We start from the raw sequence: 51678 nt of genomic DNA, 5'->3' as shown, positions 1-51678 counted from the left end.
CCTGTAGATACTCTGTTCACGGTCAAGCTTTTAGCAGATGTTTTTCGCTGAAAAGCTTGGCCGTATCGAAATCCTCTCCAGCGCGTATGCAGGCCCACAAACCTGTCAGGTATTTGCGCATAACCGCACAGATGGCCTGCATTTTTCGTTTTCCGCGACCGACTAGCACGTCGTAAAAAGCCTTCACATAAGGATCGCAGCGGATCGCTGACATGGCAGGCATGAACATCGCCGAGCGCAGGTAGGCGTTGCCACCCTTGCTCAGGCGTCCGGGCTTGTCGACGCTCGTTCCAGACTGGGTCAGTCGCACGTCCAGCCCTGCATAACGACTGATCTGGGGGGATTTGAGCGTCACTGGCAGGGTCGTCAGTTCAGCCAGCACTGCAAATGTCGAGACCTCACCCATTCCAGGTGCAGCCACCATGTGATCAAACTGCTCCTGCAAAATTGGACAGCTAGCGATGATGTCTCGCCCGGCTCGCCTAAACCGTTCGATGCGCCTGCCGAACGTCGCAATAGCTTCTTCCTCATCCTCAATCAGCATCGCTGAAGTTGTTTCGGTCGCTTGAAGGGCATGCAGCTCATTCTTCGCTCGGGTGCAGTGGCAGGTCAGACGGTTGATATGCCGGCCAATGGCACGCAACTCAAGCTGGGCGGGGCTTGGAGGAGTCCACAAGCGAGGCGTCATGCGTTCGCCGTACTCCGCTAGCAACTGGGCGTCGATGGCGTCCGTTTTACTGTGTTGAAGCATCAGTCTTGCAAAATTGCGGGAGCTTTTCGGGTTGATCACAGAAACCGGCAAGCCTGCAGTGCTTAACTCCAGGGCCGTGAAGATGGCTCCTGGTTCCCCTGACCTCGAACTTCATGCCGCTGCAACCTTGTAATGCGAAGTCCGACTTGTCGGCTTCTCGATACTCTTCGTGGTGGGCAATGAGGCGGGGGAGCCTCTCTACAGACAAGGTCAGGAGCAAGTCCTGCCTTCAGGAGCGGTCGGCCTCCCCCAGAAACACATCTTTGAGACAACACCGAGGAGCTTAGCTGCTCTCGCCGGGTGTTCGGCCAACATACAAGGAGCGGGCTCTGTGACGAGGGGGCTTGCCCCCGTTCGGCTGCGCAGCAGTCGTAAACCGGATACCCCGTTGCTGACTTAAGATCGCGGTGACTGGTTTTAGGGGCGCCATGTCGCTGTTGTTCACGGTGGCGATGGTCACCGTTTCACCTGCCTGGCAGAGCAGGGCAGAGCACAGGCCGGCGGACAGAAAAAGCGCGCTTGGAATGATCTTCATCGTGATCTCCGCTCTGCGCCTTGGGCGGCAGAAGCTTTATTGTTGTTGTAATCCACGATGCGAGTCATAGCCGCACCTGGATGACCACAGAATTGCAGCTACCCAAGCAGCGAACAAATGAATGGCATACGCGCCGCTGATACTTTTTTGACCGTGGAAAAAAAGTATCAGTGGGCGCCATGTAGCACGCTAGGCACCGGGCGTCGTTAGTGCGAGTCTGATGTCAGCGTCCCGAGACTTCGACTCGTCCCAGGCTCGCGGTACCTTGATAAAACCAACAAAAACGGAATCGCCAGGGTGATGAACCATCACGTAACCGCAGACAAGCCGCCAGCGCTTGAAGTCATTCTGAACGAGCCCCAGCACAGCTTTCGTTGGTACGAGCACGACTATCCCTTCGACCTGGCACGCTGGAACCATCATCCGGAGTTCGAGATCCACCTGATCCGCGAAGGCAGCGGTCGGCTACTGGCTGGTGACTACATCGGCGTATTCGAAGCCGGCCATGTCGCCCTCATCGGCCCGGGCCTGCCTCACGACTGGATCAGCGATCTGGGCAAAGGCGAGGTGATTACCGGCCGTGACGTCGTATTGCAGTTTGATGGCCAGACGCTGATGCAACTGCGTGACAAGGTCCCGGAACTCAGCGAGTTACAAAGCCTGTTTCGCCAGGCGGCGCAGGGCATCGAATTTCATGGCAACACCCGCAAAAAAGCAGCTCGACTGCTGGAAGAGATCGGCCAGTGCCACGGCTTGCAGCGACTGTGCCTGTTCCTGTCGTTGCTGCAACTGCTGGCTTCGGCCCCCGACAGCGAGAGACAGACGCTTGCCAGCCTGCAATACGCGCCTATGCTCGACGCATTGACGGCTCAGCGCATGAGCATTGTCTTCGACTACATCCTGAACGACCTCGCTGACGAGTTGCGGATGTCGGTCATCGCCCAGCGTCTGGACATGAACGAGCCGGCCTTCTCCAAATTCTTCAAGCGCGCCACCGGCCATACCTTCGTCGACCTGACGCGCAAACTGCGAGTCCAGCGTGCCTGCCGTTTGCTGGCGCAAAGCAGTTTCAGCGTTGCCGATATCTGCTTTGAAGTGGGGTACGCCAACTTGTCGAATTTCAATCGGCACTTCCGCCATGAAATGCATGAGACACCCAGCGAGTATCGGCAGCGGTTGCAGCGCGCATCTTGCGGTGGGTAGCGCTTTCTGTGGCGCTGAAGTGTTAGTCTCGAAAGCAACCGGGTAGTGGCGTTAGCGCATCTGGAATTATTTTCTTCCAGTTCTTGACATGCCTTTCGAACCAGTCCAGAATTGCGTCCATTCCTGATTCAGGAACACGAAAACCCCTTAGATTTCAAAGGGTTGGAAGCTAGATTAGAATCTTGTTTCCAGATACGAGTTTACACGTTTGATGTTGCGCTACTGAACGTCAGATGTTTGAGGCCGAATAGCAAAATGGTTATGCAGTGGATTGCAAATCCACCTACGCCGGTTCGATTCCGACTTCGGCCTCCACTTTAAACGAGCTCCGTAGATCCATGATCTACGGAGCTTTTTTATTTTCGCAGTCCTGCAAGATTTAGTCTTGAAAAGGGGATTTGCGAACTTGCTTCACCGGGGCGGGATGTATATATTTCCCCCTCTGTTGCACAAGCGTCAGAACTGCCAGGTCGTAACTGGTCAGTCTCCAGACAGCTTTACCGCGCTACCGCCCGAATGGCGAAACTGGTAGACGCATGGGACTTAAAATCCCCCGCTCGTAAGGGCGTGCCGGTTCGATTCCGGCTTCGGGCACCATGAATATCAAGGGCTTGCGTGAGGTTTCTCATGCAAGCCCTTATTTTTTGCTTCGAAAAAAACTATCTCTGCTCCATTGCGGTCTTTGCCCGTAGGTCGCCTGAAATTCTGTTTTTTGGAATGCCTACCGGCTCGTGCGCGTCATCAAACCTTTTCTTGAGCACGCTTGCGATCATCGGTTGGCCGGTTCCAGAACCACTAAGCGCGTCGATCTGATCTTGTGGCCAGCCTTTCACGCCATGATTCGATCAATCAACACCTGAGTTCACCGATAATCTCAATACCGAGTTGAGGTCGGGTTCGTCGACGAAGATATCGAATATACGCATTCTGGAGCCACGCGCCGGATTAAACCTGGCTCACTGATAATCAAATATTACGAGTGAGGACGAGAACCATTGAAAATCCACATCCACAGGCATCCATACTTAATGGAATGACGGATACGACCACTTTCTGTTTCCGCGTGTTCGTGTAAATCTGTTTATTAAAGAAATATATTACAAATTATTGCCGTGATCCCTTTTTCTTTGTTAGATTGCGCGCCTCAAAAATTAACCAGGGACGTGTGATGTTTTTTATTGTCTGGCAAGGATGGGGCCTTCTTTCGATTCTTATCCCGGTACTTTGCATGGTGCCTTTCGCAGGGCTCCTCAATGGGCTCGGGTTGGGTGTCGGTCTATTGGTTGGCGCGGCCGTCAATGCCTATATTGGTCACCGGCTGAATAACCAGCCGGGCAAAACCTACATTGATAAAGACAGCGGTGGCGAAGTCGTCTTTCGCAAGAAACACACGTTGTTCTATGTGCCCATGCAGTATGTATCTGTGCTGTGGGCAGTGGTGGGTGTATTTGCGTTGTTTAGTGCGCACTAAGCGCACTGGCTTTCGTCACTGTAAGGGCTGCTTGCGGTCCAAAACTGCTCCGTCAGCGGACTAGGCTTAATAAACCGGATACTCGAATGCTCCCGCGCTGACAACGGGGCTGGAAAAGCTATACCTTTCTCTGCTTGTGGAGAGAGTCCATATCAGCCTATTCAATCCATATAGCCCTCGAAAGAAAAGTTCGAGGGTTCGAATCGTGCGTATAAAGTCTCCGCAAAATAGCTAATCAGGATGGAGCGACGGCGTGCGCCGATTGAGTTCAGACTGCCCGCATGCACTAAATCCACATCAAACACCAAGATGTCGCCAGCGGCGCCGGAAAGCTGTACAGACCGGGGAAGGTCACCCAGCCACTCGGCCGGGATCGCTCGACAAAGTAGCGCAAAGCCATTTCGATGGAGTTGCTCGCGGTCAGTCATAGCTTCCTCAATTATTGAGCAGAGGATTTCGGGCTCAGATTTCGCGTAGCAGCGCGCAAAAAAGGCGTTTCGGCGGTCAGTATGCGGGCAGTCTGGAAGAACCGACGTTTTCAACAGAATCGGCCACAAACAGCCATTCTCGGCCCTGTTCAGGGCGCTTTGCATGTCAGCCAGGCCCCCCAGAAAAGGCTGCTGAAGAAACGGGTAGTGTCCCCGAATCCGGCGTCATGCAAAAGTTTTTGAACCGCCGCCTCGGAATGTGGAGGATCAGCGCCCAGAAGAATTTTCCCAAGCTTGGCCTTCACTTCATCCGGGCTGGCTCCATGCTGCCGCCATCGCTGCCCCCAGGCAGCCAGCAGTAACGGCTGGCTGGCGTAAGCATATTGATTCCCCGCGACAATCAGCGGTGCCCCCGGCTTTAGATGAGCCCGAATGGATCGTAGAATTTGTCGCTTGGTACCATCCCCTTCGAGATGATGGAGTACGCCGATCAGGGTGGCTGCGTCGTATGACTGGTCTGCCGCCAGGTCTTCAACATTCCCGAGATGCATGGCCGTTCTTTCAAGCAAGTTGTTTGCCTCTAACTGCTGCTTCGCTGCCTCCAGCATCGGCTCGGATGGATCAACGGCAGTGAAGCGCCAACCTGGCTCAAGCTTGGCCATGGCAATAATTTCCTGTGCCGTACCACCAGCACCAACCACCAGTATTTTTGCCGAGCTTGCATTGCCAAGGCTTGCCGCCAGCATGCACGCAGCCAAGTCTTGGCAGGCGTCATATCCTGCAAGTGCAATACGGCTCTGTCGGCCGTACTCATTGGCTCGGGAGGTATCAAATTTTTCAGCGGCGTTGAGAGGGGATGATTTCAAGTCGGTTCTCCATGTCCTGAAATCCAAGCTACGCCACACATAGAAATAATAAAAATTCATTAATTTTATGTGCTGCATTCCAGTAAGGAATGTATGGCTCAAACAATCGCGATCTTTGCTTAAGCTGACTCGGCCTTTATCGACAATCCCACCCACACCGGGCGCTTCAATGGCACGACGGTAACCTAGATGCTCAACTAAAGTCATGGGTGGAATGGAGCTCGGCGATGCCGCCATCGCCACGTCCGGCAGCTATCGACACTGGGTCGATGTGAGGGAAGTCTTATGCCTACACTATGCCCATTGTCGGTGGCCAGTTGCAGGCGCAGCTTAAGAAGCGTCCACGCCAATTGCCAGCCACCTGAACCTCTTAGCCACCGACGACAGTGAGCCCCCTTTAAACAATGAAATTCATGTATAGGCACACCGAGTACCACCGAAGCGATCGGATCGGCTGGCTCCGCGCCTCCGTTTTAGGGGCCAACGACGGCATTGTCTCCACCGCCAGTCTGCTGATTGGCGTCGCTGCGGCCAATGCGAGCCACGCCACCTTGCTGGTTACAGGAATGGCAGGGCTGATGGCCGGTGCCATGTCCATGGCTGCAGGCGAGTACATTTCCGTTCACTCCCAGGCTGACACCGAGCGGGCCGACCTGTCCCGGGAACGAGCAGAATTGGCGAGCGATCCGAAAGCAGAACGACTTGAGCTCGCCAACATCTACATGCATCGCGGCGTCTCGCCGGAACTGGCCCATCAGGTGGCTGACCAATTGATGTCCCACGACGCGCTGGGCTCCCATGCCAGAGACGAACTGGGTATCAGCGAAACCCTCACCGCCAAACCCTTGCAGGCCGCTCTGGCCTCGGCCGCCAGCTTTGTGGTGGGCGCCGCATTGCCTCTAGCCGTGACGTTTTTCGCACCGGAGCAGAGCTCGGTGCGCTGGATATCGGGTATGTCATTGGTGTTTCTCGGGACATTGGGCGCCATTGCTGCCAGAGCCGGCGGTGCCAGCATTATCACCGGCGCCTGGCGAGTAACCTTCTGGGGCGCGTTGGCCATGGGGGTCACCGCACTGGTGGGGCATTTGCTTGGGGCCGTGGTCTAGATCCCCTCGATACCCGAGACCCATGTGCTGCCTTCTATCCTGTTAGTACCAGAGACATGTCCGGATATTCCGCGCACATGAAATCGACGAATGCTCGAACTTTTGGAGTAGCCAAGCGCCTGGAGGTATGCAAGACCCAAAGCTCGGGTTCAACACCCGATACCGTGCCCCACTGGACCAACTCGCCACGGGCGAGCTGATTCCATGCGATGGACTGTGGGATCAGGGCAACACCACCACCGGCGATAGCCGCATCTCGGACCATCAGTAACGAAGAGAACCGCAGCTTTGGGATCGGCTCCAGGACCAACTGTCCGCCATCGAGACTCCAGTGGGTGGGCTGGAAGCTCGAAGTTACGATGCCAGGAACGGGCCTGATTGCGCCCGGCGTTGGTTTAATGACTTCAGGCGCCGCCACGACTATCAGCCGGTCTTTGGCGAAGCACCGGCCGACCAAACTGCTGTCTGGGCTCGGGTTGATCCGGATGGCGACGTCGAATTGTTCCTCCACAAGGTCAACCACGCGATCCTCCGCCACGACTTCGATTTCGACCTCCGGGTAGGCGGCACAGAATTCTGCTCCGATGCGGCCCATTGCAAGCTGGGAGAACAGGACTGGGGAGGCGACACGCAAGCGTCCGCGAGGCGTCGATACGCCCTCACGGGCTGCTGTCATGGCTTCGGCCACCTCGCTCAACGGTCCTTCTGTTCGAGCCATCAGCATTTCGCCAGCTTCGGTGAGCTTCAGGCCGCGAGCGCTGCGCTCGATCAGCCTCACCCCCAGTTGCTCCTCAAGGTCGGAGATTCGACGCGATAGGGTGGCTTTGGATATGCCGCTCGCACGGCTCGCCTTTCCAAGCCCCTCATTCGTTGCGACGAGTGTGAAGTCGATCAGCGCGTTCAGGTTCATAGTGTTCCAATTTTGAAACGAAGTGTCTGTATTTTGGTGTCTGCGCTTTATCTGCGCAACAGCATATCTTCTCGTCATCGGAACTCGATACGAGGAATTGCAATGAGCACCCTGCAACGAGCTGTACTGATCCGGGCATACGGCGGTGCTGACGCCGTGGAAGTGGCCAAAATCGAAAAGCCAGAACCTGGGCAAGACCAGGTTCTCGTTCGGGTTCGTGCCGCCGGCGTAAACGGTATTGATTGGAAGGTCCGCGAAGGTCATGTACGAAACGCGTTCCCGCTTCCATTGCCAATAGTGCTGGGCGCCGAAATGGCGGGTGTCGTCGAGGCTGTCGGCCCCGGTGTCTCTCGCTTCCGTATTGGCGATCGCGTCATGGGCGCGGTGGGAGGACTGGGCGCTTACGCTGAATGTGTGAGCGTCAGTGAGTCGAGCCTCTCCCTTACGCCTGAGAATCTTGATGATGTCCATGCTGCTGCTGTTCCTGTCGCAGCCGTGGCAGCCTGGAAGAGCCTCAATCATGCGGGGCCGATTCATCCCGGCCAGCGGATCCTTGTCCACGGAGCGGCAGGTGGGCTGGGTGCCTATGCCGTGCAGTATGCCAAGCGGGCAGCTGCGCAGGTCTTCGCAACTTCGGGCACGGCTGACCTGGACTATGTACGCAGCCTCGGTGCCGATCATGTCATCGACTATCAAACCCAACGTTTCGAAGACATCGTCCGGGACATTGACCTGGTACTCGACTATGTCGGGGGTGAGGTGCTGGATCGCTCTTGGCAGGTGCTGACTGAGAACGGCGTCATTGTCGGCACGTCGTCGCCCGACATTCTGGCGCGTATCCCAGCCAATCGCCGGGGCCTGTGGTTCATGAACACACCTGATCCCGAACTTCTGGCTTCGCTGGCAAAAGAAATCGCCAACGGCACGCTGCGGACCAGGATCGGGGAGGTCGTTGGCTTCGCAGACATACCCCAGGCGATTGAACGCAATCGCACCGTTTCCGGGACTGGAAAAATCGTGGCGGACTTCTCTCGCTGATCCACTCCATCTATCACTGCAGGAGATTCAAAATGAGCATTCTCGTTACTGGTGCCACGGGCACCATTGGTTCACTCATTACTCAGGGCCTGGCTGACGCGGGCGCCGAGGTCAAAGCGCTCGTGCGCCAAGCTGGTAAACGCGACTTCCCGGCTGGCGTCACTGAAGTTGTAGCAGACCTCACCGATGTACCCTCAATGCGCGCTGCGCTGTCTTCGGTACGGACGCTGTTTCTGCTCAACGCCGTTACGCCCGACGAGGTCACGCAAGCCCTCATTACGCTGAACCTCGCTCAAGAGGCTGGCATTGAGCGCATCGTCTACCTCTCGGTGATTCATGCCGACATATTCACCAATGTTCCGCACTTCACGGGCAAGCATACCGTTGAGCGGATGATCGAAAGCCTCGACATCCCCGCGACTATTCTGCGTCCCGCTTACTTTATGCAAAACGACCTCATGGTCCAACAGACGATCCAGAACTACTCGGTGTACCCGATGCCAATCGGCTCGGCCGGCGTCTCAATGATTGATGCGCGCGATATTGCCGATGTCGCCGTGGCAGAACTGCTGCGACGCGACAAGGCATCTTCTGCTCTTGATCGTGTAACGCTGGAGCTGGTTGGGCCACAAGCACTGGTTGGTGCATCCGTGGCAAAGACCTGGAGTTCCGCCCTGGGTCACGAGATCGCTTACGGTGGTGACGATGTAGCAGCCTTCGAAGGGCAACTGGCTTCGTACGGTCCCGGCTGGTTGGCATACGACATGCGCCTGATGATGGCGGGTATCCAGAAGTTCGGCATGCAAGCAGCTGAAGGAGCCGTGGACCGGCTGGAAGCCATCATTGGGCACCCGCTGCGTTCTTATGAAGACTTCGTCCGCGAAGCTACTGCCGGCGTTTAAAAAACAGGGCAGGGGGCATTCTTTTTCGCCAATGCATTGTCCCCTGTTAACCCATCTTCGTTCGGCTCCGCGCCGTCTAAAGTGAACACTCACATGAGTCACCAAACTTTCAATCGATCCAACAGCACGAGCAGGGTTTTCAAGTACACGTCCCTCGGATTACGTCTTATAGCGGCCTTGGCGTTTCTGGCAGCTGGCGGTGCCAAGCTCGCTGGCGTGCCAATGATGGGCTACACCGCCAAGGTCGGCAGCGCTGGATGATCTCGGCCGTGGCGCGGGTGATGCTGCAATGGCCATTGCTTCAATGAAGTGATGACTTTATCGAGGACTGTTTTTTTGTGAATGGGAATCAGTGTTAATTACGAATGGTTTTGTATAGCATGCGCCGGAGTTTTTTGGCAGTTTCACTCCCTGCATTGGCCTATTCGTAAAGGTTTTTCTCTCCATGCGTCGAACCCTGCTTTCCATTTGTGTGCTGCAAGCATTGTCGTCTACCTCATGGGCTGAACAAACGGAGGTGTCACCCTCAACGCTTGAGCTGGACGCAACCGATGTTATCGGTACTGCGAATTACGAAAGGGCGGACGGCCCGGTGCAGGGTTATCTGGCTACGCGCTCGGCCAGCGCCACACGCACCGACACGTCGATCCACGAAACCCCGCAATCGATCAGTGTGGTCTCGAAAGATGCGGTCGAGGATCTGGGAGCCACCCGTTTGCAGGACGCGTTGGACTACGCCGGGGGCGTGGGGCGGGCGAACAATTTTGGTGGACAGGGTCTGACCACGTTTACCGTTCGTGGCTTCACCACTGGCGAGTTTTATCGCAACGGTTTTCCGATCAACCGCGGTTATCCGAACATGCCGGATGCCAACACTATCGAGCGACTCGAAGTGCTACGCGGTCCGGCAACCATGCTCTACGGTCGGGGTGATCCTGGTGGCACGTTCAACGTGGTTTCCAAACAGCCATTGCCCGAACGCACCGTCACCTTGGGCAGTCAACTGAACGATCAGGGCATGAAGCGTGGCACGCTGGATGCTTCCGGCCCGCTCGACGAAGAAGGGCGCCTGGCCTATCGACTGAACGTAGTGGGCGAGGGCGGCGACACCTTCCGCGATCACGTCGAAACCGAGCGCTACGGTATCACTCCGGTGCTCACGTGGCAGGCAACCGACGCGACCAAGCTGATTTTCGAAGGCGACTTCATGCGTAACAACGCACCTCTGGATCGAGGCGTTACACGTTTCCCGAGGCAGACAGGTACCGCCTCTCGCGACAGTTTTTTCGGCGAAAAAGACGCTGGCAAACTGCATAACGACAACAACATGGCGCAGCTGCGTTTCGAGCACATGCTCAATGACGACTGGACGCTGGGTGGTGGCTTCCAGTGGCTCGATGGTTCGCTCAAGGGCAACGCAGTCGAGGCCAACGGTATTGCCGCTGACGGCCGCACCTTGGGGCGCAACTTCAACTATCGCAAGCTGGAGTGGACCGACAAGGATACCCAGCTCAATCTGACCGGCCATTTCGATACCGCTGGTTTACAGCACACGTTGCTCACCGGTATCGAGTACGAAGATTATGACTACAAGTCGATCATTCAACGCTCCAGCGGTGCTGTCGATGCGTATCCGATCGACATCTTCGATCCGGTGTACGGCCAGTCGCGTCCAGCACTGACTCGTACGCCGACCCACGACAAGGAAAACCTCAAAACTTATGCCGCGTTTGTGCAGGATCAATTGGCACTGACCGACAAACTGAAGGTGCTGGCAGGGGCGCGTTTCGAACGCTTCGAACATGACTACGAAACCTTTGTCCCGGGCGGCAAGAGTTGGCAGGCGAGTGACAACGCAGTAACTCCGCGCATCGGCGTGACCTACGATTTGACCGAGACATTAGCGGTTTATGCCGACACCGCGCGCTCGTTCAAGCCCAACACCGGCGCAAGCCGCCTCGGGGGAGGGTTTGCGCCGGAGAAGGGCAAGTCGTACGAAATGGGTATCAAGTGGGAAGCACTGGATCAGCGGTTGAGTGTCGATGCGGCGATCTATCAGATTGAGAAGCGTAACGTGCTGACCACCGACCCTGTCGATTCCACCTTCAGCGTTGCTGCCGGTGAAGTGCGAAGCCGTGGTTTCGACATCAACGTTGCCGGCAACCTCACTCCCGAATGGCGCGTGATTGGCGGCTACGCCTATGTCGATGCCGAAGTGACCAAAGACAACGTACTGCGCTCTGGCACGCGGCTGCTGAACATCCCGAAAAACAGCTTCAGCCTGCTGAATATGTACGAGTTCCAGGACGGCACCCTCAAGGGATTGGGCTTGGGCACCGGATTCAAGTACGTCGACGAGCGCGCCGGGCAAACCGCCAACACTGCGTTTTCGATGGGCAGCTACACCGTTGTCGACTTGCTTGGCTTCTACAAGATCAATGACAAGGTGCGGCTCAATCTTGACGTGAAAAACCTGTTTGATCGCGATTATGAAGAAGGCGCGTTCGGCAATGTTTACGCTTATCCGGGTGCGCCACGAACTGTGCAAGTCGGTATTTCCTACACGTTGTAGTGCGGTGAATATCAAGGGGGGAGGAACGCTTTGGTCCCCCAGGAAAGTGGCGGACACAAAAAAAGTCCCAGCTGTAGGGGTGGATCCCCCCTGGAGAATCCATCAAGGCCACCACACCCGTCCGATTGTCAGTTGGACGGGTGTGGTGCTGCCATTGATGGCAGGCACTCCTTGTTGGTTTCCGGTCCGCTATGTTTGATGGCTTGAGCAGGCAAAATCCGAAGGGTCGAACCGATCGGTCGTGTCCATCCGAATACTTCGCAGGCCCACTGTTTCCAGGTGTGAGGCGTATAAAGGCTCCGAAAAATAGCTCATCAGGATGGAGCGACGGCGTGCGCCGATTGAGTTCAGACTGCCCGCATGCACTAAATCGGCATCAAACACCAGGATGTCACCCGCGGCGCCTGAAAGCTGCACAGACCGGGACTCGTCATTGAAGTCCAATGGCGGCGCTTCCTGGTCAGGGCGATGGCTGCCGGGGACGATACGTGTCGCGCCGTTCTCGGGGCCATAGTCGTCGAAATAAGCGATGGCGTTCACAATGTCGCCTGGCCGTTGGTCCGACAAGTCGCGGTGCAGTTGCTGATGACCGCCACCTGCAAGGGGTTCGCGACCCTCCACCTGCGAGAGGAAAAACCGTTCTCCAATCAACTCACCCACCACCGCCAGCAGCTCCGGCAGACGACACACAGTCTGAATCTTCGAATCAGAATCCAACAGCGAATGGCGCCAATCCATGCCGCGCGGCACTGGCCATTGGTCCGCCGGCTTCACGCCCGCATCGAACACGGCACGAAGGTCACCCAGCCACTCGGCCGGGATCGCTCGACGGAGCAGCGCAAAGCCATCTCGATGGAGTTGTTCGCGGTCAGTCATGGATTCCTCAATTTCCTTGCCACCAACGCATCAAAAATCCTGCAGTTGCGCGCGCAACTGATGGACATCATAGAAGAACAAAGTGGACAGCCTGTTCTTCGCGCTCGTTCAGATCTGTTCCAGCAACCAGGTACGGAACGCGATAAGCGATGGCAGCATTTCGTTGCGCGGCGGGTAGGTCAGGTAGTAGCTGCGCTGGCTGGCGAAGGGCTGATCGAGGCTGATCAGCTCTGCGTTGGCCAACTCGTCGGCCACTAGGATGCGTGGCACCAAACCGATGCCGATGCCGGCCCTGACAGCCTGGATCAAGTGCGAGGTGAGTTCGAAACTCGGCCCCAGCCGCATCATTCGATGGGGCAGGCCGTGGTGGCTGAACCACTCGCCCCAGACGTTGGCATTGTTTGTGACGTTGAGCAGTGTCTGTGCGCCAATGCGCTCCGGCGTCCAGGCGTCGTGGAGCTCGGCCGCTTCTGGAGAAATGATCACCATCAGTTCTTCGGTGTGCAGGCGATGGCTGATCAGGCCCGGCAAATCGGCATTGCCGACGACGATCGCGGCATCGATACCGCTGGTTTCGAAGTCGATGGCGTCGATCCGGGAATTGATGTGCACCAGCATGCCGGGATGGGTTTTGTAGAAGTCATGTAGGCGCGGCAATAACCACTTCGAGCCGAAGGTCGGCAAGGTGGCCAGGCGCAAGGTGCCGCTGCCGGATTGATAAGCCATGGCTTGCAACGTGGCGCTGCGGATGCGTCCGAGCGCTTCGCTCATTTCCCGCTGGTAGAGACGACCGACATCGGTCAACTGCACTTGCCGGCCTTCACGGCGAAACAGCGTCAGGCCCAGTTGCTGTTCCAGCGCCTGGACTTGCCGGCTCACGGCGCTTTGGGTCAGTGACAGTTCCATCGCGGCGCGGGTGTAGCTTTCATGGCGGGCGGCGGCCTCAAAGGCCAGCAGCAACGACATCGAGGGCGTGAGGTGACGGTAATTCATTCGTAAAAGTCATCGATAGCGGCAGGATTATCCATTTGTCCGGCGCCAGAGCCTACAGGATCATTGGCGTAGCCGACGACCTGAGGCTGACCCATTAATGCTCAGGCGACAAGTGTTTTGATTTTTTTCATGATTAGACCGACAAGAGAACAGCCTGCGATGATCGCCCAGTTGCCCACCGTTGCACTCGCGGCACACTACCCGGAATTTCTTCAGGCCCTGCGCGCCAGCGGTTTTCGTGGCCAGCTCAGCGCCGACTACGCCACCCGCACCGTGCTGGCGACCGACAACTCGATTTACCAGCGCCTGCCGCAAGCGGCGGTGTTCCCCATGGACGCGGACGACATCGCACGCATCGCGACCTTGATGGCCGAACCACGCTTTCGCCAGATCAAGCTGACCCCGCGAGGCGGCGGCACCGGCACCAACGGCCAGTCATTGACTGATGGCATCGTGGTCGACTTGTCGCGGCACATGAACACCATCCTGGAAATCAACGTCGCCGAGCGTTGGGTGCGGGTGCAGGCGGGCGTGGTCAAGGACCAGCTGAATGCCGCGCTCAAACCCCATGGGCTGTTCTTCGCCCCGGAGCTGTCGACGTCCAACCGTGCCACCGTCGGCGGCATGATCAACACCGACGCCAGCGGCCAGGGGAGTTGCACCTATGGCAAGACCCGCGATCACGTGCTGGAACTGCACAGTGTGCTGCTCGGTGGCGAGCGCCTGCACAGCCTGCCTCTGTCCGACGCGGAACTGGAAGTGGCATGCACGCAACCCGGCCGCATCGGCGAGGTGTACCGGACGGCGCGGCACATTCAGGAAACCCAGGCCGACCTGATCGAGTCGGTGTTCCCCAAACTCAACCGCTGCCTGACCGGTTACGACCTGGCGCACCTGCGCGACGAGCACGGGCGTTTCAACCTCAACAGTGTGCTGTGCGGTGCGGAAGGTTCGTTGGGCTACATCGTCGAAGCCAAGCTCAACGTGCTGCCGATTCCCAAGTATTCGGTGTTGGTGAACGTGCGCTACAGCAGCTTCATGGATGCGTTGCGCGACGCCAATGCGTTATTGGCGCACAAACCGTTGTCCATCGAAACCGTGGACTCCAAAGTGTTGATGCTGGCGATGAAAGACATCGTCTGGCACAGCGTCGCCGAGTACTTCCCGGCGGACGCCGGGCGCGCGACGCTGGGCATCAACCTGGTGGAGTTCAGCGGGGAAGACCTGGCGGACGTGAATGCTCGCGTGGCGTCGTTCGTGGAGCATCTGCAGGCCGATACGACGATTGAGCGACTGGGCCACACTCTGGCCGAGGGGGCCGAAGCCGTGACCCGCGTATACACCATGCGCAAACGCTCGGTCGGGCTGCTGGGTAACGTCGACGGCGAGGTTCGCCCGCAGCCTTTCGTCGAAGACACCGCCGTGCCGCCGGAGAAACTGGCTGACTACATCGCTGAGTTCCGCGCCTTGCTGGATAGCCATGGCCTGGCCTATGGCATGTTCGGTCACGTCGATGCCGGTGTGTTGCATGTACGTCCGGCGCTGGATATGAAAGATCCGGCCCAGGCCGCTCTGGTCAAGCCGATTTCCGATGCCGTGGCCGAGCTGACCCGGCGTTATGGGGGGCTGCTGTGGGGCGAGCACGGCAAAGGTTTGCGTTCGGAATATGTCCCCGAGTTTTTTGGCGAGCTGTACCCGGCGCTGCAATCGCTCAAGGGCGCGTTCGACCCGCACAATCAGCTCAATCCCGGCAAGATCTGCACTCCGCCGGACGCCGCGCAAGGCTTGCTCAAGGTCAACGAAGTTACGCTGCGTGGTGACCTGGACCGGCAAATCGACGAGCGCGTCTGGCAAAGCTTCGGCTCCGCCGTGCACTGCAACGGTAATGGCGCCTGCTACAACTATGATCCCAACGATGCGATGTGCCCGTCGTGGAAAGCCACCCGTGAACGCCAGCATTCGCCAAAGGGCAGGGCCTCATTGATTCGCGAGTGGTTGCGTCTGCAAGGCGCGGCCAATATCGATGTACTGCAAGCGGCCCGAGGCAAATTGTCGTGGCTGAGCGGGTTGCCAACGCGGTTGCGCAATAACTTGGCGCGCTCGCGCGGCGAGGCGGATTTCTCCCATGAGGTCTACGACGCGATGGCGGGGTGTCTGGCCTGTAAATCCTGTGCGGGACAATGCCCGGTCAAGGTCAACGTGCCGGAATTCCGTTCGCGATTTCTGGAGCTGTACCACGGTCGTTATCAACGCCCGCTGCGCGACTATCTGATCGGCTCGCTGGAGTTCACCCTGCCTTACATGGCCTACGCGCCAGGTTTGTACAACGCGGTGATGAGCTCGAAATGGGTGAGCCGTCTGCTTGAGCGACAGGTCGGTATGCTCGACAGTCCGTTGATCAATCGCCATAACCTGCAGGCCACGCTGACCCGCTGCAAGGTCGCTGTCGCCAGTGTGCCAGCCTTGCGCGAGCTCACTGTCGCGCAACGCGAGCGCAGCGTGGTGCTGGTACAGGACGCCTTCACCCGGTACTTCGAAACCCCGTTGCTGGCGAGCTTCATCCAGTTGGCGCATCAGCTGGGTTATCGGGTGTTTCTGGCGCCCTATAGCGCCAACGGCAAGCCTTTGCATGTGCAGGGTTTCCTCGGTGCCTTCGCCAAGGCGGCGATCCGCAACGCCCATCAGCTCAAGACGCTCGCCGACTGTGGAGTGCCGCTGGTGGGCCTGGACCCGGCGATGACCCTGGTCTACCGCCAGGAATATCAGAAAGTACCGGGGCTCAACGATTGCCCAAAGGTCCTGCTACCCCAGGAATGGCTCTGCGACGCGTTGCCGGAAAATCCGCATCCCGCGACTGATACCTTCCGTTTGTTGGCGCACTGCACCGAGAAAACCAATGTCCCGGCCAGCACTTCGCAATGGGAAACCGTTTTTGCCAGGCTCGGGCTCAAGCTGACGACTGAGGCGACCGGCTGCTGCGGCATGTCCGGAACCTACGGTCATGAAGCCCGCAACCAGGACACCTCGCGGACCATTTTCGAGCAGTCATGGGCCGGCAAGCTGGACAAAAAGGGTGAGGCGCTGGCGACGGGATACTCCTGTCGCAGTCAGGTGAAGCGCTTTGCCAACAGGCAATTGCGCCATCCACTGGAGGTTGTGTTGGAGCGCATTGTTCAGCCCGTTCGCTGATGCAAACCAAACGCTGCGGCTGATTGCACGCAGCATCAGTTCCTTGGCGCGGCGCTCCTGCCCGTCGGACAGGGCGCCCACGGGCGTGCCAAGGTGCATTGATGGTGTGGATTCACCTGTCAGGAGTGAGCCGGGTAATCCACGTATCCACGCTGATCGCCACCGAAGAAGGTGCTCGGATCCGGCGCATTGAGCGACAACCCGTCGCGAATTCGTCGTGGCAGATCAGGGTTGGCCAGAAACGGCCTGCCGAACGCGATGATGTCCGCGCGGCCGTCGATCAAGGCCTGTTCCGCCGTCTCGGGGTCGTAGCCACCGGCGATCATCAGCACGCCGTCCCACGCTGCACGCAGTTGGCCGATGATTGCATCCCAGCGCGGATCGAAGTTCTCGTCCTTGACGGTGCCGACGACAGCAGGCTCGACGAGGTGCAGGTAGGCCAGATTCCACTGGTTCAATGAACGTACGATATGGCCGAACGTAGCTTGCGGCGTCTCATCGCCCATGCCCATGAAGCGTCCCATCGGCGTGAGGCGTACGCCCACGCGCTGCGCACCGACTTCGTCGACGACGGCAGCAACCACTTCCAATAACAGGCGCGCACGGTTTTCCAGGCTACCGCCGTAGCTGTCCTCGCGCTGGTTACTGTTGCTGTTGATGAACTGATCCAACAGATAGCCATTGCCCGCATGAATTTCCACGCCATCCATCCCGGCGTTCAGCGCATTGCGCGCGGCCCGGCGATAGTCGTTGATGATGTCAGCGATCTCCGAGGTTTCCAGTGCCCGCGGAACCGGTACGTCGCCCCACACACCGTTGCCATCCGCGTCGACGATGAACGTCTTGCCCGGCACGGGTAATGCGCTCGGGGCCACTGGAAGGGCATTGCCAGGCTGGAAGCTTGGGTGCGACACGCGGCCCACGTGCCAGAGTTGCATGAAGATCAAACCGCCGGCCTCGTGCACCTGGCTGCTGACTTTGCGCCAGGCCTGTACCTGCTCATCGCTGTAGATGCCCGGGGTCCAGGCATAGCCCTGGCCCTGTCGGGAGATTTGCGTCGCCTCGGTAATGATCAACGCGGCGCTCGCACGCTGGCGGTAATACTCGGCATTCATGGCCGTCGGGATATCGCCCGGTTGCCCGGCACGAGAGCGTGTCAACGGCGCCATCGCCACTCGGTGCGGGAGTGTGTATGGCCCCAATGCGATGGGTTGGAACAGTTGCTGCGTCATAGAATTTCTCCGGGTTTCGAAAAGAGGGAGCAGGGCGGCGATGGACGTTTGGCCAGGCACCGTATGGCTGTAAGTTAATCCGCTGCATGCCGCTTGATAATCCGCATCAGCCTCTACGCTGCATTGCGTGAAACGCAACGCTGCGCAGGGTCAGGACGGTTGCTCCGAGCGGGTCAAAGGAAGGTTCAGCCAGCGTCGGCCGGTAGCGTTCGCCACGGCATTGCCGAGGGCGGCGGCCATCGGTCCCTGGACGATTTCGGCGGCGCCGAGAAACGGCTGTCCCGGCTGGTCGAGCAGGTGCACGTCGACCTTTTTCGGCACCTGCGAAAAGCGCAGGATCGGGTAGCCACTCCAGTCGTAGCTGCGTATGCCCCCGGCGTCATAGGCGACTTTTTCATACAGCGTCCAACTGGTGGACTGCACGATCCCGCCTTCCACCTGGTTACGCAGGCCATCGGGATTGACGATTTGCCCGACGTCTACCGCCGTGACGACGTGATCGACCTGCACCTCGCCGGTCTGCGGATGTACGCGCAAGCGCACCGCGATCGCGCAATAGCCCATGATGTTTTTGTAGCGGGCAAACGCGAAGCCGATGCCCGCGCCAGGTTCGCTGCTTTTTTGCGGCCAGCCGATGGCGTCGCGCACGCGCTCCACCACGGCCCGCGCCCGGGGATCCGCCAGATGGGCAAGGCGCAAGGCCACCGGATCGCTCCCGGCCCTGGCGGCCAGTTCATCGATGCACGCCTCGATTGCGAAGACGTTGATGTGCGCGCCCAGCGAGCGCATGGCAGAGGTGCGAAACGGCATCTCGGTGACGAAGTTCATGTTGATGCGAGTGGACGCCAGCGTGTACAGCGGCACGGCATTGCGATCGCCGTCGCCTTCAGGTTGAGCGATGGGCACCGAAGGCGCGGAGGTGAACGGTCGGGCCAGCAGTCGCGCCGGCAGCAACCGGCCCGCGTTGACGATGCGTTCGTTATGCGGCGTGGTCCACAGTTCATAGTTCCAGTCCTGCAGTCGACCTTGCGCATCAAGATTGGCCTGCACTTCAGTCACCATCGCCGAGCTGTAGGGTTCCCAGAGATTTTCCTGCTCGCGCATCCACTGCACCCGCACCGGCGTGCCCGGTATTCGCATGGCAATCAACGCCGCGTCGGCCGCCGCATCGTCTGCGCCGTTGTGGCCGTAACAACCGGACCCTTCGGTGTGGATACAGCGAACGCGCTCGGGCGGTAGGCGCAGCATTTCGGCGATGCCGGCGCGCAGCGGATACACGCCTTGGGTGTGGGTCCAGACGGTGAGGGTGCCGTCCTTGAACCAGGCCACGGCGCAGGACGGGCCGATGGAGCCGTGCATCAGGTATTGCTTGGTCACGCGCGCTCGATAGCGGTTGTCGGTCGCTTCCTGTGGCGTGCCCTCATGGCTGATCGGGTAGCGGCGTGAAGGCAGGCGCTCGAGCAATGTGTGGATGTCCCGTGACTCGGGTATGGCTTGACCACCGCTCCAGCGCGCCGATTCATATCCGCTGCGCATGGCTTTGATCGCTTGCCATTCATCACGCGCCACCACGGCAAGGTAATTGCCGTCGCGAATCACCTGCACAACCCCCGGCAACATTTTGATCGACTCCGCGTCGAAGGCCTCCAGCGTGCAGCCGGGACGAGGAGGGCGAATGACCCGGGCGTGCAGCATGCCCGGCAGACGAATGTCCTGGACAAATGCAGGGCCGCCGCTGACTTTTGCCGGAATATCCAGCCGTGGCAGCGAATGACCGATCAGCTTGAAGCCCGTCGCTGGCATTGCCGGCGATTCGGACTTGGCATAGAGGTGCAGATCGACGTTTTTGACGGCGTCAGCGTAGGACATTCGTTGTCCGGCAGGGCCGTGAATGATGCCTTCCTGCGTCGTCAACAGTGGCGGTGCCAGCTCCAATGCATGGGCCGAGCCGTTGACGTTGAGCGTGACTTGGGTCATTTCGTCTCCTGACGGATCGCTTCAATAGTGGAAGAAAGTTCTGTCCAGGGTTGGTCAGGCCTGGCTTGCTGGCGCAGGTATGACGCCAGGGCTGCGAGTTGAATGTTGTCCAGGCTGGCGGCAAACGGCGGCATGACCGGTCCGGGCACGCCCGGAGTTGCCGGCACACCTTCGAGCACGGTTTTCAGGAAGTTGCGTGCGCTTGGGGCTTGCAGTGCCGAGGTGCGATCAAGCGCCGGACGCCCGTCGATCTCGCGCATCGGCGCCGCAGGGGCATGACAACCGGCGCAGGCACTGGCGAACAGCAGGGCGCCGCTGGTCTGGTGCAAGGTCTCAACGCTCCCGGCGCCGGGTTGGATTTCGGTGATTGCCGCCTTGGTTTGCAGGCTCAGCAAATACTCGGCAATCGCCTCTGCGTCGCTGACCGGCAAGCGAGCCAGACTGAGGCTGACCGGGCGCATCGGGCCCGCGGCTGTGCCGTGCCCGTCCACCACTTCTGCCCGCAGATAGTGGACCAACTGCTCAGTGCTCCACGGGTTTGTGCGACGGGCCATGCCGAGCAGCGAAGGCGCCTCCCAGCCATCCACCTCTCCGCCCGCGAGGCTTTCGCCGGACTTCTCGGCACCGATCAGGTTCAACGGTGAATGGCAGCCCGCGCAGTGGCCGGGGCCTTCAACCAGATAACGTCCGCGATTCCACGCTTCAGATTGCTGCGCCACAGGTGTCAGCGGCTTTGCATGCAGGAACAGCAGATTCCAGAACGACACCAGCGGCCGGATGTTCATCGGGAAATTCATGCGGTTTTGCATGGCCGGTGAGTTCACGGCAGGGCCGCTCATCAGGTACGCATACGCGTCGGCAATGTCGCCTTCGCTCATGCGCCGGTAGTGCACGTACGGGAAGGCGGGGTACAGGAAGTGGCCATCGCGGGAGATCCCTTCACGCATCGCCCGCTCGAACGCCGGCAGTGACCATTGGCCGATACCGGTCTGCGGATCGGGTGTGATGTTGGTGCTGTAGAGCGTACCGAACGGCGTCACCAGCGGCAGCCCGCCCGCCATGTATTGACCGCCGGGACGCGTATGGCACACCGCACAATCGCCTGCTTCGACCACCCGCGCACCGCGCTGCAATTGCGCGGCATCGAACGTTCGCGGGCGCTCAATCGGTGCTATCGCCGGGCGCCACATCAGCAGCGCCGCGCCGATTACGCCGATCGAAGCGAGGACGGCCGCGCTGATCCAGAGGGGGCGGGATCTCAGGAAGTTGGCCTTCATGAGGATTTGCAACGTGAGGGACGCGCGGAGGGCATTGATGATGGATTCGGGGTCATGAACAGCTCCTTGAGCAACCGGGGAAGGGCGCTGATGGAGAGCCCTGCGCCAAGTGCCCAAGGGTAGAGAAGTCGCAAGCGTCGGAGTATTGCCAGGTCGCGCAATAGCGCTTTGCGCCAACCGCAACGCCGGCATCGTTGCGGATGGCGCATCACTCCATTGCCCGGATGATGGATTCTCTGTGTCGGCCCATGCCCTTAGCCTTGGCACCACTTTCCCGAACTCAACGAGGTGTCATCATGCTCACGGGTAACCCCGCAGCGGCGGCCAAGGCCGAACAGCCTGCTTCACTCTCCGGCCTGATGGTCGCGTTCCTGGCGTTTTGCTGCGGCGCGGTCGTGGCCAACCTCTATTACGCCCAACCGATTGTCGAATTGATCGCGCCGCAGATTGGCCTGTCCAGCGCCAATGCCAGCCTGATCGTTTCACTCACACAGTTTGGTTATGCGCTGGGTCTGCTGTTGCTGGTGCCGCTGGCCGACCTGATGGAAAACCGGCGGCTGGTCGTGGGCTTCACCCTCGCGGCGAGCGTTACGCTGTTGTGTGCCGGGTTGACGCACTCGCCGTCGATGTTCCTCGTGTTTTCATTGCTGATTGGCCTTACTTCGGTGGCGGTGCAGATTCTGGTGCCACTGGCGGCGCACCTGGCGCCCGAAGCCACGCGCGGCCGCGTGGTGGGCAATATCATGAGCGGGCTGCTGCTGGGCATTCTGTTGTCGCGCCCGTTGTCCAGCCTGCTGGTGGACGTGTTCGGCTGGCGCGGGGTGTTTTACAGCGCGGCGGTACTGATGGCCGTCATCGCCCTGATCACCGCGGCTGCGCTGCCGCGCCGTGTGCCGACGCATCAGGCGACTTATGCCGCGTTGATCGGCTCGGTGTTTACCCTGGCTCGTCGCCATCCGGTGCTGCGTCAACGTTCGTTGTATCAGGGGTTGTTATTCGCCAGCTTCAGCCTGTTCTGGACCCTCGCGCCGATTGAGCTGATGCGTCACCACGGTTTCAGCCAGGCGCAGGTGGCGATTTTTGCCCTGGTCGGAGCGGTAGGTGCAGTCGCTGCGCCGATTGCCGGGCGCTTGGCCGATGCCGGTCACGGCTACCGCGGAACACTGGTCGCACTGCTGCTGGCACCGGCTTCATTGTTGATCGCTGCGCTGCCCGGCAGCAGCTACCTGTGGTTGGTGGTGTGTGCGGTGCTGCTGGATTTCGCCGTGCAACTGAACATGGTGCTGGGCCAACGGGAGGTGTACGCCATCGACCCGCACAGCCGGGCACGACTCAACGCCGTGTACATGACCAGCATCTTCGTTGGCGGTGCCTTGGGATCGCTGGTGGCGAGCCCGCTCTATGAACACTTCGGCTGGAACCTGTCTGCCGCATCGGTGGCATTGCTCCCGACGCTGGCCCTGGTGATGTTCCTCGGTCGCAAGGCCGATGCCTGAGCGCCGGGTGCCGGGGAGTCCGGTGAAGCACGGTCATACAAGACGTCTGGCGAACGGTGATGCACTATCATCACCGTTTCTTTTTGACCGGATTCCGCTTATGGACAAGTTGCTGGCACTGAAGATGTTTGTTGAAACCGTGCGTTGCGGCGGCTATTCCTCCGCGGCGCGCAAACTCGGCATCTCGACGTCTTCGGTCACTCGCCAGGTGGCGGGGCTGGAAAACGAGCTCGGCGCCAGCCTGCTCAACCGCACGACACGCAACACCAGCGTGACCGTCGCCGGGCAAACTTATTTCGAAAAGGCTGTGGCGATTCTTGACGCCATCGACGAAGCCGATGCCGTGGTTGCCGACCGTGGCAGCGAGGCGCAAGGACGCCTGCGGATCAGCGTCCCTGTCGAGTTTGGTCGGCGGATCATCGCGCCGCATCTGGGCCGTTTGCTCGAGCGCCATCCGGGACTGGAAATAAGCGTGTCGTTGAGCGATCAGGTCAGCGACCTGCTGAGCGAACAGATCGATGTGTCAGTGCGTCTGGGATCGTCGGTGGTCAGTGAAGACATCGTCAGTAAACGGGTAGGGACCTTCCAGCGCTGGGTGGTGGCCAGCCCGGATTACCTGAGCCGCCACGCGGCGCCGTGTCATCCTCGGGACTTGCTCGAGCACCAATGCCTGCGCTTCGATTACGGTGGTTCGCACCACTACTGGACGTTCCAGGGCGACGAGGAAACCATCCAGCTCAATGTGCATGGCCGCCTGCAAAGCAACAACGCCGACATCTTGCGCGAAGCGGCAATCGCTGGCGGCGGCGTGACCCTGCTGGCCGACTGGCTGGTGCGCGACGATGTCGCCGCAGGCCGGCTGACACGGTTGCTGGAGCATTACGAAGTCAACCCCGGCAGTGCAAGCAGTTGCATCAATGCGCTGTACTTGCCCAATCACCGGGGCTCTAGCCGGATCAATGTGTTTATCGATTTTCTAGAGGAAATCCTCACGCCTGGTGGATTGAATAGCCGATAGATTCATTGCCCGTCACTTGCTGCGCTCGAGTCATAAGCCGGGCACGGCCAAACGCGTCAGCTACACAAATGGCTGGCCAGTAAAACCACGTGGCAGTCTTTGCCGTCCGGGCATTTCGATCAGCCGTTGGGTCCACTCTGAGCGCCAATCATTGGCGGTGTGGGTGGCTTTGGCCTTGCGTGCGGCCCGACGGGCGGCGTTGCGTTCGGTTTTGCGCGCTTCTTTGAACGCATCGGTGTTGCGGCAGCTTCTGCATTTCACGCGGTTCAGTATGCTGCTGGAGGTCAGGTTGCTGCCTTTGTGCCCGCAGGCCAAGTGCCCGCCGACTTTGAAGTGAGTGACCATGGGACATCTCCTTCGTGATGTGTAAGCGTTCGACAACCGGTGGATGAGGGCGTTCGTTCGGGATATGGCAGGCAAAAAAATGGCCCGCATGCGGGCGGGCCAGGGGATGTTTTCAAAGGAGCAAGTGAACTGTAGGGGCTCGGTTGTGAAGGCGGTGTGAAATGGCCGAAGCACGAATAAAAAAAGCCCGGCAAACCGGGCCGGGTTGGGCTGCAGCGCGAGTCGGGCAGGCAGGCACAACCACGGTGACGAAGAGGTCACCGCTCAGGTGTGCTGAATTGGACTCTGTCCCTGGCTCAAATAACGCGGTCGCCTGATTTGAACCGAGGCAGTGGCGGCTCGACATGTTTGAGTGCAGACAACGCGCTGCGAATCTGCGGCGTGTCCTTCTCGATGTCGTTCAAGCGGTCACGAATCCTGAGCGCTGTCGGATGCCCCCCTTGATGATCGACCCAGTCGGCGATTTCCTTGCACGCAGCAGCAAGGCGCGCCTGACGGGAGTCAAGCAGGGTGAGCAGGGTGGCGATAGACTCTTTCTCGGACATGACAATCACCTCCGTTCAAGGAAATCGGCTAAAGGGCAACAAAAAGCCCGCGGGGGAGCGAGCTTTCTGCCGATGGGTCGCTGGTCCTTCAGCTCCTTCAAGTATAGACCCGGAAAATGAAAGTGGCCGGCGTCAAGCCAACCCGTGCGACACCGGCGAACTGGCCGCATTAAGCCGGCGACATTCGCGCTTGGCGTCCTCTTCAAGATCGAAACCGTCACCAATGAAGCCGCGAGTGCGGGTATCGACGATGCGATACCAGACGGCGGCGTCGGGCGGTGGGTGACCGGTTTCTCCGGCCCGGCGGCCATGAACGATGATCTTGTTGCAGCGTTTCACAACGAAAATGTCTTCCATGGCGTCCACCGAAGCTGTTCGTGTTCAGATCAAGCATAGAAGCGCTTTGCGATCATGCAAAAAACTGGTGGGTCAGTTCGTCGGTTGGGAGTGTCTTCGAAGGCAACTCACTACGTTTCAGCCGTCTCCATAAGCTTCTCCAGAAGCACCGCCAAGGCCACTTCCTCTGGTCTGAGTCTTTTACGCCCTCTGGATCGAGGCAGTTCGGCCAGTACGCCCCGCATGAATCCATCGACAACCGCCGGGTGGATGTAGCACTTGCGGCACACTGCCGGGGTATTTCCCAGCTGCCGGGCGACATTCTTGACCATGTCCACCACGTGTTGCTTCGCCTCGGCTGGCGATTCCCACTGCAGCTTGCGCAACACTGCCAACGCCAGCGCACTGCCGGCCCAGGTGCGGTAATCCTTGGCGGTGAAGTCGGCGCCGGTCAGCATTTGCAGGTAAGCGTTTACGTCGGAGGAGCTGACGGTGTGCCGGTCGCCGTTCTCGTCCAGATACTGAAAGAGGTCTTGCCCGGGAATCTCCAGGCAGCGCTTGATGATCCGGGCCAGGCGTCGGTCTTTTACGGTGATCTGGTGCTCGATGCCGCTCTTGCCGCGAAACTGGAACATGATCGCGCTGCCGTTGATCTCGACGTGACGGTTGCGCAGGGTGGTCAGGCCGTAGGAACGGTTATCCCGGGCGTACTGAGTATTGCCGACCCGGATCAGCGTCGCATCGAGCAAGGTAATCACCGTGGCCATCACCTTGTCGCGGCTGAAGCCGGGTGTCGCCAGCAGCGCATCAAGCTGTTTGCGCAGTTTCGGCAGGGCCAGGCCGAAGTCCCGCAAGCGTGAATATTTGTCGGCATCGCGCACTTCGCGCCAGCGCGGGTGATAACGGTATTGCTTGCGGCCACGGGCATCGCGACCGGTGGCTTGCAGATGACCGCGCGGGTCGGGGCAAATCCACACATCGGTGTAGGCGGGCGGTACTGCGAGGGCATTGATGCGTTTGATTTCATCCGGATCGGTAATGCGCTGACCCGACGGGGCGAAATAGCCGAATGCGCCACGCAGCTTCTTGCGAGTGATGCCGGGCTGGCTGTCGTCGACGTAATGCAGGTCGGACGGCAGTCCATCGGACAACGCGGTATCTGGCATGGCAGGCAATCCCGGGCGGCGAGTCAGGGTGTTAAGCCATTGACCACGCGCCATTGCCGGGGTGCCTGAAGAGTGCCGACAGATTTTAGGCCAGCACCGCCACCGCTTTGATTTGTGCCCACAGTTGCTGGCCGGGGTGCACGCCCAACTGATCCCGGGAGTAGCGGGTGATTCGCGCCAGCAGTGGCGTGCCAGCGGCGTTGAGGCGGATCAGTACATGAGCGGCGTTGTCGGCGCCGATTTCACTGATCACCGTGACCGGCAGGCGATTGAGGATGCTGCTCTGTTCGACGCTTTGCAGGCTCAGGCTGACATCCCGCGCCTGAACCTTGCAGCGCAGGGTCTGGCCCTTGGTCATCGGCGCATGGGCAACCCGAATGCTCAGGTCGGTGTCGGGCAGTTGCAAGGTCAGCAGCTGGTAGTCGGCTTCGTAGGCGCTGACGTGCCCTTCGATCACCACGCCGGCGTCATCGCCCAGCGCCAGCGGCAGATCGAGCCGGGCCAGGGTTTCGCCGATGGCGCCGCTGGCCAAAGCCTTGCCGTTGCTGAGCAGGACGAGGTGATCGGCAAGCCGCGAGACTTCATCCTGGGAATGGCTGACGTACAGCACCGGGATGTCCAGCTCATCGTGCAATCGTTGCAGGTAAGGCAGGATTTCGTTTTTACGCTGGGTATCGAGTGCCGCCAGCGGTTCGTCCATCAGCAACAATCTGGGGCTGGTGAGCAAGGCGCGAGCGATGCCGATCCGCTGGCGCTCGCCACCGGAAAGCTTCTGCGGGCTGCGGTCGAGCAAATGGCCGATTCCCAGCAGTTCAGTGGCATGGGCCATATCGACCCGGCGCTGTTGGCGGGGGATACGCTTGAGGCCGAACTCAAGATTGCCCCGCACCGACAGATGGGGAAACAGACTGGCTTCCTGGAAGACATAACCCACGGCGCGTTTATGCGGCGGGACGAAAATCCGCTTGTCGCTGTCCTGCCAGACTTCATCGTTGATCTGGATAAAACCCTGCTCGGCGTGTTCCAGGCCAGCGATGCAACGCAGGCAGGTGGTTTTGCCCGAACCGGAATGACCATAGAGCGCAGTCACTCCACGGCCGGGCAATTGCAGGTCGATATCCAGGGCAAATCCCGAATAGCTCAGTTTCAAGCGCGTTTGAATCATGGGTCAGCTCCAGGCCGCTTTGGTTTTACGGCTGGAGTAGAGCGCCAGCAACACTGCAAAGGAGAACACCAGCATTGCCCCGGCCAGCCAATGGGCCTGGGCGTATTCCATGGCTTCGACGTGATCGTAGATCTGCACCGAGACCACGCGGGTTTTGTCGGGAATGTTGCCACCGATCATCAGCACCACGCCGAACTCGCCGACGGTGTGGGCGAAACCGAGAATGGCCGCGGTGACGAAACCGGGGCGGGCCAGGGGCACCATCACGCTGAAGAACGTGTCCCAGGGATTGGCGCGCAAGGTGGCGGCCACTTCCAGTGGGCGAGTGCCGATGGCGGAAAAGGCATTTTGCAGCGGTTGGACCACGAACGGCATCGAATACAGCACCGAGCCGATTACCAGCCCCGCGAAACTGAAGGTGAGGGTGCCGAAACCCAGTGATTGGGTGAACTGACCGACCCACCCGTTGGGGCCGAGCGCCAACAGTAAATAAAAGCCAATCACCGTGGGCGGCAGCACCAGGGGCAGGGCGACGATCGCCCCGACCGGGCCGCGCAACCAGGATTGGGTACGCGACAGCCATAACGCAATCGGAGTGCCAATGATCAGCAGGATGACCGTGGTCAGGGACGCCAGTTTCAGGGTCAGCCAGATCGCGGAGTAATCGGCACTCGATAGTGTCATTTAGAGTTGGTAACCATAGGACTTGATGACGGCGGCGGCTTTCGGCCCCTTGAGGTAGTCAACCAATGCCTGGGCGGCCGGGTTGTCCTTGCCCTTGTTGAGGATCACCGCGTCTTGTTTGATCGGATCATGCAGGTTGGCCGGAACGATCCAGGCCGAACCGCTGGTCACTTTGCCGTCTTTGTAGATCTGCGACAAGGCCACAAAACCGAGTTCGGCATTGCCGGTGGACACGAATTGATAAGCCTGGGTGATGTTCTGGCCTTCAACGATCTTGTCTTTGACCTTGTCAGTCAGGCCTTGCTTGGCCAGCACCTGAGTGGCAGCCAGGCCGTACGGGGCGGCTTTCGGGTTAGCGATGGAAAGATGCTGATACTTATTGTCGCTTAGCACTTTGCCCTTGGCGTCGACATAACCTTCCTTGGCTGACCACAGCGCCAGGGTGCCGATGGCGTAGGTGAAGCGCGACCCCTTGACGGTGTCGCCTTCGGTCTCGAGTTTTTGTGGAGTGGTGTCATCCGCCGAGAGCAACACTTCGAACGGCGCGCCGTTCTTGATCTGGGTATAGAACTGGCCGGTTGCACCAAAGGAGGTGACCAGTTTGTGCCCGGTGTCTTTCTCGAAATCGGCAGCGATGGCCTGGATCGGCGCGGTGAAGTTGGCGGCAACGGCGACCTGGACTTCGTTCGCGTGGGCGGACCCGAAAGCGAACACGCTGAACAGGCACACAGGGGCAAAACGTGAGGCACGCATGGTCATGAAACGGCTCCGTGGTAGGCGAGTGACACGCTATATATCAGAATATATAGCGAAATGCCTGTAAACGGAACGTGCCGGATGCGGAGTGCAAGGTCGGCAGCGAACTGTGGTGAGGGGCTTTTGTGGCGAGGGGGCTTGCCTCCGTTGGGCTGCGAAGCAGCCCCAGAATCTTGCAGTTATCGTAGATTTTGCGAGTGCTGCGCACTCGAACGGGGGCAAGCCCCCTCGCCACAGGGGTTAGCGGTGAGTCAGTTTGGCGAGCGCTTCCTCAGCCAAACGCCGGGTAAGCTCTGCCGAAGTCAGTTCAACGCCCAGGGTGAACGCCTGCCCCGCCCAAAGGTTGCTGAAATCCGCTTCCCCTTTAGCCCGCAATGGCATCAGCGCACCGCCCGCCAAGGGGAAGGCCGGTGCCTTGGCGCTCATCGGCCCCAGCTCACGCATCACCCGATTGAGGATCCCGCGCGCCGGGCGCCCGGTGAAAATGTTGGTGACCGCGGTCTCGCTTTCCTTGGCCGTGCGCAACGCCTTGTGGTGAGACGCGCTGATCTTGGCCTCTGGCGTGAACAAATAAGCCGTACCTACCTGAACCGCCGATGCGCCCAGCATGAAAGCCGCCGCGACGCCACGCGCATCGCTAATCCCGCCCGCCGCAATGACTGGCACTTTCACCGCATCAACGACCTGCGGCACCAGCGCGAAAGTACCCACCTGGCTGCTCAAGTCATCACTGAGGAACATGCCCCGGTGGCCGCCAGCCTCGTAACCCATCGCAATGATCGCATCGCAGCCATGCTGCTCCAGCCAGATGGCTTCTTCGACCGTAGTCGCTGAGGAGAGAACTTTCGCTCCGGTGGCTTTTACCCGATCCAGCAGCGACTTTTCCGGCAGGCCGAAGTGAAAACTCACCACTGCGGGGCGAAACTCTTCGATCACTTCGCAGGCCGCGTTATCGAACGGCGCGCGATTGGACACCGGCGTCGGTGCGTCGAAGTCGACGCCCAATTCCCGGTAGTACGGTTCCAGCTGGTTTTTCCAATCCCGGGCGCGCTGCTCATCCGGCGGCGGAGGTTGGTGGCAGAAGAAATTGACGTTGAACGGACGCTGGGTGTGTTGGCGAATCGTCTTCAGTTCTTCGCGCAACTGCTCGATGCTCAGCATTGCGGCGGGCATGGAGCCGAGGCCGCCGGCGTTGCACACAGCAATCACCATGGCCGAAGTCGTCGCGCCGGCCATAGGGCCCTGGATGATCGGCAGCTCGATCCCGAGCAGGTCAAGAATGCGGGTGTCTGGCCATTGGCTCATGTGCAGTGTTCTCCTACGTCGAAACAGGGCAGGGACGGTAGAAACAAGTTTGTATCAGTAATGCCTGGCGCAAGGCCAGTCGAGTTTTTTATGAGTAAGGGATGATCTACAAGGCGCCAGCCGATGGGGATTGGCTTAAAGTCGGGTACGGTGATGGGGTTCCCTGTGTTATTTCAACAGCACGACAACTGAGCGATTCCACCTGGAGGCAGTGATGTTCAAAGGCATTTTGATCGACAAAGACGACAGCGGTTACCGGGCCACGCTGCAAGAGATCACTGACGATCAATTGCCCGAGGGCGATGTGACGGTGCGTGTGGCGTACAGCACGCTGAACTTCAAGGATGGCCTGGCGATCACCGGCAGCAGCCCGGTGGTGCGCAAATTTCCGATGGTGCCGGGGATCGATCTGGCGGGCACCGTCGAAGTCAGCAGTCATCCGGACTACAAGGTCGGTGATCAAGTCCTGCTCAACGGCTGGGGCGTGGGTGAAGGACACTGGGGCGGGCTGGCGCAGAAAGCTCGCCTGAATGGCGACTGGCTGATTCCGTTGCCCAAAGCGTTCACCGCCGCGCAAGCGATGGCCATTGGCACGGCCGGCTACACGGCGATGCTCAGCATCCTGGCACTGGAGCACAACGGCGTGAGTCCCGAGCAGGGCGACGTACTGGTGACGGGCGCCAACGGTGGCGTAGGCAGTTTCGCCCTCGCGCTACTGAGCAAACTCGGCTATCGCGTGGTGGCCTCCACCGGCCGCACTTCCGAACACGACTACCTCAAGCAATTGGGCGCCAGTGAAATCATCGACCGCGCCACATTGTCGGAGCCGGGCAAGCCGTTGGCCAAGGAGCGTTGGGCGGCGGTGATCGACTCGGTCGGCAGTCACACGCTGGCCAATGCTTGCGCGAGCACCAAGGCTAACGGCACCGTCGCCGCCTGCGGCCTGGCCCAGGGCATGGACTTCCCGGCTTCCGTCGCACCGTTCATATTGCGCGGCGTGACCCTGGCCGGGATCAACAGCGTGACCCAACCCAAAGCCCGGCGGATACTGGCCTGGAATCGCCTGGCCAAGGACCTGGATTTCGCCTTGCTGCCGCTGATCAGCCACGAAATCGGCTTGAGCGAAGCCATCGACGCCGCGCCGCGCTTGCTTGCCGGGCAGTTGCGTGGTCGGGTGGTGGTCGACGTCAATCGTTGATCGTCTTGGCACCAATCAAACAGACAAACTGTAGCGAAAAGGAAATAGCGACAATGGATGTAAAACTGCGTGAAGTGCTGCCCTTCAGTGTCTCGGGTTTGCAGGTGCGAACCCGCAATGCCGCAGAGCAGCAGCCGGATACCGCACGTATCGGCCCTATGTGGGAACAATTTTTCGTCGAGGACGTTTTCGACAAAATCGCCCACAAACAGCCGGATTCCTTTATGTACGGCGTGTATTCCAACTACGAGTCCGACGCTTCAGGCCACTTCGATGTAACCGCGGGCGCGGCGGTCACCGCACCCTCCGAGGACTTTGCGCAGATTCAGGTTGAGGGCGGCGATTACCTGGTGTTCAGCGCCAAAGGGGCGATGCCGGACAGCGTCATTCAGGCTTGGGGCTTTATCTGGGCTTACTTCGAGGACAACCCACAGGTTCGCCGCAAGTTCGCCACGGACTTCGAGGTCTACACCGGCCCGGAATCCGTGGCGGTCTATATCGGCATTCAGGACTCAAACGCGTTTTCGCGCGCCAGTAACTGACGCTTACGCTCCACCCCCCAGCGATAGCCCGACAGGTTGCCGTCGCTGCGCACCACGCGATGGCAAGGGATCGCCACCGCCAAACTATTCGCGCCACAGGCCTGGGCCACGGCGCGCATGGCTTTCGGCGCGCCGATGCGCTGGGCGATATCGGCGTAACTGGCGGTGCTGCCGGCGGGAATCTCCCGCAGGGCTTGCCACACCCGCTCTTGAAACGCTGTGCCGCGTACATCCAGCGGCAGATCCAGGCCGAGGGCCGGGGCTTCGATAAAGCCGACGACCTTGGCGATCAACTGCTCGAACTCATGATCGGCGCCAATCAGGTTGGCGCGGCGAAACTTGTCCTGCAGGTCGCAGACCAGTTGATGCGGGTCGTCGCCCAGCAGAATCGCGCAGACACCGCGCTCACTTTGGGCCACCAGAATCGCTCCCAGAGAGCACTGGCCGACGGCAAAACGGATGTCGTTGTTCTGCCCGGCCGCGCGATAGTCGCCGGGTGTCATGCCGAGCAGTTGATCCGCTGCCTCATAGAAACGGCTGTTGGAATTGAATCCGGCGTCATACAGCGCATCGGTAACCGTGCTGCCATCGGTCAGGCGCTCGCGAACCTTGCGTGAACGATGGGCGGTGGCGTAGCCCTTGGGCGTCAGGCCGGTGATGGCCTTGAACACGCGATGGAAGTGGAAACTGCTCAAACCGGCCGCATCCGCCAGTTCATTCAACCCCGGCAACGTTTCGGCGGATTCGATTTGACGGCACGCGGCGGCCACGGTGGCGGCATGTTGGGCGGCGACGTCGCTGTGATCTTTCGCGGCCCGTTTACTGGGGCGATAACCCGCCGCCTGAGCTTGCTCGGCGGTGTCGAAGAATTCGACGTTCTGCGGTTTCGGCAGGCGTGCCAGGCTGCTGGGGCGGCAGTAGATACCGGTGGTTTTCACCGCATACACAAACTGCCCGTCGGCACGGGAATCGCGCGCGACCACGGCGGCCCAGCGAGGATCGTTTTCGGTGGCGATTGTTGGCGATTGAGTTGTCATGGCTTCATGTCCGTTGACCCGTTTCATGCAGATTAACCAGCCGGCACCGACGCCACACTCCGGGTCTTGCGGTCGAATTCGAATGCTTCATCCCGCGGTACGAAAAGTGAAATTGATCCGCTGTTCGCCCAGCCGCGGATGTTGGCCGTCCTTGATCGGCAATACCCCGTGGTAACGCAAACGGTCCACACCGCCCCAAACCACGATATCACCGTGAAACAGCGGCACCCGCTGGCTTTTGGCGCTGCGTTCGAAGCCACCGAACAGGAACGTCGCCGGCAATCCCAAAGACACCGACACGATGGGGGCAGTGTAGGCGTTTTCGTTTTTGTCTTGATGCAACGACATCCTGGCCCCGGGAACATAGCGGTTGATCAGGCAGGAATCTGGTACGAACGCCATAAACCCTGCCTCTTGCGCTGCCGCCTGGGCCAGTTCAAAAAACACCTCGGGCATCTCAGGCCAAGGGGCGCCGGTCTGCGGATCGTTGCGGGTGTATTGGTAGCCGCTGCGGTCGGTGGTCCAGCCCCAGGTGCCGCAACTGCTCAAGGCCACCGACATGGTAAAGCCGCCGGGCGTGACCATCTGCCGAAACGGCGCCGCTGTCAGAACCGCCTCCAGCGCCGGTAGTAACCGGTCGAGCCAGGGCAGGGCGAAGCCCCTAAGGACGTAGGATTGTTCGCCGATCTGCTCGCGCCTGGGCTGCTGCTCGGGTTCGGCGTCGGCAAACAGATCGAGGGTGATCGGGCTCATGGGCTCATAACGCATCGTGAAAGATGATTCCAAGGGTATGCCTTTTTCCACTGTGCAGGCGACTCACTCCATGACGCAGGGTCACTCGGTAATAGCCGCGAACGCCTTTAACCGGGCGCTGACTCACGGCAAAAATCAACGCATCACCTTTCTTCAGACCGATGACTTGCGGGCGCGATTGCATCCGTGGGCGTTGTTCGGTCAGCACAAATTCGCCACCGGTAAAGTCCTCTCCCGGTTCTGACAGCAGAATCGCCACTTGCAGCGGGAACACGTGTTCACCGTACAGATCCTGATGCAAGCAGTTGTAGTCCTGCGGGCCGTATTGCAGCAATAACGGTGTCGGACGTTCCTGACCGGCGGCATGGCAGCGTTGCAGAAACGCTTCATGGGATTCGGGGAAACGGGTCGGCAGGTCCATGCATTCGTACCAGCGATTGGCGATGGGAACCAGTCGAGGGTAGAGCGCGCTGCGCAACCGGGCCACCGGATCCGGCAGCGGGTAGCTGAAGTATTTGTACTCGCCACGGCCAAAACCGTGGCGCGCCATCACTACTTTCGAGCGAAAGGGCTCGGGGCGGTCGTACAGGGCGCTTATTTCATCGCAGGTCTTATGGCTTAAAAGCGATTCGATGATCGCGCAGCCATCCTGGTCGAGTTGCTGCGTAAGCCTGCCCCAGTCGAGGGCATCGTGGTGAATCGGATCGGTAAACAAGGGTTCTGGCTCCTTGACCAAAAGGTCGAGGCGGCCAGTTTAGTGAGCCTTGCGAGAGCGGGCACTCCGGCGCTTGCGGTCGAATTCGGGAGGGGAGCAGACGTCCATGTTGTCGCTCCAGATCGCGTTACAGCGCTTTGCTGACGCTGATCTCGCTGATGACGTCTTCGCTCTGGCCATGCAGCTTGTCCAGCGCAGCCTTGGCCTCTTCAGCAGTGCCGTTTTCAAGCTGGGCGAATTCGAAGCGACGCTCGCCGTTGAGTTTGTATTTGATGACGTATTTGGTCGTCTGGGCCACGGTCATACCTGCCTGTTCGGGTGTGGGTTCAGCTCAGCTTCGAGCTGGAGCGGCGGATGATCTTGATCGAGTGCGTCAGGGTCGGTTTGCGGGTCACGCTGATCGGCCGGCGGTTGACCGTGTCGATGGTGATGTTCCAGAAACCGGTGCTCGGCGCGGTGATCCGGGCCGGGAAGGTGTCGAATGCGCCGCCGTGGTAAGTGTGACGGCCGCCGTTCTTGAAGCTGCGGAAGTTGGCGTCGTTCATCAAGCGGATGTTGCACATTTGGGAGCACTGAATGACGACGATGTCGTCTTCGTTGAGGTGCTCGCGCTGGTGGATAAATTTCATGAGGCGCCTCCAGAAGGGCTTTTTCTACAAAATCAAAACGATAGCATGGGCGATTGGCGCAGTTTATCAGCCCGAACAGGTTATTATCTGGCTGTCGGGGTCCGCTTTGACAATTAAAAACAGTTATTTGGAATTCTATGAGCGATAAAAGCAGGGAGCCTTGGAGAAAAACAGCAGTTGTGCTGTCGGAGGGTCTTTATCGGAGGTTTCATATGAAATGGGGTGTTCTGGTCGTGCCGTTTGTATTGGCAGTGAGTGGATGTGCGACGGTCTCGGACATCACTGCGTCGTTGCCTACCATGAACGTGATTTCAGGCAAGAAACCCCATGAGTACGCCCAGTGCCTGGTCGAGAAGTTGGCCAGTAGCCGTGGGGCCTTGCAAGTCGAGCCGCAAAAGGATGGCATGCGGGTGATTGTGCCGCAGAAGTTCTCCTCGGGGCCGGCGGCGGTGTTTGACATTGAAGACCGCTCCGGTGGCAGCAGCATCAAACTGCATGAGCGCATCTCCAATGTGCCGTTGCGCCCATGGGATGTGCGCAATGCCGCCACCGCGTGCATTTCCGGCTGATAGACTACCCCCGGTCAGCATCGATGCCGTCAAAGTCGCACTTTGACGGCATTGTCATTTCTGGAGTCGAGCATGAAACGAGAGCAGGTGCGGGAGCGCCACGCAGAGGGTCATATCTCTGCCACCCATGTGATTCAGAACCCGGCGAATCCGGGGGAGTGGATCGTATTTTTCAAGAAAAGCGCCGGGCGCAGTTTTTTCCTGGTGGATGACAACGATGAAGTCGAGTCCTTCAGCCGCCTCGACGATTTGATCGAGACCGTACGCGGGCTCGGGATCAAGTTCGCCGAAATCCATATGTAGGGCATTGGGTGCCCTACTTGCAGACCACCACTACACTGCGGTTCTTGTAATTGCCGACGTCGACCCCCAGGGTTTTGTCGCTTTCCTTGGTCGAAGGTGTACCGTCGGTACCGACAATCCGATAGCCGGTGCCGGCGCAAGAGGCATCGGCTTTTTCGTAGCAACTGGCCCAGGCGTTGGCTTCTCCGGAGCAGTCGATGGTCAGGCCTTGCTCGCCATTTTTCAGGTAAGTCGTTTCGGACGTGGCGCAGCCACTCAGGGCCAGTACCGCAATCAGTGGCAAGAATCTTTTCATGTCGTGGTCATCGTCAGTGATGGGGGCTAAACGCTATGACAGCGGCTGCAACAAAAGGTTATAGCGATTGGCCACTTCGTTGCAGGCATTCACAAAAAAGCCCTGTGCAAAGACAGGGCTGCGGTCACGCCAGGTTCAGCTCAAGGCTTGTCCTTGCCGCGCCGCTTAGGTGCTGCGGGTTGATCCTGCAACACCGATGCCACTTCAATCGCCAACGCTTCTGTCGGAAACGGCCCGGCAATATTCTCGCCGCCGACGCTGTCTATCCACCACTGGCCGTCTTTCGCCTGATTGATCAGGTACCCGTTGACGCTTTTTGCTGCCGACATCTATCTGCCTCGTTGGCTGGTTCAGGTGCGCAATGATAGCGCCAAATGCCCTCAACGGGTGCCGATGGGTGTAGGGTGGGGCAGATTGTCGCTAGGCTGATGGCCGCGCAGGTCGTCGATCTCTGCTATCTATAAGAGGTTGTGCAGCTAATCTGCGGAACTATCCATCAGAATATTTCTCTATGATGGCGTCGGTTAGCCAGTGCGGGGCATTGTAAGGTGCACGCCGCCTGATTAGACTGCGCCGAACTCGTACACACAGCCCTTTCAAGGACTTATATGATCAAGAAATGCTTGTTCCCAGCAGCCGGTTACGGTACTCGCTTCCTGCCAGCGACTAAAGCCATGCCCAAAGAAATGCTGCCGGTGGTAAACAAGCCACTGATCCAGTACGGCGTCGAAGAAGCACTGGATGCCGGGTTGACCGAAATCTCCATCGTCACCGGTCGCGGCAAACGCGCCCTGGAAGACCACTTCGACATCAGCTACGAGCTGGAAAACCAGATCAAGGGCACTGACAAGGAGAAATACCTGGTCGGCATCCGTAAGCTGCTCGACGAGTGCTCGTTCTCCTACACTCGCCAGACCGAAATGAAAGGCCTGGGCCACGCAATCCTGACCGGCCGTCCACTGATTGGCGACGAACCTTTCGCCGTAGTACTGGCGGACGACTTGTGCGTCAACCTCGAAGGCGACGGCGTTCTGACCCAGATGGTCAAGCTGTACAAGCAGTTCCGCTGCTCGATCGTGGCCATCCAGGAAGTCGATCCTCAAGAAACCAACAAGTACGGCGTGATTGCCGGCGAGATGATTCGCGACGACATCTATCGCGTTCACAGCATGGTCGAGAAGCCAAAACCTGAAGATGCACCGTCGAACCTGGCGATCATCGGCCGTTACATCCTGACCCCGGACATCTTCGACCTGATCGAACAGACCGAGCCAGGCAAGGGCGGCGAAATCCAGATCACCGACGCCCTGATGAAGCAAGCGCAAAACGGCTGCGTCATGGCCTACAAGTTCAAAGGCAAGCGTTTCGACTGCGGTGGCGCCGAAGGCTACATCGACGCGACCAACTTCTGCTTCGAGAACTTCTACAAGACTGGCAAGGCTTACTGATAGCGCCTGACCTGCTTGTATTGAAAAGCCACCTTCGGGTGGCTTTTTCATTTTTCGGCCCCAAATAGTTTGCAACGCTTGCCCAACGGGCGACCGCAGGTATGCTGGTGACCTGCCGAGGAGATAGAAATGGCCTACGATTTTGACCTATATGTGATTGGTGCCGGTTCTGGCGGTGTGCGGGCTGCGCGGTTCGCGGCCGGTTTTGGTGCGAAAGTCGCCGTGGCCGAGAGCCGCTACCTGGGCGGTACGTGCGTGAACGTCGGCTGTGTGCCGAAAAAGCTGCTGGTGTACGGCGCGCACTTCGCCGAAGACTTCGAGCAATCGCAAGGTTTTGGCTGGACTCCGGGTGAAGCGACGTTCGACTGGGCGACGCTGATCGCCAACAAGGATCGCGAGATCAATCGCCTGAATGGCATTTATCGCAATTTGCTGGTCAACAGCGGTGTGACCTTGCATGAAGGTCACGCGAAAATCGTCGATCCGCACCAGGTTGAGATCAATGGCGAGCGTTACACCGCCAAAAACATCCTGATAGCCACCGGTGGCTGGCCGCAGATCCCGCAGATTCCGGGGCACGAGCATGCCATCAGCTCCAACCAGGCGTTCTTCCTTAAAGAGCTGCCCAAGCGCGTTCTGGTGGTCGGTGGTGGTTACATTGCGGTGGAGTTCGCCGGGATTTTCCACGGGCTGGGTGCCCAGACTACGTTGCTGTATCGCGGTGATCTGTTCCTGCGCGGCTTCGACGGCTCGGTGCGCAAACATTTGCAGGAAGAGCTGACCAAGCGCGGCATGGACCTGCAATTCAATGCCGACATCGAGCGTATCGACAAACAGGCCGATGGCAGCCTGAAGGCGACGCTCAAGGATGGTCGCGAGCTGGAGGCGGACTGTGTGTTCTACGCCACCGGTCGGCGTCCGATGCTCGACAATCTGGGGCTGGAAAACACTGGGGTCAAACTCGACAAGAAAGGTTTTGTCGAGGTCGATGAGCAGTATCAAACCGCTGAACCGTCAATCCTGGCTCTGGGCGATGTGATTGGTCGGGTACAGCTCACGCCGGTCGCTCTGGCCGAAGGCATGGCCGTGGCGCGGCGTTTGTTCAAGCCTGAGCAATATCGCCCGGTGGATTACAAGATGATCCCGACCGCCGTGTTCAGCTTGCCGAACATCGGCACTGTCGGCCTCACCGAAGAAGAAGCGCGCGAGGCCGGGCACGATGTGGTGATCTTCGAAAGCCGTTTCCGGCCGATGAAGCTGACCCTGACCGAATGCCAGGAACGCACCTTGATGAAACTGGTGGTGGACGCCAAGACCGACAAGGTCCTGGGTTGCCACATGGTCGGCCCGGATGCCGGCGAGATCGTGCAAGGGTTGGCGATTGCCCTGAAAGCGGGCGCGACCAAGCGTGACTTCGACGAAACCATCGGCGTGCATCCGACGGCCGCCGAAGAGTTCGTCACCATGCGCACGCCAGTCGCAGGTTAATCGTCTTTCTGCGGCGCTGATGCGTCTGGCCCTGTCGCAACGACAGCGGCCAGGCGCACGCTTTCATCCAGGCTTGCCTGCAACTTGATCAGTTCAACTTCCAGTGCTTTGTTGATGTGCGATTGCTCGTCAATGTTCTGCTTGAGCGACTGGCTTTCCAGCAAGGCAATGCGCAAGCGTTCCTGGAGGAGGGTGCGTTCGCTGTCGATGCGGGTGACCTGTTCCAGTAACTGATCCTGTCGGCTGTTGGTGTGCTTGAGTTGCTCCTGCAGCAGGCTCAACTCCCGCAGCGTGCCGCGGTTTTCGGTCAGCAGGCGCTCGTTGTCGCGATGCAGTTGGGTGATTTCATCCTGGCGTACCAGTGCGCTTTGCTGGGCTTGACGCAACTCCATCTGAATCTGCTGCACTTGGCCTTCGTGGCGTCGCTGTTCCTGTTCGCGCTGGTCTTTGACGGCGTTGCGATAGTGCTCCAGTGCTTCGCGGGCGTGCAGGTGCTTTTCTTCCAGTGAGCGGATCTGCTCGTCCTTGTCCTGCAAGCGCAATTCGAAATCCGCCAGTGCCTGGTTCAGCCCGGCGTTGCGGGTTTGCTCGGTTTGCAGCATCGAGCGTGTGTCGTGCAGTTCCGCCGATTCCTGGGTCAGCGCCAGGCTTTGAATTTCGTATTGCTGCTGCAATTCGGTATTGGCCTCGCGGGCCTCGTGCAGCTGGGTTTCCAGCTCTTTTCGTTGTTGCTCGAACTGCGCGCGTGCCTGGTCGATGGGTTCTTGCGCCTGTTCTTTCAGGCGTTGCGCCAGCCGCGCCACCAGCGCTGTCAGTTCATCATCGATCGGTTCGGAAGGTGCTGGCGCGGGTTCGGCGCCGTCGTCGAGCTCTTTCAGGTAGCGATGGATCGTGGTTTTCGAGCCGGTATTACCCATTTCGATCCGCACTGCGTCGATGCTCGGATGCTCGCCCCGGGCGAGGATTGCCGAGCGTGCCGCTTGCACCAGTGCCTTGTTTACGCCGCCACGTGCCATGTGTTCTCCTACGATTTGATACTGTGGTACGTACCACTAATATGCGTAATGTACCATGCCGTGAATAAAGTTAAAAACTTGTGATAGCTGATGCGGGATATACTGGTATTACCCCGTGTGATCAGCTGTAGACCGGTTTTCAATCGCCAACACGGTACGTTTTCGAGCACTGAGCCCATGACCGATCTGGATCGCTACCTGCAAGCCGCTACCCGTGACAACACCCGTCGCAGCTATCGCGCGGCCATCGAGCACTTCGAAGTCAGTTGGGGCGGGTTCCTGCCGGCGACCAGCGATAGCGTGGCGCGTTACCTGGTTGCACATGCGGGCGTGCTGTCGATCAATACCTTGAAGTTGCGCTTGTCCGCATTGGCGCAGTGGCACAACAGCCAGGGGTTCGCCGATCCGACCAAGGCGCCGGTGGTGCGTAAAGTGTTCAAAGGCATTCGCGCGTTGCACCCGGCCCAGGAAAAACAGGCTGAACCCTTGCAGCTTCAACATCTGGAGCAAGTGATCGCCTGGCTGGAGCAGGAAGCGCAGTCCGCCAGGGCGCAGGGCGATCGAGCGGGATTGCTGAGAGCCAGGCGCGACACCGCACTGATCCTGCTGGGCTTCTGGCGTGGTTTCCGTAGCGATGAGTTATGCCGCGTGCAGATCGAGCACGTACAAGCCAGCGCCGGTTCAGGCATTACCCTCTACTTGCCACGCAGCAAGGGCGATCGCGAGAACCTCGGCCGGACCTACCAGACTCCCGCCTTGCAGCGCTTGTGCCCGGTGCAGGCCTACATCGAATGGATTACCGAAGCGGCGCTGGTCCGTGGGCCAGTGTTTCGGGGCATCGACCGCTGGGGCCATTTGAGCGAGGAGGGCTTGCACGCCAATAGCGTGATCCCGTTGTTGCGCCAGGCACTGGAGCGCGCCGGCATTGCGGCCGAGCACTACACCAGTCACTCCTTGCGTCGTGGCTTTGCCACCTGGGCCCATCAGAGCGGTTGGGATTTGAAGTCGTTGATGAATTACGTGGGCTGGAAGGATGTGAAGTCAGCCATGCGCTATGTTGAAGCCAGCCCGTTTCTCGGGATGACCCGAATCGCTGAAAAGCCGTTGGCGCTGTAGATCACGTTTTCTTCTATTAATACGCTCAGCTAATAGCGAAAACAAATCAGCAGCATCAGGTTTGCCAATGAGCCAACCGGCGATCGGGTGGGTAGGATTCACCACATCAACTTCTTAACCCCTGACGGAGAGTCACCGATGCCTATCATCAACAGCCAAGTTAAACCGTTCAAAGCTACCGCCTACAAAAACGGCGACTTCGTACACGTGTCGGACGCTGACCTGAAAGGCAAGTGGTCTGTCGTTTTCTTCTACCCAGCTGACTTCACCTTTGTTTGCCCGACCGAACTGGAAGACCTGGCTGACAACTACGCCGAGTTCCAAAAACTGGGCGTCGAGATCTACAGCGTTTCCACCGATACCCACTTTGCCCACGCTGCCTGGCACAACACTTCGCCAGCGATCGGCAAAATCCAGTACACCATGATCGGCGACCCGACTCATGTCATCTCCCGCAACTTCGACGTGCTGATCGAAGAAGCTGGCCTGGCTGACCGTGGCACTTTCGTGATCAACCCTGAAGGCCAGATCAAAATCGTTGAACTCAACGATGGCGGTGTAGGCCGTGACGCCTCCGAGCTGCTGCGCAAAATCAAGGCCGCTCAATACGTCGCCGCTCACCCGGGCGAAGTGTGCCCAGCCAAGTGGAAAGAAGGCGAGGCCACTCTGGCTCCGTCCCTGGACCTGGTCGGCAAGATCTAAGTCTGTGACGCGCTTCATCAGGGCGGGACTCCGCACCTACTAAGTAAGCTGCACCGCCCTCAAAAACGCCCGGGCGAGATTCGCTCGGGCGTTTTTTTATGTCTGATTAGATCAAAAAGGAAATCGCCCGTATGTTGGACGCCAATCTTAAAGCCCAGTTGAAATCGTACCTGGAACGGGTCACCCAGCCGATCGAGATCGTTGCCTCCCTCGACGACGGTGCGAAATCCCAGGAAATGCTCGCGTTACTCAAAGACGTTGCCAGTCTTTCCACCCAGATTACTTTGCTCGACAACGGTAACGATGCGCGTAAACCATCGTTCTCGATCAATCGCCCGGGCGCCGATATCAGCCTGCGTTTCGCCGGCATCCCGATGGGCCACGAATTCACATCCCTGGTGCTGGCCTTGCTGCAAGTCGGCGGCCACCCATCGAAAGCCAGTGCCGACGTTATCGAGCAGATCCGCTCGCTCAAAGGCGAGTTCAGCTTCGAGACTTACTTCTCGCTGTCCTGCCAGAACTGCCCGGATGTGGTTCAGGCGCTGAACCTGATGGCTGTGCTGAACCCGAAGATCCGCCACGTCGCTATCGACGGCGCGTTGTTCCAGGCCGAAGTCGATGAGCGCAAGATCATGGCCGTGCCCAGCATTTACCTCAATGGCGAGATCTTCGGCCAGGGGCGCATGGGCCTTGAAGAAATTCTCGCCAAGATCGACACCAGCGGCATCGAGCGTCAGGCCGAGAAGATCAGCGCCAAACAAGCCTTTGACGTGCTGGTCGTCGGCGGTGGCCCGGCCGGTGCTTCAGCGGCAATTTACGCCGCCCGCAAAGGCATTCGCACCGGCGTGGCGGCTGAACGTTTTGGTGGCCAGGTGCTCGACACCATGGCCATCGAGAACTTCATCTCCGTGCAGGAAACCGAAGGGCCGAAACTGGCCGTGGCACTGGAAGAACACGTTAAGCAATACGACGTGGACATCATGAACCTGCAACGCGCCGACAAGCTGGTGCCGGGCAAAAACGGTGAACTGCACGAAATCCATTTCGCCAGCGGCGCGTCCTTGAAAGCCAAGACCGTGATCCTCGCCACCGGCGCGCGCTGGCGTGAAATGAACGTTCCGGGTGAGCAGCAATACCGCAACAAGGGCGTGGCGTACTGCCCGCACTGTGACGGTCCGCTGTTCAAGGGTAAGCGTGTGGCTGTGATCGGTGGCGGTAACTCCGGCGTCGAAGCGGCCATCGACCTGGCCGGGATCGTGTCCCACGTAACCCTGCTGGAGTTCGACGTACAACTGCGCGCCGATGCGGTGTTGCAGCGCAAGTTGCACAGTCTGCCGAACGTTACCGTGATCACCAGTGCGCAAACCACTGAAGTGACCGGCGACGGCCAGAAGGTCAACGGCCTGCGCTACAAGGATCGTCAGTCGGACGAGCTGCGCACTGTCGAGCTGGAAGGGATCTTCGTGCAGATCGGTCTGTTGCCTAATACCGATTGGCTCAAAGGCACCATCGAGCTGTCACCGCGCGGCGAGATCATTGTCGATGCCCGTGGTGAGACGTCGATCCCCGGCGTGTTCGCGGCTGGCGATGTGACCACCGTGCCGTACAAGCAGATCGTGATTGCGGTGGGCGAGGGCGCCAAGGCTTCCCTGAGCGCATTCGATCACTTGATCCGCACTTCGGCGCCGGCATAAACGCCGAAGCTGAAAACACAAAACCCCATGAGCGATCATGGGGTTTTTTGTGGGTGGATCAAAAGATCGCAGCCTGCGGCAGCTCCTACAGAATCGAGCCTGGCTTGGCTTTTGTAGGAGCTGCCGAAGGCTGCGATCTTCTTACAACGGTGCCGGCTGAATGATCTCGACCCAGTAACCATCCGGGTCCTTGATGAAGGCCAGGCTCTTCATGCGACCGTCGTTCAGGCGTTTCTGGAAATCGCAGCCCAGCGCTTCAAAACGTTCGCAAGCGGCACGGATGTCTGGCACCGAGATGCAGATATGGCCGAAGCCGCGCGGGTCGGTGTTGCCGTTGTGGTAGGCGAAATCCGCGTCGTTCTCGGTGCCGTGGTTGTGGGTCAGTTCGAGAATGCCGGGGATCGATTTCATCCACTCGGTGCGGGCAGCGGCATCGGCCGGGATCTGGTTTTTATCGACCAGCGCCAGGAAATACAGGCTGAACTCGGCTTCCGGGAAATCGCGTTTTTCCACCAGCGAGAAACCCAGGACGCGAGTGTAGAAATCCAGCGACCGGGTGATGTCCTTGACCCGCAGCATGGTGTGGTTGAAGACGAACTTCTGAGTGGCGGTGTCAGGTTGGGCGGTCACACCAGGAAATGTATTGAGTTCGTGCAGGCTCATGGGCCCTCCGGAAATTCCAAGAATGCTCACAATGATACGCAAGGGCCCTGGCATCGCCAAACCAAAACCGCAGGCTTGCCTGCCGGGCGGGTGAAGCTCAGACTTCGCGGCTCAATCCGTGAGTGTTCATTACAATGATCCGACCCTGTCAATTGATGTTCGTCCTGATGTGTCTGCTTTCAGCTGTTACCCGTGCTCATGCAGAAGCTCCGGTCGTGACCTGGCCCAATGGATGGATTGTCGAGACCGTTCCGCAAGACGAGGCCAAGCCCCAGGTTTCCCGGCAACGCGCAGTAAAAAACGACCAGGAAGGTACACCGGTAATGGTGATGGAGTTGACCATGACTCAAGTGGAAAGCGGTCATCAGGTGAATCTGGAAGGTGTGTTACTGGAAATGCGCAAGTCCGTGCAGAAGGACTTTTTTCAGGGTGGCTATCAGAGTGTCTGCAACAAAATTCATCCGACTGCCTTGAGCCGGTTATCGGCGCTGGAAACTACCTGCACCATTACCCAGAACGGTCGACATGTGTTGTCTCAAACATTGGTCGCCGCAGTGGACGGCGATAAAGCCTATGTTCTTTCCTACGCGGGGCAGGCTGAGGTTTATAAGGCAAGTCAGGGCGACATAGAGGCAGCTCGAAACAGCTTGAAACTTTAGTTTAAGGTTTCTGACCCACGTTTTTGAGCATGGCCCGCATTTTTAGATAGCCAAACGGATTAAGCACAAAGTTAGTCAGTCTATAGCGAGTTGATCGGCGACTAGCGTCGCATTTTAGGTGGCATCCATGAAAAAGCCCTGCATTGGCAGGGCTTTTTTTATTACCGTGAGCGCTTAGGCACGCAGCCAGGAGTCAACGGTGGCTGCACCGTATTGTTCCTTCCAGGCTTTCAGGCCGCGGTGGTTGCCGCCCTTGGTTTCAATCAGTTCACCGGTGTGCGGGTTCTGATAAACCTTGACCACGCGAGCGCGGCGGGTTTTAGGGGCTGTTGCCTGCTGCAGGCCGGATTTCGCCGGGTGCGGGTCGAGGATGGCGATGATGTCGCGCAGGCTCTTGCCGTAGGTTTTCATCAGCCCCTGGAGCTTTTCTTCGAATTCGATTTCTTTCTTGAGCCCGGCATCGTTCTTCAGCGATTCCAACTGCTTGAGCTGTTCTTGAAGGGCCTTTTCAGCTGCACGGAATTCAGCGAGTCTGGACAATATCTTTACTCCAATAGTGTGTTTGGCTGAAACCAACCGCAAACAAAGCTATAAGCCAAGAGCCTTGAAGCGACTCGGTGATAATGGCACGCCTGTCGATTTTGCACAGGTATGAAAAATTGTAGTAGTTAAATCGCCAAGAGTAAATCCTGACTTTCTCTTCATGTAACAAGAGTAGTCTTTTGATTCAATTTGGTGCGCGTCATCATGATCTCGGCGCTTAACGTGGCTAGTTAATGATCACTTAATGCACTAATGAATTCTGCTCCGGGCATCGGCCGGCCGAACAGATAACCTTGCAGAAAGTTCACGCCATGGGTGGTCAGATAGTCACTTTGCTCCTCGGTTTCCACGCCTTCGGCGACGATACCCAGATCGAGTTTGGCCGAGAGTTCGATGATGCTGTCCAGAATGTGCCGGGAGAGGGCATCGACACCGATCATGGCGACAAAGCTCTGGTCGATTTTCAAGAAGTCCACATTGAACTGACGCAAGTAACCGAGGCTTGAATGGCCAGTGCCAAAGTCATCGATGGCGATCATCACACCCAATGCGCGAAGCTGCTCGAACAACTGCAGGGTGATGGCTGTCGGTTCGATGAGTTCGCGCTCGGTCAACTCCAGCACCAGATGGACACTGCCCGGTGCAAAAGCACTGAGGAATTCACGGCAGTCTTCGACCAGCGCAAGATCCCGGCAATGACTGGCGGTGATGTTGATACCGATGTGGAACGGCCCGTCGAACGATGCCGACAAGGGCGCCAGCAATGTCGCGGTTTGTTGCATCAGCGAGCGGGTCATCGGCACGATCAGCCCGGAATGTTCGGCAAACGGGATGAACAGATCCGGACGCACCAGGCCTTCCCTGGGATGTTTCCAGTGCATCAATACTTCGGTGCCGGACCACAGCTTGTTGTCGCCATGCACCACGGGCTGAAAGTAAGGAATGAATTCTGCTGCCTCCAGCGCCCGCTGCATTTCACGGCTGGGCGACATCGAGCGCTTCTGTAGCACATGCCCGATCGAACCTGACACCACGCCGAAGAACATCAACAGACTGAACAGTGGCGGGTATTCACTACGCATGTAACGCCAGGTTTCTCCTTCGGGGAAACCTGCGGCCACAGTAAAGGCATAACGCGAGGACGTCAGCGTACTTTGTGCTACCGGAAAGGCGGGCGGGGCGTCCTCGTGAACTTTGCCGTCGGCAGACAACCAGTTGGGACCGACTTGTAGCAACAGTAATGTCTTGCGGCCGATCAGGCGCAATTCGTTGCTCAGGTGATAACCGTTCAGCGTGGTCAATGCCCCTTTATTTCCTTTGCTGAGCCGGTACACCAACAGCGCGGTATTGGGCGTGACCGGGTTGCCGTTCATGAGCCATAACTGGCCTTGGGTGTAGTCGCCGGGATTGACCTTTTCCTGATATTCACCGAACAACGAACTGCAATAGAGGTTGTCGTCCCACACCAGGTTGGTCGAGCGCACGAAGGGCCGGCGCGTAACTTGTTCGCGCAAGGCCAGTTTGACGTCATTGCAGTTTTTGCCAGCCAGCGGCAGGAGCTCCTGCGCCGCTTGGGCGGTGTTGTCGAGCATCAGTTCGAACTGGCGAATGGATTCTTCGCCAGTCAGTTCAGTACTCTGCTTGAGGGTACGTTCAGCCTGCAGATAGAGAATGGCGACTCCCAGCAACACCGGGAGCAATCCGCTCAAAACAGTCACAGTGATCCGGGTGCCACGCTTGCGGCGACTTTTGACGTTCAGTGGCATTCGCAAATCCATCGCGATAAAAGAGGGCTCTCAAAGGTTGGCAGGTCGACATGCCTCCCAAAAGAGTTCAGCCATGATAGTTGGCTATCGGCCCTTATGCCGCTCAACCTTTAACCAATCTTGAGGCCAGTTTAATAAAGGCCAGCGTCGCGGGGGATGACTGACGCTGATCGAGCACAGCCAGACCCACCTGGCGGCTGATGGGTGGTGACAGTGGCTTTTTCACGTAGCGGCTGTCGTTGACGTCGGGCAGTGAGCCTTCGGCGACCACGGTCAGGGCATCGCCACGAGCTACTGTGTCCAGCGTGCTGAGCAACTGCGAGCAGCGATACCGAATGTTCGGCGTCAATCGCGCCGTATTGAACAGGCGCGACACCAGCTCCGAAGACCCGGCCTCGGTCAGCACAAAAGGGTCTTGGCACAAGTCGCTCAAACTCACGCTGTCGCGACCGGCCAGTGCATGATCGGCAGGCAGCAGCGCGACCATCTGGTCTTCGATCAGTGCAATCGTGTCAAAACGTTCCTGGGGTAACACCACGAAACCAATATCGATACGCCGCTCTTCCAGCCATTGAATTACCTGGCGGTCCGGACCTTCGTCGATGTGAACCTCGATGCCCGGGTGTGCGGCGCGGTAGTGCTGCAAGATCCTCGGCAGCAGCTTGATCGAAGAGGTCGGGCCGAACGAGCCAATGCGTAAGGTGCCGGTTTTCATCCCGCGTGAATCGGCCGCCTCTTGACGCAAAGTGTTGGCCAGCCCAAGCATCGCCCGAGCGCGCAGTAATAGCTGCTGGCCGATGTCACTCAACTCGACCTGGGACTGATGCCGGCGCAGCAGCTCGACACCCAACTCCTGCTCCAGCGACTTGAGTGCGTGGGAGACCGCCGACTGGGAAATCTCCAAACGATGGGCGGCCGCCGTGAAGCCGCGCAGCTCGGCCACCAGCGAGAAAATCTCCAGTTGAGTGAGGGTCATGAGCTTTTACTCATTTTACGATGATCGATAATTAGTCGAATGATACGCCACATGCCCGATTGCTGGTGGTGGAGACTTATGACTACGTGTGAACAGACCCTTGCGAACTCTTCGGATGTGCCGGTTTATCTGAAGCTGGCGTCGGTCACCATGATCTGGGGCGGGACGTTCGTCGCCGGGCGGTTTCTGGCCGACAGCCTCAGTCCGTTATTCGCTGCGAGTCTGCGGTTCCTGCTGGCGAGCGTGGCGTTGCTGTTGTTCCTGCTGCTGGCGCGGGTGCCCCTGGTGCGACCCAGCCCCAGGCAATGGTTGCAATTGGCGCTGTTGGGATTCTTCGGGATTTTCTTCTACAACCTGTGCTTCTTTTACGGGCTGCATTACATCAACGCGTCTCGGGCATCATTGATCGTAGCGTTGAATCCAGCGGTGATCGGCCTGGCTTCGTGGCTGCTGTTCAAGGAGCGGCTGAGTCGGGCGAAAGTGGTCGGTATCGCGATCTGCATTGCTGGCGCCAGCCTGGTGATCGTCAGCCGCAATCCGCAGTTACTGGGCGGCAATGCCGATGCCTGGATTGGCGACGTGTTGATCTTCGGCTGCGTGCTCGGCTGGGGCATTTATTCGCTGTTCTCCAAAGGCCTGACTCAAACGCTGGGGCCGGTGCAGACGGTGACGTACTCGATTTTGCTCGGCACGCTGATGCTCTGGGTGACCAGCGCCGTGCGGGGCGAGTTGAGTGTCGCGGCGCTCATCGGACTCGGCACGCAACAATGGTTGAGCCTGATGTACCTGGGCGTACTAGGTTCGGCATTGGCCTACATTGGTTATTACGACGGCATCCGCAAAATCGGCCCGACGCGCTCGGGCGTGTTTATCGCCTTGAACCCTTTGACTGCTGTTCTTCTCGGTGCGTTGTTGCTGGGCGAACAGCTGACACTGGCGATGTGCCTGGGCGGCGGGCTGATCCTGGCGGGGATTTTCCTGTGCAACAAACCGCTTGCGCAGGCCATGAAAAAGGGGATTGTATAAGAAGGCGGACAAACTGATTTACGCTGTGTAGAATCCGGTTACGCATATAAGAATAATCGTCTTCTGGCAGCAGAAGCCTCGCCCGCAAGAGCCTTGGGTCGACAATGAAGATATTTGGGTTTCAATTGATCTACGGTGACTTCCTCGCCCGCAGCGTGAGGGGCATCTCCTGCGCGCCACCCGCCGGTCTCAGCATTGCTAGCAACTAACGATCCGTTAATTCTAAAAGCATGATGAGGCGCCAAAATGGCAGATTTATACGAAAACCCAATGGGCCTGATGGGCTTTGAGTTCATCGAATTCGCATCGCCGACCCCGAACACTCTGGAGCCGATCTTCGAGATCATGGGCTTCACCAAGGTCGCGACCCACCGTTCCAAAGACGTGCACCTGTATCGCCAGGGCTCAATCAACCTGATCCTCAACAACGAACCCCACAGCGTGGCCTCGTACTTCGCGGCCGAGCACGGCCCGTCGGTGTGCGGCATGGCGTTCCGGGTCAAGGATTCGCAAAAGGCCTACAAGCGTGCCCTGGAACTCGGTGCCCAGCCGATCCACATTGAAACCGGCCCGATGGAATTGCACCTGCCGGCGATCAAAGGCATCGGCGGCGCGCCGCTGTACCTGATCGACCGTTTCGGTGAAGGCAGCTCGATCTACGACATCGACTTCGTATTCATCGAAGGTGTTGACCGCAACCCGGTTGGCGCCGGTCTGAAGATCATCGACCACCTGACCCACAACGTGTATCGCGGTCGCATGGCCTATTGGGCCAACTTCTACGAGAAGCTGTTCAACTTCCGCGAAATCCGTTACTTCGACATCAAAGGCGAATACACCGGCCTGACATCCAAAGCGATGACCGCGCCGGACGGCATGATCCGCATCCCGCTGAACGAAGAGTCGTCCAAGGGCGCCGGGCAGATCGAAGAGTTCCTGATGCAGTTCAACGGCGAGGGCATCCAGCACGTGGCGTTCCTCACCGATAACCTGATCGATACTTGGGATCGCCTGAAGAAAATCGGCATGCGCTTCATGACGCCGCCGCCGGACACCTACTATGAAATGCTCGAAGGCCGTTTGCCGAACCACGGCGAGCCGGTCGATCAACTGCAAGCACGGGGCATCTTGCTGGACGGTTCGTCCGAGCCGGGCGACAAGCGTCTGCTGCTGCAGATTTTCTCGGAAACCCTGATGGGGCCGGTGTTCTTCGAGTTCATCCAGCGTAAAGGCGACGATGGATTCGGCGAAGGCAACTTCAAGGCACTGTTCGAGTCCATCGAGCGTGACCAGGTTCGTCGCGGTGTGCTTTCCACCGATTAAGCCGTTCCTGATATGAAAAAGCCCGGTCAGCAGCAACGCTGGCCGGGCTTTTTTTTGAATCATGCAATTACATTGGCCGGCGTCGTTGCCGGACCAGATGCTTGAACCCTTCAAACACCAGCGCCACCACCGCCAGCCAGATCGGAATGTAGGTCAGCCATTCGCCGGCCTTGATGCTTTCCCCGAGCAGCAACGCAACGCCCAGCAACAGCACGGGCTCGACGTAACTCAACAACCCGAACAGGCTGAACGGCAGCAACCGGCTGGCAATGATGTAGACCACCAGCGCCGAGGCGCTGTTCACCCCGAGCAGGGGAATCAACAGCGACAGCCACGGATGTTGATCGAACACGCCAAAACCTTGTTCACCTCCCTGCACGAACCAGAGCGCCACCGGCAGCATCAACGCCATGTCCAGCCAGAGCCCGCCAAGGTTGTCCGTGGCCAGGCGTTTGCGCAGGATGAAATAGATCGGATAGCCGATCACCACCAGCAAAGTCGCCCAGGAAAAGCCGCCGACCTGATACAGCTCGTTGAGCACGCCGAGGCTGGCGAAGAACACGGCGATTTTCTGCAGGTAGGAAAGGCGCTCGCCATAGACGATTCGCCCGGTCAGGACCATGGACAGCGGCAACAGGAAATACCCCAGCGACACGTCAAGGCTATAGCCGTTGAGTGGTGCCCACATGAATAACCAGAGTTGCAGGCCCAGCAGCACTGCCGAGCCGATCAGGGCGATGAGCAACTTCGGCTGGCCGGCCAGCCGCCGAAGAATCTCGACCACGCGTTTCCATTCGCCGGACACCACCATGAACACGGTCATGCATGGCGCGGTCAGCAACATCCGCCAACCGAAAATCTCCACGCCACTCAAGGGGGAGAGCAGTGAGGTGTAGTAATACATGACGGCAAACAGCATTGAGGCTGTGACCGATAGAGCGATACCTTTAGACAAACTGTCCTCGCGGGTTGTAGGTCAAACGGGGCGCGCAGGATACGTGGTTTTTGTGCTGAATATTGGCCAGGCGATCGATATTTTCAACATGGCTGCCCCCCAATGTAGGAGCTGCCGCAG

The 51678-nt window shown here is 58.8% G+C and carries 49 protein-coding genes, 2 tRNA genes and 3 pseudogenes; 23 read left to right on the top strand and 31 right to left on the bottom strand.

Annotated elements, in window-relative coordinates; translation table 11 throughout:
• Positions 1-22 precede the first annotated feature (22 nt).
• Positions 23-826, bottom strand: a pseudogene (locus AC1D2Q_RS28465) (IS110 family transposase); the annotation flags it as partial.
• Positions 827-1034: 208 nt separating this feature from the next.
• Complete coding sequence (locus AC1D2Q_RS28460) at positions 1035-1286, bottom strand: hypothetical protein (RefSeq protein ID WP_477815388.1); 252 nt, start codon at positions 1284-1286, stop codon at positions 1035-1037.
• A 300-nt stretch (positions 1287-1586) separates the two neighbouring features.
• On the opposite strand from AC1D2Q_RS28460, the gene AC1D2Q_RS28455 reads away from it, so the two are divergent.
• The 4 genes from AC1D2Q_RS28455 to AC1D2Q_RS28440 all read left to right on the top strand — a co-directional run bounded on the left by AC1D2Q_RS28455 (position 1587) and on the right by AC1D2Q_RS28440 (position 3960).
• Complete coding sequence (locus tag AC1D2Q_RS28455) at positions 1587-2489, top strand: helix-turn-helix domain-containing protein (RefSeq protein WP_477815387.1); 903 nt, start codon at positions 1587-1589, stop codon at positions 2487-2489.
• 241 nt (positions 2490-2730) lie between these two features.
• A tRNA-Cys gene (locus AC1D2Q_RS28450) sits at positions 2731-2804 on the top strand.
• A gap of 195 nt (positions 2805-2999) precedes the next feature.
• Positions 3000-3086 (top strand) — tRNA-Leu (locus tag AC1D2Q_RS28445).
• A 571-nt stretch (positions 3087-3657) separates the two neighbouring features.
• On the top strand, positions 3658-3960 hold the full coding sequence (locus AC1D2Q_RS28440) for a hypothetical protein (RefSeq protein WP_253422736.1): 303 nt from the start codon (positions 3658-3660) through the stop codon (positions 3958-3960).
• A 161-nt stretch (positions 3961-4121) separates the two neighbouring features.
• On the opposite strand, the pseudogene AC1D2Q_RS28435 reads toward AC1D2Q_RS28440, so the two are convergent.
• Positions 4122-4313, bottom strand: a pseudogene (locus AC1D2Q_RS28435) (phytanoyl-CoA dioxygenase family protein); the annotation flags it as partial.
• 224 nt (positions 4314-4537) lie between these two features.
• The gene (locus AC1D2Q_RS28430; RefSeq protein ID WP_477815390.1) at positions 4538-5254 is read right to left on the bottom strand and encodes a class I SAM-dependent methyltransferase; all 717 of its coding nucleotides are present in this window, start codon (positions 5252-5254) and stop codon (positions 4538-4540) included.
• A 404-nt stretch (positions 5255-5658) separates the two neighbouring features.
• Here AC1D2Q_RS28430 and AC1D2Q_RS28425 point away from each other — a divergent pair, with 404 nt between their 5' ends.
• A complete protein-coding gene (locus AC1D2Q_RS28425; protein ID WP_477815386.1) occupies positions 5659-6360 on the top strand; it encodes a VIT1/CCC1 transporter family protein in 702 nt (233 codons plus the stop codon).
• Positions 6361-6394: 34 nt separating this feature from the next.
• On the opposite strand, the gene AC1D2Q_RS28420 is transcribed toward AC1D2Q_RS28425, so the two are convergent.
• On the bottom strand, positions 6395-7270 hold the full coding sequence (locus AC1D2Q_RS28420; protein WP_477815385.1) for a LysR family transcriptional regulator: 876 nt from the start codon (positions 7268-7270) through the stop codon (positions 6395-6397).
• A 102-nt stretch (positions 7271-7372) separates the two neighbouring features.
• On the opposite strand from AC1D2Q_RS28420, the gene AC1D2Q_RS28415 reads away from it, so the two are divergent.
• From AC1D2Q_RS28415 to AC1D2Q_RS28405, 3 genes are all read left to right on the top strand, one after another.
• A complete protein-coding gene (locus AC1D2Q_RS28415) occupies positions 7373-8308 on the top strand; it encodes an NADP-dependent oxidoreductase (RefSeq protein ID WP_477815384.1) in 936 nt (311 codons plus the stop codon).
• A gap of 32 nt (positions 8309-8340) precedes the next feature.
• Positions 8341-9210, top strand: coding sequence for an NmrA/HSCARG family protein (locus tag AC1D2Q_RS28410; RefSeq protein ID WP_477815383.1), 870 nt, complete (start codon positions 8341-8343; stop codon positions 9208-9210).
• A gap of 445 nt (positions 9211-9655) precedes the next feature.
• On the top strand, positions 9656-11782 hold the full coding sequence (locus AC1D2Q_RS28405; RefSeq protein ID WP_477815382.1) for a TonB-dependent siderophore receptor: 2127 nt from the start codon (positions 9656-9658) through the stop codon (positions 11780-11782).
• A 189-nt stretch (positions 11783-11971) separates the two neighbouring features.
• Here the strand turns inward: AC1D2Q_RS28405 and AC1D2Q_RS28400 are convergent, their stop codons facing one another.
• Positions 11972-12658, bottom strand: coding sequence for a phytanoyl-CoA dioxygenase family protein (locus AC1D2Q_RS28400; RefSeq protein ID WP_477815381.1), 687 nt, complete (start codon positions 12656-12658; stop codon positions 11972-11974).
• A 108-nt stretch (positions 12659-12766) separates the two neighbouring features.
• Positions 12767-13651 (bottom strand): LysR substrate-binding domain-containing protein, encoded by an 885-nt coding sequence (locus AC1D2Q_RS28395; protein ID WP_305409035.1) that lies wholly within the window; start codon positions 13649-13651, stop codon positions 12767-12769.
• 159 nt (positions 13652-13810) lie between these two features.
• On the opposite strand from AC1D2Q_RS28395, the gene ydiJ reads away from it, so the two are divergent.
• On the top strand, positions 13811-16840 hold the full coding sequence (ydiJ, locus tag AC1D2Q_RS28390) for a D-2-hydroxyglutarate dehydrogenase YdiJ (protein WP_477815380.1): 3030 nt from the start codon (positions 13811-13813) through the stop codon (positions 16838-16840).
• Positions 16841-16959: 119 nt separating this feature from the next.
• Here the strand turns inward: ydiJ and AC1D2Q_RS28385 are convergent, their stop codons facing one another.
• From AC1D2Q_RS28385 to AC1D2Q_RS28375, 3 genes and pseudogenes are all read right to left on the bottom strand, one after another.
• Positions 16960-18072, bottom strand: a complete 1113-nt coding sequence (locus tag AC1D2Q_RS28385; protein ID WP_477815379.1) for an alkene reductase — start codon at positions 18070-18072, stop codon at positions 16960-16962.
• A gap of 150 nt (positions 18073-18222) precedes the next feature.
• Positions 18223-19989 (bottom strand): annotated as a pseudogene (locus AC1D2Q_RS28380) (xanthine dehydrogenase family protein molybdopterin-binding subunit); the annotation flags it as partial.
• Between the two features lie 56 nt (positions 19990-20045).
• A complete protein-coding gene (locus AC1D2Q_RS28375; RefSeq protein WP_477815378.1) occupies positions 20046-21326 on the bottom strand; it encodes a c-type cytochrome in 1281 nt (426 codons plus the stop codon).
• Positions 21327-21622: 296 nt separating this feature from the next.
• Between AC1D2Q_RS28375 and AC1D2Q_RS28370 the strand changes: the two genes are divergently transcribed.
• Both AC1D2Q_RS28370 and AC1D2Q_RS28365 read left to right on the top strand, forming a co-directional pair.
• The gene (locus tag AC1D2Q_RS28370; protein WP_477815377.1) at positions 21623-22822 is read left to right on the top strand and encodes an MFS transporter; all 1200 of its coding nucleotides are present in this window, start codon (positions 21623-21625) and stop codon (positions 22820-22822) included.
• 100 nt (positions 22823-22922) lie between these two features.
• On the top strand, positions 22923-23840 hold the full coding sequence (locus AC1D2Q_RS28365) for a LysR family transcriptional regulator (RefSeq protein ID WP_477815376.1): 918 nt from the start codon (positions 22923-22925) through the stop codon (positions 23838-23840).
• A 60-nt stretch (positions 23841-23900) separates the two neighbouring features.
• Here the strand turns inward: AC1D2Q_RS28365 and AC1D2Q_RS28360 are convergent, their stop codons facing one another.
• From AC1D2Q_RS28360 to AC1D2Q_RS28325, 8 genes are all read right to left on the bottom strand, one after another.
• The gene (locus tag AC1D2Q_RS28360) at positions 23901-24185 is read right to left on the bottom strand and encodes a hypothetical protein (RefSeq protein ID WP_105345952.1); all 285 of its coding nucleotides are present in this window, start codon (positions 24183-24185) and stop codon (positions 23901-23903) included.
• A gap of 296 nt (positions 24186-24481) precedes the next feature.
• Positions 24482-24730 (bottom strand): hypothetical protein, encoded by a 249-nt coding sequence (locus AC1D2Q_RS28355; protein ID WP_018929055.1) that lies wholly within the window; start codon positions 24728-24730, stop codon positions 24482-24484.
• A 132-nt stretch (positions 24731-24862) separates the two neighbouring features.
• Positions 24863-25087, bottom strand: a complete 225-nt coding sequence (locus AC1D2Q_RS28350; RefSeq protein WP_477815375.1) for a hypothetical protein — start codon at positions 25085-25087, stop codon at positions 24863-24865.
• A gap of 110 nt (positions 25088-25197) precedes the next feature.
• Positions 25198-26232, bottom strand: coding sequence for a DNA topoisomerase IB (locus tag AC1D2Q_RS28345; RefSeq protein ID WP_477815374.1), 1035 nt, complete (start codon positions 26230-26232; stop codon positions 25198-25200).
• An 85-nt stretch (positions 26233-26317) separates the two neighbouring features.
• Positions 26318-27397, bottom strand: coding sequence for a molybdenum ABC transporter ATP-binding protein (gene modC, locus AC1D2Q_RS28340; RefSeq protein WP_477815373.1), 1080 nt, complete (start codon positions 27395-27397; stop codon positions 26318-26320).
• A gap of 3 nt (positions 27398-27400) precedes the next feature.
• The gene (gene modB / locus AC1D2Q_RS28335; RefSeq protein ID WP_477815372.1) at positions 27401-28081 is read right to left on the bottom strand and encodes a molybdate ABC transporter permease subunit; all 681 of its coding nucleotides are present in this window, start codon (positions 28079-28081) and stop codon (positions 27401-27403) included.
• The gene (modA, locus tag AC1D2Q_RS28330) at positions 28082-28834 is read right to left on the bottom strand and encodes a molybdate ABC transporter substrate-binding protein (RefSeq protein WP_477815389.1); all 753 of its coding nucleotides are present in this window, start codon (positions 28832-28834) and stop codon (positions 28082-28084) included.
• Positions 28835-29077: 243 nt separating this feature from the next.
• The gene (locus AC1D2Q_RS28325; protein ID WP_477815371.1) at positions 29078-30142 is read right to left on the bottom strand and encodes an NAD(P)H-dependent flavin oxidoreductase; all 1065 of its coding nucleotides are present in this window, start codon (positions 30140-30142) and stop codon (positions 29078-29080) included.
• Between the two features lie 214 nt (positions 30143-30356).
• On the opposite strand from AC1D2Q_RS28325, the gene acuI reads away from it, so the two are divergent.
• The gene (acuI, locus tag AC1D2Q_RS28320) at positions 30357-31340 is read left to right on the top strand and encodes an acrylyl-CoA reductase (NADPH) (protein WP_477815370.1); all 984 of its coding nucleotides are present in this window, start codon (positions 30357-30359) and stop codon (positions 31338-31340) included.
• Between the two features lie 53 nt (positions 31341-31393).
• Entirely contained in the window at positions 31394-31882 is a 489-nt protein-coding gene (locus AC1D2Q_RS28315) for a GyrI-like domain-containing protein (RefSeq protein ID WP_105345965.1), read from the top strand.
• Here the strand turns inward: AC1D2Q_RS28315 and ada are convergent.
• The 5 genes from ada to AC1D2Q_RS28290 form a co-directional block, all read right to left on the bottom strand.
• The gene (gene ada, locus AC1D2Q_RS28310; RefSeq protein WP_477815369.1) at positions 31846-32919 is read right to left on the bottom strand and encodes a bifunctional DNA-binding transcriptional regulator/O6-methylguanine-DNA methyltransferase Ada; all 1074 of its coding nucleotides are present in this window, start codon (positions 32917-32919) and stop codon (positions 31846-31848) included. The two genes, AC1D2Q_RS28315 and ada, sit on opposite strands and share 37 nt — an antisense overlap.
• Before the next feature lie 87 nt (positions 32920-33006).
• Positions 33007-33687, bottom strand: a complete 681-nt coding sequence (gene alkB, locus AC1D2Q_RS28305) for a DNA oxidative demethylase AlkB (RefSeq protein ID WP_477815368.1) — start codon at positions 33685-33687, stop codon at positions 33007-33009.
• The gene (locus AC1D2Q_RS28300; protein ID WP_477815367.1) at positions 33677-34387 is read right to left on the bottom strand and encodes a 2OG-Fe(II) oxygenase; all 711 of its coding nucleotides are present in this window, start codon (positions 34385-34387) and stop codon (positions 33677-33679) included. Before AC1D2Q_RS28300 ends, alkB begins: the two co-directional genes overlap by 11 nt.
• A gap of 127 nt (positions 34388-34514) precedes the next feature.
• Positions 34515-34685, bottom strand: a complete 171-nt coding sequence (locus AC1D2Q_RS28295; RefSeq protein ID WP_086945763.1) for a hypothetical protein — start codon at positions 34683-34685, stop codon at positions 34515-34517.
• A 28-nt stretch (positions 34686-34713) separates the two neighbouring features.
• Positions 34714-35016: a DUF1883 domain-containing protein gene (locus tag AC1D2Q_RS28290; protein WP_007900033.1), complete on the bottom strand. Its 303-nt coding sequence runs from the start codon at positions 35014-35016 to the stop codon at positions 34714-34716.
• 212 nt (positions 35017-35228) lie between these two features.
• On the opposite strand from AC1D2Q_RS28290, the gene AC1D2Q_RS28285 reads away from it, so the two are divergent.
• Both AC1D2Q_RS28285 and AC1D2Q_RS28280 read left to right on the top strand, forming a co-directional pair.
• A complete protein-coding gene (locus AC1D2Q_RS28285) occupies positions 35229-35585 on the top strand; it encodes a hypothetical protein (RefSeq protein WP_477815366.1) in 357 nt (118 codons plus the stop codon).
• Between the two features lie 72 nt (positions 35586-35657).
• Positions 35658-35888, top strand: a complete 231-nt coding sequence (locus AC1D2Q_RS28280; protein WP_007935641.1) for a hypothetical protein — start codon at positions 35658-35660, stop codon at positions 35886-35888.
• Between the two features lie 13 nt (positions 35889-35901).
• Here AC1D2Q_RS28280 and AC1D2Q_RS28275 read toward each other — a convergent pair whose 3' ends face one another.
• Together AC1D2Q_RS28275 and AC1D2Q_RS28270 are read right to left on the bottom strand one after the other, a co-directional pair.
• A complete protein-coding gene (locus AC1D2Q_RS28275; protein ID WP_018929069.1) occupies positions 35902-36183 on the bottom strand; it encodes a hypothetical protein in 282 nt (93 codons plus the stop codon).
• 140 nt (positions 36184-36323) lie between these two features.
• Positions 36324-36512, bottom strand: coding sequence for a hypothetical protein (locus tag AC1D2Q_RS28270; protein WP_007935646.1), 189 nt, complete (start codon positions 36510-36512; stop codon positions 36324-36326).
• Between the two features lie 279 nt (positions 36513-36791).
• Here AC1D2Q_RS28270 and galU point away from each other — a divergent pair, with 279 nt between their 5' ends.
• Complete coding sequence (galU, locus tag AC1D2Q_RS28265) at positions 36792-37631, top strand: UTP--glucose-1-phosphate uridylyltransferase GalU (protein ID WP_003182953.1); 840 nt, start codon at positions 36792-36794, stop codon at positions 37629-37631.
• 129 nt (positions 37632-37760) lie between these two features.
• Positions 37761-39119 (top strand): glutathione-disulfide reductase, encoded by a 1359-nt coding sequence (gene gorA / locus AC1D2Q_RS28260; RefSeq protein WP_477815365.1) that lies wholly within the window; start codon positions 37761-37763, stop codon positions 39117-39119.
• Here gorA and AC1D2Q_RS28255 read toward each other — a convergent pair.
• Complete coding sequence (locus AC1D2Q_RS28255; protein WP_477815364.1) at positions 39116-40135, bottom strand: DNA-binding protein; 1020 nt, start codon at positions 40133-40135, stop codon at positions 39116-39118. The genes gorA and AC1D2Q_RS28255 overlap by 4 nt on opposite strands.
• Positions 40136-40312: 177 nt before the next feature.
• Between AC1D2Q_RS28255 and AC1D2Q_RS28250 the strand changes: the two genes are divergently transcribed.
• The 3 genes from AC1D2Q_RS28250 (at position 40313) to ahpF (ending at position 43647) form a co-directional block, all read left to right on the top strand.
• Positions 40313-41251: a site-specific integrase gene (locus AC1D2Q_RS28250; protein ID WP_477815363.1), complete on the top strand. Its 939-nt coding sequence runs from the start codon at positions 40313-40315 to the stop codon at positions 41249-41251.
• 138 nt (positions 41252-41389) lie between these two features.
• Positions 41390-41953 (top strand): alkyl hydroperoxide reductase subunit C, encoded by a 564-nt coding sequence (gene ahpC, locus AC1D2Q_RS28245; protein ID WP_105345993.1) that lies wholly within the window; start codon positions 41390-41392, stop codon positions 41951-41953.
• Positions 41954-42084: 131 nt separating this feature from the next.
• Positions 42085-43647 (top strand): alkyl hydroperoxide reductase subunit F, encoded by a 1563-nt coding sequence (gene ahpF / locus AC1D2Q_RS28240; protein WP_477815362.1) that lies wholly within the window; start codon positions 42085-42087, stop codon positions 43645-43647.
• A 141-nt stretch (positions 43648-43788) separates the two neighbouring features.
• On the opposite strand, the gene gloA is transcribed toward ahpF, so the two are convergent.
• A complete protein-coding gene (gene gloA / locus AC1D2Q_RS28235) occupies positions 43789-44310 on the bottom strand; it encodes a lactoylglutathione lyase (RefSeq protein WP_007935657.1) in 522 nt (173 codons plus the stop codon).
• Positions 44311-44444: 134 nt separating this feature from the next.
• On the opposite strand from gloA, the gene AC1D2Q_RS28230 reads away from it, so the two are divergent.
• Positions 44445-44969, top strand: coding sequence for a DUF4946 domain-containing protein (locus AC1D2Q_RS28230; protein WP_477815361.1), 525 nt, complete (start codon positions 44445-44447; stop codon positions 44967-44969).
• A 174-nt stretch (positions 44970-45143) separates the two neighbouring features.
• Here AC1D2Q_RS28230 and AC1D2Q_RS28225 read toward each other — a convergent pair whose 3' ends face one another.
• From AC1D2Q_RS28225 to AC1D2Q_RS28215, 3 genes are all read right to left on the bottom strand, one after another.
• Positions 45144-45509 carry a histone-like nucleoid-structuring protein, MvaT/MvaU family gene (locus AC1D2Q_RS28225; RefSeq protein WP_007935661.1) on the bottom strand — a complete coding sequence of 122 codons (366 nt, stop codon included), beginning with the start codon at positions 45507-45509 and terminating at the stop codon, positions 45144-45146.
• 233 nt (positions 45510-45742) lie between these two features.
• A complete protein-coding gene (locus AC1D2Q_RS28220) occupies positions 45743-47278 on the bottom strand; it encodes an EAL domain-containing protein (protein WP_477815360.1) in 1536 nt (511 codons plus the stop codon).
• Between the two features lie 103 nt (positions 47279-47381).
• Positions 47382-48254: a LysR family transcriptional regulator gene (locus tag AC1D2Q_RS28215; protein ID WP_477815359.1), complete on the bottom strand. Its 873-nt coding sequence runs from the start codon at positions 48252-48254 to the stop codon at positions 47382-47384.
• 78 nt (positions 48255-48332) lie between these two features.
• Between AC1D2Q_RS28215 and AC1D2Q_RS28210 the strand changes: the two genes are divergently transcribed.
• Positions 48333-49280 (top strand): DMT family transporter, encoded by a 948-nt coding sequence (locus tag AC1D2Q_RS28210; RefSeq protein WP_477815358.1) that lies wholly within the window; start codon positions 48333-48335, stop codon positions 49278-49280.
• A 246-nt stretch (positions 49281-49526) separates the two neighbouring features.
• The gene (gene hppD / locus AC1D2Q_RS28205) at positions 49527-50603 is read left to right on the top strand and encodes a 4-hydroxyphenylpyruvate dioxygenase (protein WP_007935668.1); all 1077 of its coding nucleotides are present in this window, start codon (positions 49527-49529) and stop codon (positions 50601-50603) included.
• A gap of 67 nt (positions 50604-50670) precedes the next feature.
• Here the strand turns inward: hppD and rarD are convergent, their stop codons facing one another.
• Positions 50671-51558 carry an EamA family transporter RarD gene (rarD, locus tag AC1D2Q_RS28200; protein WP_477815357.1) on the bottom strand — a complete coding sequence of 296 codons (888 nt, stop codon included), beginning with the start codon at positions 51556-51558 and terminating at the stop codon, positions 50671-50673.
• Between the last annotated feature and the right edge of the window lie 120 nt (positions 51559-51678).

The organism is Pseudomonas sp. P1_A1 (assembly GCF_056406935.1).
The sequence above is the reverse complement of the archived record's forward strand: the minus strand, read 5'-3'. Positions and strand labels throughout refer to the sequence as shown.

Excerpts from the sequence above, each read along its gene's own strand:
- AC1D2Q_RS28460 (WP_477815388.1), bottom strand. The coding sequence starts at position 1,286 with ATGAAGATCATTCCAAGCGCGCTTTTTCTGTCCGCCGGCCTGTGCTCT.
- AC1D2Q_RS28455 (WP_477815387.1), top strand. The coding sequence starts at position 1,587 with ATGAACCATCACGTAACCGCAGACAAGCCGCCAGCGCTTGAAGTCATT.
- AC1D2Q_RS28440 (WP_253422736.1), top strand. The coding sequence starts at position 3,658 with ATGTTTTTTATTGTCTGGCAAGGATGGGGCCTTCTTTCGATTCTTATC.
- AC1D2Q_RS28425 (WP_477815386.1), top strand. The coding sequence starts at position 5,659 with ATGAAATTCATGTATAGGCACACCGAGTACCACCGAAGCGATCGGATC.
- AC1D2Q_RS28420 (WP_477815385.1), bottom strand. The coding sequence starts at position 7,270 with ATGAACCTGAACGCGCTGATCGACTTCACACTCGTCGCAACGAATGAG.
- AC1D2Q_RS28415 (WP_477815384.1), top strand. The coding sequence starts at position 7,373 with ATGAGCACCCTGCAACGAGCTGTACTGATCCGGGCATACGGCGGTGCT.
- AC1D2Q_RS28410 (WP_477815383.1), top strand. The coding sequence starts at position 8,341 with ATGAGCATTCTCGTTACTGGTGCCACGGGCACCATTGGTTCACTCATT.
- AC1D2Q_RS28405 (WP_477815382.1), top strand. The coding sequence starts at position 9,656 with ATGCGTCGAACCCTGCTTTCCATTTGTGTGCTGCAAGCATTGTCGTCT.
- AC1D2Q_RS28400 (WP_477815381.1), bottom strand. The coding sequence starts at position 12,658 with ATGACTGACCGCGAACAACTCCATCGAGATGGCTTTGCGCTGCTCCGT.
- AC1D2Q_RS28395 (WP_305409035.1), bottom strand. The coding sequence starts at position 13,651 with ATGAATTACCGTCACCTCACGCCCTCGATGTCGTTGCTGCTGGCCTTT.
- ydiJ (WP_477815380.1), top strand. The coding sequence starts at position 13,811 with ATGATCGCCCAGTTGCCCACCGTTGCACTCGCGGCACACTACCCGGAA.
- AC1D2Q_RS28385 (WP_477815379.1), bottom strand. The coding sequence starts at position 18,072 with ATGACGCAGCAACTGTTCCAACCCATCGCATTGGGGCCATACACACTC.
- AC1D2Q_RS28375 (WP_477815378.1), bottom strand. The coding sequence starts at position 21,326 with ATGAAGGCCAACTTCCTGAGATCCCGCCCCCTCTGGATCAGCGCGGCC.
- AC1D2Q_RS28370 (WP_477815377.1), top strand. The coding sequence starts at position 21,623 with ATGCTCACGGGTAACCCCGCAGCGGCGGCCAAGGCCGAACAGCCTGCT.
- AC1D2Q_RS28365 (WP_477815376.1), top strand. The coding sequence starts at position 22,923 with ATGGACAAGTTGCTGGCACTGAAGATGTTTGTTGAAACCGTGCGTTGC.
- AC1D2Q_RS28360 (WP_105345952.1), bottom strand. The coding sequence starts at position 24,185 with ATGGTCACTCACTTCAAAGTCGGCGGGCACTTGGCCTGCGGGCACAAA.
- AC1D2Q_RS28355 (WP_018929055.1), bottom strand. The coding sequence starts at position 24,730 with ATGTCCGAGAAAGAGTCTATCGCCACCCTGCTCACCCTGCTTGACTCC.
- AC1D2Q_RS28350 (WP_477815375.1), bottom strand. The coding sequence starts at position 25,087 with ATGGAAGACATTTTCGTTGTGAAACGCTGCAACAAGATCATCGTTCAT.
- AC1D2Q_RS28345 (WP_477815374.1), bottom strand. The coding sequence starts at position 26,232 with ATGCCAGATACCGCGTTGTCCGATGGACTGCCGTCCGACCTGCATTAC.
- modC (WP_477815373.1), bottom strand. The coding sequence starts at position 27,397 with ATGATTCAAACGCGCTTGAAACTGAGCTATTCGGGATTTGCCCTGGAT.
- modB (WP_477815372.1), bottom strand. The coding sequence starts at position 28,081 with ATGACACTATCGAGTGCCGATTACTCCGCGATCTGGCTGACCCTGAAA.
- modA (WP_477815389.1), bottom strand. The coding sequence starts at position 28,834 with ATGCGTGCCTCACGTTTTGCCCCTGTGTGCCTGTTCAGCGTGTTCGCT.
- AC1D2Q_RS28325 (WP_477815371.1), bottom strand. The coding sequence starts at position 30,142 with ATGAGCCAATGGCCAGACACCCGCATTCTTGACCTGCTCGGGATCGAG.
- acuI (WP_477815370.1), top strand. The coding sequence starts at position 30,357 with ATGTTCAAAGGCATTTTGATCGACAAAGACGACAGCGGTTACCGGGCC.
- AC1D2Q_RS28315 (WP_105345965.1), top strand. The coding sequence starts at position 31,394 with ATGGATGTAAAACTGCGTGAAGTGCTGCCCTTCAGTGTCTCGGGTTTG.
- ada (WP_477815369.1), bottom strand. The coding sequence starts at position 32,919 with ATGACAACTCAATCGCCAACAATCGCCACCGAAAACGATCCTCGCTGG.
- alkB (WP_477815368.1), bottom strand. The coding sequence starts at position 33,687 with ATGCGTTATGAGCCCATGAGCCCGATCACCCTCGATCTGTTTGCCGAC.
- AC1D2Q_RS28290 (WP_007900033.1), bottom strand. The coding sequence starts at position 35,016 with ATGAAATTTATCCACCAGCGCGAGCACCTCAACGAAGACGACATCGTC.
- AC1D2Q_RS28285 (WP_477815366.1), top strand. The coding sequence starts at position 35,229 with ATGAAATGGGGTGTTCTGGTCGTGCCGTTTGTATTGGCAGTGAGTGGA.
- AC1D2Q_RS28280 (WP_007935641.1), top strand. The coding sequence starts at position 35,658 with ATGAAACGAGAGCAGGTGCGGGAGCGCCACGCAGAGGGTCATATCTCT.
- AC1D2Q_RS28275 (WP_018929069.1), bottom strand. The coding sequence starts at position 36,183 with ATGAAAAGATTCTTGCCACTGATTGCGGTACTGGCCCTGAGTGGCTGC.
- AC1D2Q_RS28270 (WP_007935646.1), bottom strand. The coding sequence starts at position 36,512 with ATGTCGGCAGCAAAAAGCGTCAACGGGTACCTGATCAATCAGGCGAAA.
- galU (WP_003182953.1), top strand. The coding sequence starts at position 36,792 with ATGATCAAGAAATGCTTGTTCCCAGCAGCCGGTTACGGTACTCGCTTC.
- gorA (WP_477815365.1), top strand. The coding sequence starts at position 37,761 with ATGGCCTACGATTTTGACCTATATGTGATTGGTGCCGGTTCTGGCGGT.
- AC1D2Q_RS28255 (WP_477815364.1), bottom strand. The coding sequence starts at position 40,135 with ATGGCACGTGGCGGCGTAAACAAGGCACTGGTGCAAGCGGCACGCTCG.
- AC1D2Q_RS28250 (WP_477815363.1), top strand. The coding sequence starts at position 40,313 with ATGACCGATCTGGATCGCTACCTGCAAGCCGCTACCCGTGACAACACC.
- ahpC (WP_105345993.1), top strand. The coding sequence starts at position 41,390 with ATGCCTATCATCAACAGCCAAGTTAAACCGTTCAAAGCTACCGCCTAC.
- ahpF (WP_477815362.1), top strand. The coding sequence starts at position 42,085 with ATGTTGGACGCCAATCTTAAAGCCCAGTTGAAATCGTACCTGGAACGG.
- gloA (WP_007935657.1), bottom strand. The coding sequence starts at position 44,310 with ATGAGCCTGCACGAACTCAATACATTTCCTGGTGTGACCGCCCAACCT.
- AC1D2Q_RS28230 (WP_477815361.1), top strand. The coding sequence starts at position 44,445 with ATGATCCGACCCTGTCAATTGATGTTCGTCCTGATGTGTCTGCTTTCA.
- AC1D2Q_RS28220 (WP_477815360.1), bottom strand. The coding sequence starts at position 47,278 with ATGCCACTGAACGTCAAAAGTCGCCGCAAGCGTGGCACCCGGATCACT.
- AC1D2Q_RS28215 (WP_477815359.1), bottom strand. The coding sequence starts at position 48,254 with ATGACCCTCACTCAACTGGAGATTTTCTCGCTGGTGGCCGAGCTGCGC.
- AC1D2Q_RS28210 (WP_477815358.1), top strand. The coding sequence starts at position 48,333 with ATGACTACGTGTGAACAGACCCTTGCGAACTCTTCGGATGTGCCGGTT.
- hppD (WP_007935668.1), top strand. The coding sequence starts at position 49,527 with ATGGCAGATTTATACGAAAACCCAATGGGCCTGATGGGCTTTGAGTTC.